Origin of the sequence: Celeribacter naphthalenivorans (assembly GCF_020524585.1) — a bacterium.
GTDB lineage: Bacteria > Pseudomonadota > Alphaproteobacteria > Rhodobacterales > Rhodobacteraceae > Celeribacter > Celeribacter naphthalenivorans.
The window spans coordinates 330957-376683 of the sequence record NZ_JAIVLK010000005.1 but is presented as its reverse complement, the minus strand read 5'-3'; the positions used below and the strand labels follow the sequence as shown (position 1 = coordinate 376683).

General features: G+C 61.2%; 44 protein-coding genes (1 of these 44 running past the window's edge). 17 read left to right on the top strand and 27 right to left on the bottom strand.

Annotated features, from left to right (window positions below; translation table 11 throughout):
- The 5 genes from LC094_RS13420 to LC094_RS13400 form a co-directional block, all read right to left on the bottom strand.
- Positions 1-920: dihydrolipoyl dehydrogenase (locus LC094_RS13420; RefSeq protein WP_226553297.1), on the bottom strand; the 920-nt coding region annotated here is incomplete at its 3' end.
- A 150-nt stretch (positions 921-1070) separates the two neighbouring features.
- Entirely contained in the window at positions 1071-1661 is a 591-nt protein-coding gene (locus LC094_RS13415; RefSeq protein ID WP_226553296.1) for a DUF924 family protein, read from the bottom strand.
- Positions 1662-1777: 116 nt separating this feature from the next.
- Positions 1778-3067, bottom strand: a complete 1290-nt coding sequence (locus tag LC094_RS13410) for an MFS transporter (protein ID WP_226553295.1) — start codon at positions 3065-3067, stop codon at positions 1778-1780.
- Between the two features lie 147 nt (positions 3068-3214).
- On the bottom strand, positions 3215-4276 hold the full coding sequence (gene queA / locus LC094_RS13405) for a tRNA preQ1(34) S-adenosylmethionine ribosyltransferase-isomerase QueA (protein WP_226553294.1): 1062 nt from the start codon (positions 4274-4276) through the stop codon (positions 3215-3217).
- Between the two features lie 19 nt (positions 4277-4295).
- Complete coding sequence (locus tag LC094_RS13400) at positions 4296-7661, bottom strand: DUF3971 domain-containing protein (RefSeq protein ID WP_226553293.1); 3366 nt, start codon at positions 7659-7661, stop codon at positions 4296-4298.
- A 123-nt stretch (positions 7662-7784) separates the two neighbouring features.
- Here LC094_RS13400 and bcp point away from each other — a divergent pair, with 123 nt between their 5' ends.
- From bcp to LC094_RS13365, 7 genes are all read left to right on the top strand, one after another.
- Positions 7785-8243: a thioredoxin-dependent thiol peroxidase gene (gene bcp, locus LC094_RS13395; protein WP_226553292.1), complete on the top strand. Its 459-nt coding sequence runs from the start codon at positions 7785-7787 to the stop codon at positions 8241-8243.
- Entirely contained in the window at positions 8240-9067 is an 828-nt protein-coding gene (locus tag LC094_RS13390) for a ferritin-like domain-containing protein (protein ID WP_226553291.1), read from the top strand. Before bcp ends, LC094_RS13390 begins: the two co-directional genes overlap by 4 nt.
- A gap of 368 nt (positions 9068-9435) precedes the next feature.
- On the top strand, positions 9436-10740 hold the full coding sequence (locus LC094_RS13385; RefSeq protein WP_226553290.1) for a M23 family metallopeptidase: 1305 nt from the start codon (positions 9436-9438) through the stop codon (positions 10738-10740).
- The gene (locus LC094_RS13380) at positions 10730-11275 is read left to right on the top strand and encodes a bactofilin family protein (RefSeq protein WP_226553289.1); all 546 of its coding nucleotides are present in this window, start codon (positions 10730-10732) and stop codon (positions 11273-11275) included. Before LC094_RS13385 ends, LC094_RS13380 begins: the two co-directional genes overlap by 11 nt.
- Positions 11276-11353: 78 nt before the next feature.
- Complete coding sequence (locus LC094_RS13375; protein WP_226553288.1) at positions 11354-11749, top strand: hypothetical protein; 396 nt, start codon at positions 11354-11356, stop codon at positions 11747-11749.
- 50 nt (positions 11750-11799) lie between these two features.
- Entirely contained in the window at positions 11800-12300 is a 501-nt protein-coding gene (locus LC094_RS13370) for a hypothetical protein (RefSeq protein WP_226553287.1), read from the top strand.
- A gap of 6 nt (positions 12301-12306) precedes the next feature.
- The gene (locus tag LC094_RS13365; RefSeq protein ID WP_226553286.1) at positions 12307-13221 is read left to right on the top strand and encodes a DMT family transporter; all 915 of its coding nucleotides are present in this window, start codon (positions 12307-12309) and stop codon (positions 13219-13221) included.
- On the opposite strand, the gene LC094_RS13360 is transcribed toward LC094_RS13365, so the two are convergent.
- Both LC094_RS13360 and LC094_RS13355 read right to left on the bottom strand, forming a co-directional pair.
- Positions 13214-13981, bottom strand: coding sequence for a DUF2189 domain-containing protein (locus LC094_RS13360; protein WP_226553285.1), 768 nt, complete (start codon positions 13979-13981; stop codon positions 13214-13216). The genes LC094_RS13365 and LC094_RS13360 overlap by 8 nt on opposite strands.
- A gap of 106 nt (positions 13982-14087) precedes the next feature.
- Positions 14088-15533 carry a divergent polysaccharide deacetylase family protein gene (locus LC094_RS13355; protein ID WP_226553284.1) on the bottom strand — a complete coding sequence of 482 codons (1446 nt, stop codon included), beginning with the start codon at positions 15531-15533 and terminating at the stop codon, positions 14088-14090.
- Between the two features lie 308 nt (positions 15534-15841).
- Between LC094_RS13355 and LC094_RS13350 the strand changes: the two genes are divergently transcribed.
- Together LC094_RS13350 and trpD are read left to right on the top strand one after the other, a co-directional pair.
- The gene (locus LC094_RS13350) at positions 15842-16429 is read left to right on the top strand and encodes an anthranilate synthase component II (protein ID WP_226553283.1); all 588 of its coding nucleotides are present in this window, start codon (positions 15842-15844) and stop codon (positions 16427-16429) included.
- Complete coding sequence (gene trpD / locus LC094_RS13345) at positions 16426-17442, top strand: anthranilate phosphoribosyltransferase (protein WP_226553282.1); 1017 nt, start codon at positions 16426-16428, stop codon at positions 17440-17442. The genes LC094_RS13350 and trpD overlap by 4 nt, the downstream gene beginning before the upstream one ends.
- Positions 17443-17589: 147 nt before the next feature.
- On the opposite strand, the gene LC094_RS13340 is transcribed toward trpD, so the two are convergent.
- From LC094_RS13340 to LC094_RS13315, 6 genes are all read right to left on the bottom strand, one after another.
- Positions 17590-18984 (bottom strand): TRAP transporter large permease, encoded by a 1395-nt coding sequence (locus LC094_RS13340; RefSeq protein ID WP_226553281.1) that lies wholly within the window; start codon positions 18982-18984, stop codon positions 17590-17592.
- Positions 18985-18989: 5 nt separating this feature from the next.
- On the bottom strand, positions 18990-19679 hold the full coding sequence (locus tag LC094_RS13335) for a TRAP transporter small permease (RefSeq protein WP_226553280.1): 690 nt from the start codon (positions 19677-19679) through the stop codon (positions 18990-18992).
- 115 nt (positions 19680-19794) lie between these two features.
- Positions 19795-20796, bottom strand: a complete 1002-nt coding sequence (locus LC094_RS13330; RefSeq protein WP_226553279.1) for a DctP family TRAP transporter solute-binding subunit — start codon at positions 20794-20796, stop codon at positions 19795-19797.
- A gap of 280 nt (positions 20797-21076) precedes the next feature.
- The gene (locus LC094_RS13325) at positions 21077-22078 is read right to left on the bottom strand and encodes a DctP family TRAP transporter solute-binding subunit (RefSeq protein ID WP_264186488.1); all 1002 of its coding nucleotides are present in this window, start codon (positions 22076-22078) and stop codon (positions 21077-21079) included.
- 150 nt (positions 22079-22228) lie between these two features.
- A complete protein-coding gene (locus LC094_RS13320) occupies positions 22229-23458 on the bottom strand; it encodes a sigma-54-dependent transcriptional regulator (RefSeq protein ID WP_226553278.1) in 1230 nt (409 codons plus the stop codon).
- Positions 23445-25256, bottom strand: coding sequence for a sensor histidine kinase (locus LC094_RS13315; protein WP_226553277.1), 1812 nt, complete (start codon positions 25254-25256; stop codon positions 23445-23447). The genes LC094_RS13320 and LC094_RS13315 overlap by 14 nt, the downstream gene beginning before the upstream one ends.
- A 60-nt stretch (positions 25257-25316) precedes the next feature.
- Here LC094_RS13315 and LC094_RS13310 point away from each other — a divergent pair, with 60 nt between their 5' ends.
- A complete protein-coding gene (locus LC094_RS13310; protein WP_226553276.1) occupies positions 25317-26498 on the top strand; it encodes a cytochrome P450 in 1182 nt (393 codons plus the stop codon).
- A 228-nt stretch (positions 26499-26726) separates the two neighbouring features.
- Here the strand turns inward: LC094_RS13310 and LC094_RS13305 are convergent, their stop codons facing one another.
- Positions 26727-27764, bottom strand: a complete 1038-nt coding sequence (locus LC094_RS13305) for an MBL fold metallo-hydrolase (RefSeq protein WP_226553275.1) — start codon at positions 27762-27764, stop codon at positions 26727-26729.
- 214 nt (positions 27765-27978) lie between these two features.
- Here LC094_RS13305 and trpC point away from each other — a divergent pair, with 214 nt between their 5' ends.
- The 4 genes from trpC (at position 27979) to lexA (ending at position 31649) form a co-directional block, all read left to right on the top strand.
- A complete protein-coding gene (trpC, locus tag LC094_RS13300; protein WP_226553274.1) occupies positions 27979-28779 on the top strand; it encodes an indole-3-glycerol phosphate synthase TrpC in 801 nt (266 codons plus the stop codon).
- Positions 28779-29255, top strand: coding sequence for a cyclic pyranopterin monophosphate synthase MoaC (gene moaC, locus LC094_RS13295; RefSeq protein ID WP_226553273.1), 477 nt, complete (start codon positions 28779-28781; stop codon positions 29253-29255). Before trpC ends, moaC begins: the two co-directional genes overlap by 1 nt.
- Position 29256: 1 nt before the next feature.
- Positions 29257-30429, top strand: coding sequence for a molybdopterin molybdotransferase MoeA (locus LC094_RS13290; RefSeq protein ID WP_226553272.1), 1173 nt, complete (start codon positions 29257-29259; stop codon positions 30427-30429).
- 494 nt (positions 30430-30923) lie between these two features.
- Complete coding sequence (gene lexA / locus LC094_RS13285) at positions 30924-31649, top strand: transcriptional repressor LexA (protein ID WP_226553271.1); 726 nt, start codon at positions 30924-30926, stop codon at positions 31647-31649.
- A 57-nt stretch (positions 31650-31706) separates the two neighbouring features.
- Here the strand turns inward: lexA and LC094_RS13280 are convergent, their stop codons facing one another.
- Positions 31707-33884, bottom strand: coding sequence for a ComEC/Rec2 family competence protein (locus LC094_RS13280; protein WP_226553270.1), 2178 nt, complete (start codon positions 33882-33884; stop codon positions 31707-31709).
- Positions 33885-33965: 81 nt separating this feature from the next.
- Between LC094_RS13280 and gltX the strand changes: the two genes are divergently transcribed.
- A complete protein-coding gene (gene gltX, locus LC094_RS13275; RefSeq protein WP_226553269.1) occupies positions 33966-35408 on the top strand; it encodes a glutamate--tRNA ligase in 1443 nt (480 codons plus the stop codon).
- A gap of 319 nt (positions 35409-35727) precedes the next feature.
- Positions 35728-37023, top strand: coding sequence for a citrate synthase (gene gltA, locus LC094_RS13270; RefSeq protein ID WP_226553268.1), 1296 nt, complete (start codon positions 35728-35730; stop codon positions 37021-37023).
- A gap of 87 nt (positions 37024-37110) precedes the next feature.
- Here the strand turns inward: gltA and LC094_RS13265 are convergent, their stop codons facing one another.
- Positions 37111-37554, bottom strand: a complete 444-nt coding sequence (locus tag LC094_RS13265; protein ID WP_226553267.1) for a hypothetical protein — start codon at positions 37552-37554, stop codon at positions 37111-37113.
- A 70-nt stretch (positions 37555-37624) separates the two neighbouring features.
- Here LC094_RS13265 and LC094_RS13260 point away from each other — a divergent pair, with 70 nt between their 5' ends.
- The gene (locus tag LC094_RS13260) at positions 37625-38065 is read left to right on the top strand and encodes a MarR family winged helix-turn-helix transcriptional regulator (protein ID WP_226553266.1); all 441 of its coding nucleotides are present in this window, start codon (positions 37625-37627) and stop codon (positions 38063-38065) included.
- Here the strand turns inward: LC094_RS13260 and LC094_RS13255 are convergent.
- From LC094_RS13255 to argC, 11 genes are all read right to left on the bottom strand, one after another.
- Positions 38062-38838 (bottom strand): enoyl-CoA hydratase-related protein, encoded by a 777-nt coding sequence (locus LC094_RS13255; protein ID WP_226553265.1) that lies wholly within the window; start codon positions 38836-38838, stop codon positions 38062-38064. The genes LC094_RS13260 and LC094_RS13255 overlap by 4 nt on opposite strands.
- A gap of 93 nt (positions 38839-38931) precedes the next feature.
- Positions 38932-39501, bottom strand: a complete 570-nt coding sequence (locus LC094_RS13250; protein WP_226553264.1) for a DUF2087 domain-containing protein — start codon at positions 39499-39501, stop codon at positions 38932-38934.
- 223 nt (positions 39502-39724) lie between these two features.
- The gene (locus tag LC094_RS13245) at positions 39725-40174 is read right to left on the bottom strand and encodes a cytochrome c-type biogenesis protein (protein WP_226553263.1); all 450 of its coding nucleotides are present in this window, start codon (positions 40172-40174) and stop codon (positions 39725-39727) included.
- The gene (locus tag LC094_RS13240; protein WP_226553262.1) at positions 40171-42141 is read right to left on the bottom strand and encodes a heme lyase CcmF/NrfE family subunit; all 1971 of its coding nucleotides are present in this window, start codon (positions 42139-42141) and stop codon (positions 40171-40173) included. Before LC094_RS13240 ends, LC094_RS13245 begins: the two co-directional genes overlap by 4 nt.
- Before the next feature lie 175 nt (positions 42142-42316).
- Positions 42317-42739, bottom strand: coding sequence for a hypothetical protein (locus LC094_RS13235; RefSeq protein WP_226553261.1), 423 nt, complete (start codon positions 42737-42739; stop codon positions 42317-42319).
- Positions 42736-42882 carry a hypothetical protein gene (locus LC094_RS13230; protein WP_226553260.1) on the bottom strand — a complete coding sequence of 49 codons (147 nt, stop codon included), beginning with the start codon at positions 42880-42882 and terminating at the stop codon, positions 42736-42738. Before LC094_RS13230 ends, LC094_RS13235 begins: the two co-directional genes overlap by 4 nt.
- Entirely contained in the window at positions 42879-43064 is a 186-nt protein-coding gene (locus LC094_RS13225; RefSeq protein WP_217703200.1) for a hypothetical protein, read from the bottom strand. Before LC094_RS13225 ends, LC094_RS13230 begins: the two co-directional genes overlap by 4 nt.
- The gene (locus tag LC094_RS13220) at positions 43057-43653 is read right to left on the bottom strand and encodes a holin family protein (protein ID WP_226553259.1); all 597 of its coding nucleotides are present in this window, start codon (positions 43651-43653) and stop codon (positions 43057-43059) included. Before LC094_RS13220 ends, LC094_RS13225 begins: the two co-directional genes overlap by 8 nt.
- Entirely contained in the window at positions 43644-44255 is a 612-nt protein-coding gene (locus LC094_RS13215) for a holin-associated N-acetylmuramidase (protein ID WP_226553258.1), read from the bottom strand. The genes LC094_RS13220 and LC094_RS13215 overlap by 10 nt, the downstream gene beginning before the upstream one ends.
- Before the next feature lie 103 nt (positions 44256-44358).
- Entirely contained in the window at positions 44359-44808 is a 450-nt protein-coding gene (gene ccmE, locus LC094_RS13210) for a cytochrome c maturation protein CcmE (protein ID WP_226553309.1), read from the bottom strand.
- 41 nt (positions 44809-44849) lie between these two features.
- A protein-coding gene (gene argC, locus LC094_RS13205) for an N-acetyl-gamma-glutamyl-phosphate reductase (RefSeq protein WP_226553257.1) crosses the window boundary here: on the bottom strand, positions 44850-45727 show its 3' portion. The gene runs 151 nt beyond the window's last position; 878 of the gene's 1029 nt are visible here — the last part of the coding sequence; its start codon lies off the right edge, out of view; its stop codon occupies positions 44850-44852.

The following is a 45727-nucleotide window of genomic DNA, read 5'->3' as shown; positions in this document are numbered from 1 at the left end:
GCGAACAATCCGTCGACGCCCGTGCGGCAGAATTCGTCCGTCACGACATGCGTCCGGTCGATTTTCACGCCCGCCTCCTCGAGGCCCAGCCCCTCGACATTGCCGACGATACCGACCGCCGAAATCACCGTGTCGAACTCTTCGGTGGTGACTTTGCCGTCCGCTTCAAAATGCGCCGTCACCTTGCCTTTAGCGCGGTCGAGTTTCTTCACGGTCGTCTTTTGCAGGATCTTCATCCCCTGCTTTTCGAACTGTTTTTTGGCGAAGGCAGAGATGTCTTTGTCTTCGACTGGCAGCACGCGATCCATCACCTCGACGACCGTCGTGTCGGCGCCCAACGTGTTGTAAAAGCTCGCGAATTCAATGCCGATAGCGCCCGATCCGATGACCAAAAGCTTCTTCGGCATCCGCGTCGGCACCAAAGCATGGCGGTAGGTCCAAACGAGATCGCCGTCGGCCTCCAGCCCCGGCAGCTCACGCGCCCGCGCGCCCGTGGCGACGATGATGTTTTTGGCGGTCAAAGTCTCGGTGCCCTTGTCGGTTTTGACCGCGACCTTGCCTTTGCCCGCGAGCTTGGCCTCGCCCATGATCGCGGTGATTTTGTTCTTTTTAAACAATCCCTTGATCCCGCCATTCATCTGCGCCGCGACCCCGCGCGAGCGCTTGACGATGGCGTCGAGATCAAACCCGATGTCGCCCGCCGAGAGGCCGAATTCCTTGGCGCGGTGCATCTGGTGATAGACCTCCGCCGAGCGCAACAGCGCCTTCGTCGGAATACAGCCCCAGTTCAGACAAATCCCGCCCAGATTCTCGCGCTCGACACAGGCGACCTTAAGCCCCAACTGCGCCGCACGAATGGCGGCCACATAGCCACCGGGGCCTGCGCCGATCACGATGAGGTCGAAAGATGTGTCAGACATGGTGGGTCCTCCCGAAACCAGAAATTAGTTTGACACTAAACTATCTGGAAAAACGGAGCAATGAAGCTCTACACATTCCACATGAAATGCTGCATCCCGCCCAATGCATAGCTCGGACGGGATGCGCATAGCTTAGATTATGTGAAAAAGTCAGGCCGCGATGGGTTGAAGCCCGCGCAAAATCTCCGCGTAGCCACCTTCGGCGAGGAACCGCGCCTCGCTTTGCGTCGTGGCCCGTGCCAGTGCCGCATTGCGATAGGGGAAACGCCCGAACATGCGAATGACCTCGCGATGCGCCTTGGCGTGCAAAAGATTGCTCTCTTCGCCTTTCAACCGTTCACAGATCAGCCGCACGCAGCGTTCCTGATCGGAGAGGTTTTCGCTGTGCATCATCGGCAGGTAAAAGAACTGGCGCGCGGGCGCATCGATCCGCATGTCCCAGCCCTTGTCCACTGCCGCTTTCGCTGCGGCCAGAGACATCGCGTCGGAGGCAAAGGCCTTGGCCTCGCCGCGGAACATGTTGCGCGGCATTTGGTCGTTGAGGATGATGTAGGCCAAAGCGCCCGACGGGTACGTGAGCCAAAGCGAATAGGCCCCCTCCTGCGCCTTCTGCCAGGTCGGCAGAAACGCGTCACGAATCCGCTGATCGAGCGCCTCATCGGCCACATACCATTGCGACGGATCCAGCTCATCAAGCCAAAAGGCCAAAATGTCCTCGGGGGTTTTCTCAGCGCTGTGCATGTGTCGTCGCTCCTGGGGCAAAACTTTACAGAAGCGTTACAAAGCCCAAGGTGCGGCACAAGTTAATTATCGCTAACACCGCGTCACTTTTCCTATTGTTGCGCATTTACAGCATTTCACGCACGATCCTCCACCTGAGCCTCGGCCTCTTGATGGGCCTCGGCCTCCTCCGCCATGTCGTTCATGTCGTTGGCGACCTCCTGCGCGAGCTCGGCCACCACCGTGGTCGTCGAGGGCATCACCGCCACATAGGAGGATGTGTCCTCCACCGCCGCGCGCCGCGTCATCCGCCAAAGCGCATAAAGCGCGATGCCACCCAAGAGAAAAATCTGGAACACCCAATAGCCCTGCGGCCCGAAGCCCGTCATCATGTAACCGGCAATCAAAGGACCGCCGACGGCACCGACGCCATTGATGAAAATCAGCCCCCCCGAGGAGGCGGCCATGTCTTCGGGTTCGAGATAGTCATTGGTGTGGGCGATGAGCAGCGAATACAGCGGGGTGGCCATGCCCCCGGCAATAAAGCCCGCTGCGAGCACGAAGACATAGCTCTGCGCGAAAATCGCCCCTAGAATACAGGCGAAAGCGCCGACACCTGCGGCACCGAAAATCACTTTGCGGCGGTCGGAGCGGTCCGAAATCCAGCCGATCGGCAGCTGAAAGAACAGCGCCCCCATATAGATTGCCGCCACGAAAGCGGAGATTTGGCCAAGCGTGAAGCCAGCCTGCCCGCCGTACACCGCAGCCATAGCCATTTGCGAGGCAAAGACGCCGCCCATCAAGAACATGCCGATGCAGCCCAGAGGCGAAATGCGGAACAACTCGACGAGAGAGAGCGGTTTCGAAGTCTCAAACGCAGGGGTTGGCGAGATCGACAAAAGGATCGGCGCGAAGGAGATCGACACGAGAACGGAGGGGATGATGAAGAGCACAAAGCCCGAAGGATCACCCTTGGCCAGAATCCACTGCGCGGCGATGATGCCCACAGTTTGCACCAGCATATAGGCAGAAAGCACCTTGCCGCGCTGTTCGTTGGTGGTGGAATTGTTGAGCCAGCTTTCCGCCGTCACGTAAACGCCCGAGAAACAGAACCCCAAAACCACCCGCAGCGCGGTCCAGACCCAGGGGTTCGCCACCACCGGAAACAGGATGAGCGCCGCCGAAATGAAAGAGGCCAGCGCGGCAAAGACCCGCACATGGCCGACGCGCCGAATGAGACGCGGCGCGACCTGAGAGCCGCCGAGGAAGCCCGCGAAATAGGCCGACATGACCATGGAAATCTCGAAGGTGGAGAACCCTTCAGCCACGCCGCGCACACCCAAAAGCGTGCCCTGCAGGCCGTTGCCAATCATCAGAAGCATGATCCCCAAAAGGAGGGGCGCGGAGGAAGAGATCACTTTATTCATGGCGGGACCCTAGGAGATTCGGGTTGAGAGGGAAAGCAGACTGCCGCGCAGAACCACCATTGCCCCGCGCCTTTTACACCGCACATCTTACCCGGATGTTAAGGTTAACGCGCTAGACGTACCGCCATATGCCGCAGATTTCAGACCTCACTCCGCATGCGGCAACAACAAAGACGCATCGCCATAGGAGAAAAACCGATAGCCCTCCGCCACGGCATGATCATAGACCGCCCGCATCCGCTCACGCCCCATGAGCGCGGAGACCAGCATCAACAACGTGCTTTTCGGCAAGTGGAAATTGGTCATAAGCGCATCGGCCACACGGAAGTCATAGCCCGGCTTGATGAAAATATCGGTCTCCCCCAGGAAGGGCGCAATCACACCCGGCGCGGGCGCGGCACTTTCAATGAGGCGCAGCGCCGTGGTGCCGACCGGGATCACCCGCCCGCCCTTTTGTTTCGTGGTGTTGATCTCGAGGGCCGCGCCCTCGGACACCTCGCCCCACTCCGAATGCATCTTATGGTCAGACACATCGTCGACCTTCACCGGCAGGAACGTCCCCGCGCCGACATGCAACGTCACATAGGTGAACTCGACGCCCTTTTCCGCGAGCGCCTTCAACAGCGGCTCATCGAAATGCAATGACGCCGTGGGGGCGGCCACCGCGCCCATGTTGCGCGCCCAGACGGTTTGGTAGTCTTCCTTATCCTGCGCGTCGGCCTTGCGTTTGGCCTCGATATAAGGCGGCAAGGGCATGGACCCGGCCTCCGCCAGCGCCTTGTCGAAATCCTCGCCCGAGAGGTTGAACGCGACCACGGCCTCGCCGTCTTCTTTCGCAATCAGGGTGGCGGAGAGATCATCGGAGAACCGCACCTCCTCGCCTTCCTTGATCTTTTTCAAGGGCTTGATCAGCGCCCGCCACTGCCCTGCCTCGGCCTGTGGCTCCAAAAGCGTGACCTCGATCTTCGCCTCCTGATAGCCCTGCGCCGTGTCACGGCCACGCTTGCCCGTGAGCCGCGCGGGCAGCACTTTCGTGTCATTCAAAACCAACCGGTCGCCGGGCTGAAACCAGTCCAAGAGATCGGTGACATGCCCGTCCACAATCCGCGAAGGCGTCGCCACCAAGAGCCGCGCCGACGAGCGCGGTTTGGCCGGACGCGTGGCAATCAGCGCCTCGGGCAGGTCGAAATCGAAGTCGGAAAGTTTCATATGTGCCTCAGATTTGGTTTCACTGATCGCCCGCCGGTGCCTTGCGGAAAATATTGCGCAACGCCCCCGGCGTGAGCAGAGACAGCGGATTGACGCCCACGGAGGGGGATTTGGCCGCGCCCGTCAACGTGTAGGTGAAGCCGAACAACCCCTCGCCCTTGCGCGACACGATCTGGCCCAGCGCGTTGACGAAATAGATCGGCGAGACCACACCCTGCATGTCCACGGTCTTGGCCGCGGTGTCATAAAGCCCTTCGATGGTGATGCCAAGGGACGGCCCCTCGGCCGTTGCCCCTTTGACAGTCAACCGCCCGGGCCGCAGGGTGAAATCGCTTTGCGTATGGGTAAAGAGAATCCCGCCGCCCCCGGTCATTTGTTCGATCAGACCGACCACGGAAATCGCCGACAAAAGCTCGGCCAAAGAGGGTGCGGATTGCACGCGGATGTCGTCGATGGTGACCCGCCCATCAAAACTACCCTCTTCCGGCAAGGCGGTCAGCCCGAGATTCAACACCCCACCCGAGGCGCGTTCCAGCACGCCGGTGGCGGAGACCACAGCGCCCGCGTCCTGCGAGGTGGCGGTGATGGTCGGGCCATGCACGCCGGGACGGATCGTGCCGGTCAGGGCGCCCGTGCCATTCAGCCGTCCACTGAACGACCCGGTGACGCCCGCCCCCGAGGACAACCGCGCGGAAAAGCCATGGAGCGCCAGCCCCTCGCTGAGGGTCAGCCGATCGAGTTGCACCTCGATGGGCACGGGTCCTGTGGTGCCGCCACCGCCCGAGCCGCCAAATGTCGCCCGCGCCAGATTGAGCCGCCCGCCGGTGATCTCGACTTTCACGGGTTTGCCCGCCCCCTGCCCCACGATGGACAGCGGCGCATCGAACCAATCGCCCAAAGTGACACGGCCAAAGCTCAGCCGTTCGAATTGCCCGCCCGGCGCAATCTCCACCCGCCCCTCACGCGCCGAAAGCCCCGCGCCGGACAGCTCAAATGTGGTGATCTCAGGCTGCGGCCCTGCCGTGCCTTTGAGCACCAATTGCCCACGGGTGCCCGCCGGTTTGCCATAGCCCACCGGCGCGAACGACAGGCGCAGGCCGGAGAGATCGGAGGTGACTTCGAACGCGGGCGGCTGGCCTTTTCTGAGCGCCACAGACAGAGCGCCCTCGGTCTCGCCCGCGATCATGCCCTTGGGCAGCGCAATGTTGAACGTGTCCAAAAGCGCCTGATTGATCCGCGCCTGACCGACCATGTCGGAGCGGCCTTTGTGATCGGGGCCGAAATTCTTGCGCCACTGGCCGGACATCTGCGCCGTGCCGATCCGGGCCGCCCCCGCAATCGACAGGCCCGAAGGATCCATGGTCAGCGCCAGCCGATCCGCACTCAGCACCTGCCCCGGCATCAATTGATCGGTCGAAACCTCCGTCAGAGTGCCGTTCAACAGGAAATTCACGTCCTCGAACATCACCTTCTTGATCAGTGGAAAGCCGATCTGACCGGTAAGTGCCGCCTGCCCTTCGGCCACATCCGGGCCAAAGGTGGACTCGCGCAGCGCATTGAAGGGCGGTCCAGCGACCAGCGCCAGCCCGGCCTCGACCGAGGATTGCGTTTTCAACCCGATCTCAAGTCGCGCAGGTTTCACGAAAATATCCGGGATGCGCAGCACCGTGCCCGCAACCTCCACCGGCCCGCCAGAAGGCGCCTCGATGGTGCCGCCGTTCATGGTGATGGTCATGGCCGAACCAAAGAGCGCACCGTAGCCATGCCCCTCGGACACAGGCGGCAACGCGGCCATGTAGCGCATGTCGAGACCCTCGAAATCCCAATCCATGGCAAGCGTCGGCTGGCTCAGTCCCGGCGCAAACCGCAGCGCCAGATCGAGATCGCGGTAGGTCGCGTCAAAGATATTCTCCGCCATCCAGCTTCGCGTGTTGGTGGCGGCAGCGGGCGGCCAGAGCGCCATCAGCTCGGCCTGTGTCATCTCATCGACCGACAGATCGAGCGCGGCGGACCAGCCGTCTGGCCCCGCCTCGGCGCGCCCCTTGCCGCGCAGCCAAAGATCGCCCTGCGCCAGGTCGATCTGGCCGAAATCGAGCACAAATGGATCGAGCCTCAGCTTGGCCGTGATCAGCGCCTGATCGAACACCAGCGGCTCCGGGAACAGCCCCTCGGGGGCCACGCGCAGCTCCGAAATGCGCCACTGCCCGGTGAAACTCTGCGGCCAGCTGCCCTCGAAATCCCGAAGCAACACTTGGCCCTGACTGGTGATGTCGAGCGCGTCGGTCGCGAGCCGCAGTTCGGGAAAGAGGATGCGTTTGCCAACAGGGTCGTAGTCGAAATACCCCTTGGCACCTTCGAAATCGAGCGGTTCGGCCCCCTCGGCGGCAACGATCTGGCCGGCCTCGATCTCGAGCGAACCGGTGTATTGCGCCAATTGCCCGTCCGGCCCGATCTCGGCGCGCATCGCCGCCGAAATCGGCGCATCCACGACGGAGAGAAACGAAAGCGTCGGGCTTTGCAGCGCGAAATCGCGTGCGGGCGCATTGTCCATATTGAGCGAGATCGACGAGGCCAGTGAGCCCTTCTTCGAGCCAAAACCAAGCTCGATTTTCGCCAAGTCTTCGGTGCCATTGAAAATCTCGAAATTCATCGTGATATCAATGTCCTGATCCGTATTGACCAGGGTCACGCCCGCATCCGTCGCCTGCCAGATCCGGCCAGACCGCGCGTCTTCCAAGGACACGGTCAACTCGCGCGCCTCGATCCGGGAAATGCCAGAGAGCGGATCGGTGGAAAAGGCGCGATCGATGGCCTCAAGCACTTCGACCCCAGACCCCGTCACCCGCTGCGTGCCGCCGAAATCCAGCGCGAAAGCGCCGTCCTGACTGCGCCGCACGGTGATCTGCGCCCCCGACAGTCTGAGCGTATCGGGGCGAAGCTGGCGGGCTTTGAGCGCCTCTTTCGACAGCACCGCGCGCAGCTCATTGAGCCGGGCAATCTCGGCGCCGGTGCCGTCGATCAGACCCACGTTGCGCGCCGTGACACGCGGCACGAAATGGCTGTCGACAATGGCGATGATCTCGCCGATGGAGACCTCGGGGCCATTGAGTTCGCTGTTGATCTTGCGCTCGATCCGACTGGTGATCGCCTCGGGAAAGGTGATCTCGCGCCCGGTGATGGCCAGCACCGCAAGGGCCGCGAAAATCACCAACGCCATGAGAAACGCCAGCGTCCAGAACCCGATGATGTGATGAGTCGGGCGCTTCTTGCGCTCCGGTCCGGGCACAGGTTTGACCTCCGATTCCGGCACAGAGACCTGCTCCGCAGCGGCCTCCGGGGCCTCTTCGGTCACATCACCTTTGTCCTGTGAGATCGGCTCACGCATGCGTCTGCTCTCGGTATCCTCTTTGACGGGATCGGTTTCATCTTGTCGCAAAGCGGCCTAAAACGAAACCGAAAGCCTCTGCAACGCGTAAAGCACTATGTCAGCAGATATGAGGAGACAAATATGCTTGATCTTGGCACGACAGCCCCCGACTTTACCCTGCCCCGCGACGGCGGCAGCGATGTGACGCTCTCCGATCTCAAAGGTCAAAAGGTGGTTCTCTATTTCTATCCGAAAGACAACACCCCCGGCTGCACCACCGAGGCGCTGGATTTCACCGCGCTGAAATCCGAGTTCGAGGCGGCGGGTGTCGCGGTCTTTGGCATTTCGAAGGACTCGGTCAAAAAGCACGACAATTTCTGCGCCAAGCATTCTTTGGGCATCCCGCTTTTGTCCGATGAGAACGGCACGGTCTGTGAGGACTACGGCGTTTGGGCGGAGAAAAACATGTATGGCAAGACCTTTTGGGGCATTGTGCGCGCGACCTATCTCATTGATGAAGAAGGCAAAGTTGCACATATCTGGCCAAAGGTGAAAGTCGCGGGCCACGCGAGCGAGGTGCTTGAAGCCGCAAAAGCATGAGCCTTACTCTGGCTGAAATGGCCGAGGCGGTGCTGCGCACCGCCGACGGTCGTGAAAAGACCGCCCTGTCGCATAAATACGCCGCACTTTGGCGTGAAAGCCGCGCGGGAGGAACACCGATTCCGCTCGGCACGGCCAATCCGCCGATGCAACCCGCACGGCCTGCGCGTCCGGAGCTTTTGAACCCGCGCGATGTGCCGAAGCGCAAACCCGGAAGCCCCGAAGGCCGCAAGGCGATCCTGCATGCCATTGCACATATCGAACTGAATGCGGTGGATTTGCACTGGGATATCGTCGCGCGCTTTACACATATCGACATGCCGCTCGGGTTCTACGACGATTGGGTGAAATCGGCGGATGAGGAAAGCAAGCATTTCAATCTGGTCTGTGACCGGTTGGAGGCGATGGGGTCTTTCTACGGCGACATGCCCGCACATGCCGGGATGTGGCGCGCCGCCGAGGACACGGCGGAGGACATCATGGGGCGGCTTGCGGTCGTGCCGATGGTTCTCGAGGCGCGAGGACTCGACGTGACGCCGGGCATGATCAAGATTTTCCAGAACGCCAAGGACCCCGAGACAGTCGCCGCGCTCGACGTGATCTACGCTGAAGAGGTCGGCCATGTCGCCTATGGTGCGAAATGGTTCAACTTTCTCTGCGGGCGACAGGGCATTGATCCGAAAGAGGAATTCCACGCCCTCGTGCGCCGTTATTTCCCGGGTGGCACCAAAGCGCCCTTCAACGAGGAAAAACGTGCCGAAGCGGGCATGCCGCCGGATTTCTACTGGCCTCTGGCTGAGGAATTGCCGCCTGCCTGGAGCTGAAAGCCCGCCCCCGCTCTGGCCGCCATGCTGCATCGGGTGTTGCGACGGGCGGTCGCAGTCGGGCGGGACGGACACAGCCCGCGAGCGCCAACATAGGCGAGAAACCGCCAACAATTTGTCATTTCCCGCTGATCTCCCGCGCATCAGCCAAACAAAAGGGCAAAAACGTTGCCCCATGGGGAAAGCTTCGCTAACAGAAGTGCAACCGCTTGCAGGAAGGGTCGAATGTCCGCTTCAGACGGGGATCGACCTACGGGGTAAAGTCAGATCTGCGCAAGCTCTTTGGAGCGGCACAGAGCTATGAGGCTGCAAAGCGGATGAGGGATGGACATTGAGGACGGTTTGGCACGGCCACAACGAACAACACCATGATTTATAAGCTCAACCACATGCTTGAGCGCAGCTTCCCGGAACGCCGGGTGTTTCTGCGTTCGGACAACGATACCCGCTATCTTCGGATCAGCCCGCTGACGCAACTGGTGGCCTTTACCGGCACCACTGTCTTCGCCGGCTGGCTGATCATAGCGACTTCGATCCTGTTGATGGACAGCATCGGGTCCGGCAATCTGCGCGAACAATCCGGGCGCGATCTCGTTCTGTTTGAAAACCGCGTGGCCGAACTGGCCAATGAGCGCGACATGCGCGCCGAAGAGGCCGCCGCCGCGCAGGCTCGGTTCAACACCGCGCTCGAACAGATTTCCGTGATGCAATCGCAATTGCTGGCCTCCGAAGAACGTGTGCGCGAATTGGAAACCGGCGTCGAGGTGGTGCAGGCCAATCTGCGCAAGGCCTTGAAAGCCCGCGACGAAGCCGAGGCCGACAAAGCCCAGCTTGTGGCCCAGATCAACGGCGAGAACGGCGCGCAGAACGGCATGAGCGCGCAGGAAGTCGAGGCCACGGTCGACGTGCTGACCTCCGCTCTTGCCGATACCGCCGCCGAGCGCGACGACATGGTCATTTCCGCCAGCGAAGCCCTGCGGATGGCCGATGCTCTCGAAATTGACCTGCGCCTGATGGAAGAAAAGAACGACCGGATTTTCTCGCAGCTCGAAGACGCTGTGACGATCTCTGTCGCCCCTCTCGACAAGATGTTCAAATCTGCCGGCATGGACCCGGAAAACCTGATCGCGACCGTGAAAAAGGGCTATTCCGGTCAGGGCGGCCCGCTCACGCCGATCACCTTTTCCACCAAGGGCGGCATGGTCGACCCGGATTCGATGCGCGCCAATGCGATCATCGACAAGATGGATCGGCTGAACCTCTACCGCATCGCCGCCCAAAAGGCGCCCTTTGCCCTACCGATCAAAGGTGCCTTCCGCATGACCTCTCCCTACGGCCCGCGCTGGGGTCGGATGCATGAGGGTCAGGACTTTGCCGCCGCCTATGGCACGCCGCTCTATGCCACCGCCGACGGGGTCGTGACATTCGCCGGTTGGCAGTCGGGCTATGGGCGTCTGGTGAAAATCCAGCACGAGTTCGGCATCGAAACCCGCTATGCCCACCAATCGCAAATAATGGTGAAAGTCGGGCAAAGGGTCTCGCGTGGCGAGCAAATCGGTGCTATGGGAAATTCTGGCCGGTCCACCGGCACGCATTTGCACTATGAAGTGCGCGTGGGTGGCAAGGCCGTCAATCCGATGATCTATATTAAGGCTGCCAACGATGTTTTCTAAAAGCAGGATCAACGAACCGGGCCCGAAACAGGGCGAGGACGTGAAGAAACCCGAAGCGGCGGCTGCCAAGCCCGCCATGCCGAAGTCTCCGGCCCCCGATTTCGCCGCCCCTGCGTCGAAGCCGAAACCGCCGGCCTCCGTGCTGTCGTCTGATCTGACCGTGACCGGCAATCTGAAAACCACCGGTGACATCCAGATCGAAGGCACCGTCGAGGGCGACATCCGCGCGCATCTTTTGACCGTGGGCGAGACCGCGATGATCAAAGGCGAAGTGATGGCCGATGACGTGGTCGTCAACGGTCGCATCGTGGGCCGCGTGCGTGGCTTGAAAGTCCGCCTGACCTCGACCGCAAAGGTCGAAGGCGACATCATCCACAAAACCATCGCCATCGAGAGCGGTGCGCATTTCGAAGGCTCCGTGCAACGCGCGGACGATCCGCTGGCCAACGGCTCCAAGCCCGCCGCCTCGGCCTCTGCCGCGCCGCAGACCTCTGCCGCCGTGTCCCAAGCGACCGCGGCCGCCAAAGGCGAATAAGCCTAGCTGGCATCTCAATGCGAAAGGCGGTCCTCGGGGCCGCCTTTTCTCTTTTAAGCTATCGTATTCAGAACCGTCATGCCTTGGATGTTTCTATCCGTTATCTATCTTGTGCTGAGCCTACAGCTCTATTTTGGGTCCCCGCCCTTCTATGAGCAAAAAGTCTCGCAAAAATCCGGCCCTTTCGTCACAAAGACACGTCCCGCCATGCCCCTCTGGGGACTGGTTTCATTCCTGTGTCTTGTCGTCATTCTCTTGGCTGCAAGCTTCGCAAAGCTGCCCTTAGTTCTTTGGTCAGCCCCAGTGATTTCTGCGGCTGGCGGTCTGTCGATCAGACAGGCCATGAAACATCAGGGGCGCGACCGCAGCCTTTGGTTCATCAACCGGCTCTCAGCCCGCTACCCTCTGTGGCTGTTCGATCTCTGGAGCCTGGGCATCACATTTCTCTTCGGTTTGCTCTTTCTTCTCTCTTGAACGCCGCCTCTCCCTCCGCCATCGTGCATCCACATAGCCCCGGAGTTCCCATGCCCGCCGAAGCCCTGCGCCAGCTTGAAAAAGTCAAAAATCTTTATTTGTCGGATTTCCGCATGGGGCGGATGAACGAACGTCGCCTGACGGTGATTTTCGACGAAGGCATCGAGGGCGAGCCGGATCAGATCAAGAGCGGCAATTCGGTGATCGACGATCTTCTGGGCAAGGCCAAGGTGATCGAGGTCCGCCCCGGATCGCGTCGCTTCACGCTGCGGTTCGAGGATTACGTCTCTTTCAAGATCACCGATGAGACATTCTCGAAACCCGAAGACGCCCCGGCGCTGGACGAGAAAACCCCGGCCTCGCTCTTTCGCGAAAACCCCTCCGCCGTGTTCCTGCGTCACGTCAAAGAGTGGACGATCTACGAGGATTACCACGCCGACAAGATGCACCACTACTGCGTCGCCGCACTCAACCATGTGCTCGAAGTCGTCACCACCGTGCCGCCGCTGGTGGAGATGCAGGTGCTGACCGAGGCGGATTTTTCGGAATAACCCCTGATGCCCACGTCTAACCACACCGCCGTGAACGCTGGCAATCTCAAAGGTGCGCTTTTGATGGTGCTGTCCATGGCGCTGTTTTCGCTTGAGGATATGGCGATCAAACAGGCCGCCACGCATTTGCCGGTGGGGCAGATTCTCACGATTTTCGGCCTCATCGGCACCTTGGTCTTTGCCCTGCTGACATTGCGGCGCCGCGAGCGGGTGGTGCATCCGGTGATGGCCGAGCGCGTCATGGTGATCCGCGCGGGGTTCGAGGTGTTAGGCCGGGTGTTCTTCACCCTCTCGCTCGCGCTCACCGCGCTCTCCACCACCTCGGCGATCTTGCAGGCCACGCCCCTCATGGTCGCCGCCGCCGCCGTGGTGATCTTTCGCGAGCCCGTCAGCCTCACTCGCTGGGCGCTCATCGCTCTGGGGTTTATCGGCGTGCTTTTGGTGATCCGTCCGGGCCTCGACGGGTTCTCTCCGCTGTCCATTCTCGCCATTTTGGGCATGATCGGCTTTGCGGGGCGTGACCTCGCCACCCGGGCCGCCTCCCCTGTGCTGTCCTATGCGCAGCTTGGCGTCACAGGCTTTGCCGCGCTGATCCTCTCCGGGCTCTTGCTGTCGATCTGGGACGGCTATTGGATTTGGCCCGATCTCAAGGATCTTGCCTTTGTCGCTTTGGCCTCTGCCGTCGGTGTCGCCGCCTATACGGCGCTCACCATGGCGATGCGGATGGGCGAGCTGTCGGTCGTCACCCCGTTTCGCTACTCGCGGTTGCTGTTTGCGATGATCCTCGGCGCGCTGGTCTTTGGCGAGCGCCCCGATGCGCTTGAGCTGTTGGGCGGCGCGGTGATTGTCGGCGCCGGTGTTCTGTTGATGCTGACCTCACGGGCCTCACGGGCCTCTCGCGGGCGTCGAACTCCTAAGTGAGAACGCGGCGATAAAGATGCCATGTCGCGTGGCCAAAGACCGGCAGTGTCACAAAAAGCCCCAAGAACAGCGGCACCATCGACAATAACGTCACCACGGCGATCAGGCCTGCCCAGACCAGCATGACAAAGAGGTTCTCCCGCACCACCCGCAGCGAGAACAACATGGCGGTGACGAAATCGACCTCCTTGTCCAAGAGATGCGGCAGGGACGTCACCGTCAGCGAAAACAGGATAAAGGCCAGAACGCCTCCGACCACGAGTTCGACCGCGATCATGGTCACCCCGTTTGCGGTCAGGAACACATCATAGGACGAAGACACATTGGTCATCACCGACAGCCCCATGAAAAGCGCGAAAATCATATGGGCGAGGAAGGACCAGAACAGCACATAGATGACGATGATCGCCCCCATCCAGGGGATTTGCCGGTCGCGCTCGGCCATCACCACGCCCAAGATTTTATACCAATCCATCGCCCCGCCCCGGTCGAGTCTGCGCGACACCTCATAGAGGCCGACGGCGGCGAAAGGGGCGAAGAGCGGAAACGCGAGAGAGAAAGCAAAGGTCCAAAGCACGGTGCCCGCGCCGAAGATCACAAAGCCAAGGCCGATCAACACGTAAACGGCGGAGAAAAACCCGCCAAACATCGGCGCGCGTCGGTAATCCCGCCACCCCGCCGCCAAAGCCGCGCGCAAATCCGCAAGGCTCAAACGTGCCACATCGGGCAACGGCGCTGCCGCCGCAGTCATTTCTGTCATAATTCCCTCCCTGCCGGCTTAGGCCGGTCCTTGGGAGAGATTGGATGACAAAATGTCGCACCCTGTCAAGCGCGGCGGGACTTCCCGCAGCGCAAAGCAGATCGGATCAAAGCTGCGAGCGGCTCAGGAGGTAGGACAGCGGCACCATGGTCACGGTCGCGGCGCGGTTGCCAAGCGACCATTCCGCCAGCGCCTGAATCGTATCGGGTTTCGAGCGCCCCAAAAGGATCACAGTCTTGCCTGTCCCGGCCTGAAACGCCGCCTGATCGAGGAAGCGTTTCATCGCCTCCACGTCTTGCGAGCGCCCGTCGAAATCGCGGAACACCAGCCCCGCAGGCGCTTTGACCCGCTGGGCTTCCTGTTCCAGCGCATTCAGCCCACGCGGGAAAGTCACAAGGCCCCGCCCACTTTCCTGCGCCGTCGCCACGACCTGTGCCGCGACCTGACGCGAGCTTTGGAAGGTGCCGGAGGGGACATCGAGGAACCCGATGGACACGGGCACCAGATTGGCGGCCTGCGTGAGCGTCACGGCGGCGTCTTGCGGTGTGGCGCCTTCGGGCAAAGACACCATGGAGAGAACTTCGAGCCCCTTATCCCGATACGACATCGCACGCTCGCCCGCCCGCGTCGCCAGCGCATCGACGGCAAAGGTCACCGGGAACGGCAAGTTCGAGAGCGCGGCATCCTCGGGCCCAAGCTGGGCAATATCGACGAGGATCACGCTCATCACCGGACCGGCGGGCGTTTGGTTGAAATCGGCGGAATAAGCCAAAAGCGCGGGCAGATCCTCGGCAACCACGACCGGCGCGCCAGTATCGGGGGCGGTGGAAATCGACGGCAGGCGCGAGGAGACACGGTTGTCCTGACGGTCGGTGAAAGACCCGACTTTTTGACCGGGAAGCGCCTCACCTTCGGAGGCATCCGGCGCGAGCGTATCGGCATCTGGTCCGGTGTCCAGCGTGGCCCCCGGAGCGGCCTCGATCCGCGCTGAATCCATGTCGAGTGGTCGTGGCATCTGAGGGGCGGCGGGCGTCTCGTCCACCCCCTCGGGCATGGCCGTCCCCGGCAAAACCTCCTCGGTGGTGGGCAGGCTGTCAGCTTCGCTGGCCTCGGGTGTCATGGCTTGCGGCGGGGTCAGGACCGGGCTGGTCTCCGGCGTCTCGACACCGTCCAGCGCCTCCTCCGTGTCAGGCGTCTGCGGCCCGGTCGGGGTTTCGATCTCGGGCGCCGTGGCGGCCTCTGTCGCGGCCTCAGGTGTCGCATCGGCTTCGGTCTCGGGCATGGCAACCTCGGGCTGCGCACCGGACCGGTCGGGCTCGGCGGCGGGGCTTTCGGCTGAGACGCCCGACGTGTCAGCGGCCTCCGGCGCCTCCGGGTGCGTCATCTCGGGTTCGGTCGGCTCACCTGTCATCTCAGGCGCCATCTCGACCTCCGCCTCAGCCGGTAGCGACGAGGTCACAGTCACCGGGGCCACAACCTCATTGGCCACCATCAGGATGCCGAACCCGACAATCGTGCCCCAGATCAACCCTGTGAGAATTCCGCGCCCCATTCGGTGCTCCTTCGCCTGCTCATTCGGACCATTGGCCCCTGTTGTCTCCGGGACGACCCGGATTTGCCCGATCATATGCCGGGCTGTGGTCAGTCTCAACGCCTAAGCCGTGCCACGCCGGATCAGTGTTTTTCCGATCACGCCACAAGAGCCCGTTCAACAGGGGCGTTCAATCAGATCAGACCCCGTCCGGCCTCTTGACCCTATGCGGCCCTTGTGAACATGTATAACCCGGCTTCAAGGCGGGATCATCCCCCTTTGAGGCTCATATCACCCCCTTGCGCAAACGCGCCGAAAGGATCGCCAAGATGCTGCTGCTGATCGATAATTACGACAGTTTCACCTATAATCTCGTCCATTATATCGGCGAGCTGGGGTGGCAAGCCAATGTGGTCCGCAACGACGCGTTGAACGTGCAGGAAGCCATGGCTCTGAAACCCTCCGGCATCGTGCTCTCGCCCGGGCCTTGCACGCCGAAAGAGGCGGGCATCTGTGTGCCGCTCATCCATGCCGCCGCCGACGCGGGCATTCCGCTCTTTGGCGTCTGTCTCGGGCATCAGTCCATCGGTGAGGCCTTTGGCGGCGATGTGGTCCGTTGTCATGAGATCGTCCACGGCAAAATGGGCGAGATTTACCACGAGGGCAAAGGCGTCTTTGCCGGTCTGCCCTCGCCGCTTCAGGGCACGCGCTATCACTCGCTGGTGGTGGATCGTGCCACCCTGCCCGACTGTCTCGAAGTCACAGCCGAGCTGAAAGACGGCACCATCATGGGCATGCGGCACAAAACCCTGCCGATCGAAGGCGTGCAATTCCACCCGGAAAGCATCCGGTCTGAACATGGCCACGACATGTTCAAAACCTTCCTGAGCCAGCTGAAAGAGGACGAACCGGCATGAGCGACGCGATGAAACCCCTGATTTTCGCCGCCTCCGAAGGCCCTCTGAGCCGTGCGCAGGCCGAACAGGCCTTTGAGCTTTTGTTCAAGGGCGAGGCCACGCCCGCGCAGATGGGCGGCCTTTTGATGGCGCTGCGGGCGCGCGGCGAAGCGGTCTCCGAATATGCCGCCGCCGCCAAGGTCATGCGCGATCACTGCATCCCGGTGAAAGCCCCCGAGGGCGCGATGGACATCGTCGGCACCGGCGGTGACGGACTTGGCACGCTCAATATCTCCACCGCCACCGCCTTTGTCGTCGCGGGCGCAGGCGTGCCGGTCGCCAAACACGGCAACCGCAACCTCTCGTCCAAATCGGGTGCTGCGGACGCCATGTCCGTCAACGGCATCAATGTCATGGTCGGCCAGGACGTGGTCGAAAAGGCGCTGGCCGAGATCGGCATCGGTTTCATGATGGCGCCGATGCACCACCCGGCGATGAAATACGTGGGTCCTGTGCGCGTCGAGCTGGGCTGCAAAACCATCTTCAACATCTTAGGCCCGCTGACCAATCCGGCGGGTGTCAAACGCCAGCTCACCGGCGCCTTCGCCCCCGATCTGATCTGGCCGATGGCCGAGGTGCTCCAGATGCTCGGCTCCGAAAAGGCTTGGCTGGTCTACGGTCACGAGGGCATGGACGAAGTGTCGATCACCGGCGCGACCTCTGTGGCGGCTCTGGAGAATGGTGACATCCGCTCGATGGAACTTCACCCCGAGGACGCAGGCCTTCCGGTGCATCCGCTCAAGGACATCCTCGGCGGCACGCCCGAAGAGAACGGCAAGGCGCTGCGAAACCTGATGAAAGGCGAGACCGGCGCTTACCGTGACGCCGTTCTAATGAACGCCGCCGCCGCTTTGGTGGTCGCGGACAAGGCCGCCACCCTCAAAGAAGGCGTCGAGATCGCCTCTGAAAGCATCGCCTCCGGTGAAGCGCTCAAGAAACTCGACGCGCTGGCAGCTCTGACCTCAAACGCCTGAGTTTCCTTTGCTGTCAAAATACTCATCAAGACACTGGCGGCGCGTCCACTCAACAGGGCGCGCCGTTTTTATTTGAGTATTTCCCGCACAAAGGAGACGCAAAAAGGGGCCCGAAGGCCCCTTTTCTTTCACGTATCGAACATGTCGTCAGTTCGTGATGATCTCCGGCCCCATCAAGGTCGTGGGCAGATAGGTCGAGATCGCTGGCACATAGGTGACAAGGATCAGGAAGACGAAGAGGATCGCGAGGAACGGCAGGGCGGCGCGGACCACGGCCATCATCGGCATCCCGGCAACGCCCGAGGTGACGAAGAGGTTGAGGCCCACAGGCGGCGTGATCATGCCGATCTCCATGTTCACCACCATGATGATGCCGAGGTGGATCGGATCGACGCCCAGTTCGATGGCAATCGGAAACACCAGCGGTGCGACGATCACGATGAGGCCCGAGGGTTCCATGAACTGGCCCCCGATCAAGAGGATCACGTTGACCATGATCAGGAACATGATCTTGCCGAAGCCCGCGGACAGCATGGCTTGCGCGATTTGCTGCGGGATTTGTTCGTCGGTCAGCACGTGTTTCAGGATCAGCGCGTTGGCGATGATGAACATCAGCATGATCGTCAGCTTGCCCGCATCGAACAGCGTGTGGCGAGTGTCCTTGTGGAAGAACGCCGTCACAAGCGCATGGGGTTTCGCCAGCAAGGAGGTCGGCCCGGTGCCATCGCGATCCGCCAGAGGGCCCATGTCGCGATAGACAAAGGACGCCACGAGGAAGGCGTAGATCGAGGCCACGGCGGCGGCTTCGGTCGGCGTGAAGATCGCGCCCGTCACCCCCGGCACACCGTAGATGCCGACCATGATGATGACGATGAGCATGAGGCCCCAGAAGGCTTCGCGGAAGGCGCGCCCGATCTCGCCCCAACCGGCCCAGTCGCCTTTCGGCAGTTTTTTGATCCGTGCGATCACGTAGATCGCCAGCATCAGCATGGTGCCCGCCAGAAGGCCAGGAATGACACCCGCGAGGAACATCCGACCAACGGAGACGTCAGTGGCGGAGGCATAGACCACCATCACGATGGAGGGCGGGATCAGGATGCCCAAGGTGCCTGCGTTGGCGATGACGCCGGCGGCGAAGTCCTTGGTATAGCCCATTTGGCGCATCGCGGCGATGACGATGGAGCCGATGGCAACCACGGTCGCGGGCGACGAGCCGGAAAGTGCGGCGAAGATCATACAGGCAAAAACGCCCGCAATCGCCAGACCGCCGTGAAAGTGACCGACGCAAGCGATGGCAAAGCGCACGATGCGTTTCGCCACGCCGCCTGTCGACATGAAAGACGACGCAAGGATGAAGAAAGGGATGGCCAGAAGCGTGTAGTGCCCAGCCATGGCTTGGTAGAGCGACTGCGCCACGGAGGCCAGCGAGGTGTCGGAGAACACCAGAAGGAAGATCATGGAGGAGAGACCGAGAGAGACCGCGATCGGCACACCGATCAGCAACAGGCCCACGACCATGACAAAGAGAAAGACGACATCCATTGGGGTTATTCCTCGTATTCGCCGTGCGCGACGCGCTCGACTTCGTCTTCGGCCTCGTGAGAGACGATCAGGGAGTGCTGTTTGCCTTGCAGAATGCGGATCGTGGCCTGCACCACGCGCAGAAGGATCAGCGCTGCCGAGAAGGGAATGATGACATAGGGCACCACGCGGGGCAGCTTGTCATAGCTGTCGCCATAGTTGATCGCGCCTTCGAGCCAGCGGAAAATCCCCAGCATCGGCACCTGATCGGTGACGTAGAACGCCCGGTCACGCACATTCTCGGTGAAGCCCAGCGGGAACCAGCGGCCTTCGGTCGGTTGCAACGCCGCAAAGGGCGCCCAGTAGTCCCAAGCGCCTTTCATCAACAGCCCGGCGTAGGCCAGACAGGCGATGGCGGAGATGATTGCCATGATCCGCTGACCGCGCGACGGCAGGATGTTGATCACCGCGTCGACGCCCAGATGCGAAGTCTTTTTGAACCCGTAGGAAATCCCCAAAAGCACGAGCCATGCGAAGAGGATCAGCACCACTTCGAGGCCCCAGATCAGGGAATGGTTGAACACGTAGCGCAGCACCACGTTGACGAAGGTGATGAGTGTCATCGCGCCAAGGATGAAGGCGATGATGTTCTCTTCGAGCCCGTCAAAGAACCGCGCTGTCGCCGTTTGCGGCTGATTGTCTTGATATTGTGTCATGATGAGTGACCCCTTTTGCCCCTCTGGCCCGCGCAGCGCGAGGCCCGTTCCCCCGAAAGGGTGCGGACAAGGCCCCGTCGTCCTGACAGGGCCCCGTCAATCGTATGAAACGCGCTTAATGTTTGGCGTTGATTTCTTGTGCGGCTGCGATGTTGTCGGCGCCCACGTCGCCCTCGAACTGGGCCCACACCGGTTTCATCACATCGACCCAAGCCTGACGCTGCTCATCGGTCAGCTCACGGATCACACCGCCCGCGTCCAGCACGGCCTGACGGTTGTCGGCGTCGACTTCTGCGATGGCAGCGTTCCGGTCGGCGGTGACTTCATTCATGATGGTGGCGAGCTGGTCGCGGATGTCGGCGTCGAGGCCTTCCCACCAGTCCACAGAGGTCACGACCATATAGTCGAGAAGCCCGTGGTTGGTCTCGGTGATGCCGTCCTGCACCTCAAAGAATTTCTGGCCGTAGATGTTGGACCAGGTGTTTTCCTGACCGTCCACAACGCCGGTTTGCAGCGCGCCGTAAACCTCGGAGAAGGCCATCGGCTGCGGGCTTGCTTTCAGCGCATTCATCTGCGCGACGAGCACGTCAGACGGCTGGACGCGGAACTTGAGACCCGCTGCGTCACCCGGCTCCAGAAGCGGTTTGTTGGCGGAGAATTGTTTCAGACCGTTGTGCCAGAAGCCAAGACCCAAAAGACCGCGACGCACCATGGCCTCTTTCATGTTCTGACCGGCCTCGGAGGATTGGAACTCTTCCACGGCGTCCATGTTTTTGAACATGAAGGGCAGATCGAAGATGCGGTAGACTTTGGAGAAGGTTTCGAATTTCGACAGCGACGGAGCCGCCATCTGGACGTCGCCCTGAAGCATGGCCTCGAGCACCTGATCGTCGTTGTAAAGCGTGGAGTTCGGGTAGACCTCGACACAGACCTTGCCGTCCATCTCGGCGTTCACGCGCTCCATGAACAGGTTGGCGGCGATGCCTTTCGGGTGCTTGTCGGTGTTGGTCACGTGGCTGAATTTGATCACCATTTCGCCGTCGTCGCAGGCGGCAAAAGCGGTGGTTGCGGTCACGGAAAGCGCAAGGGCGGTGGCAGCGGTTGCGAGAAATTTCATGGATGTCCTCCCTGACATGAAATCGAAATATCAGGCGCAGATCGGGACGGTTTGGCCCCGACGCGCTCTGAGGGAGAGAAAACAAAGCCCTTCACTTTGCATCAAGGGGAGGTGAAGAAATGTTGAAATTTTCTTGAAAATTGTTTTGTGTCAGAGTGTTGCAAGACAGAAGAAACGCATAGCGGCCATGCATCTCGTGCAAGTGTGCGATTTTCCGCACGCAAGAAAATTGCGCATGTGCGGAAAATCGCACAGATCGACTCAGAAGGCCGTCCTGCGATCAATGCCGCGCATTGATCTCCTGAGCTGCAGCAATGTTTTCGGCGCCGACCTCTTCTTCGAAGATCGCCCAGACGGGTTTCATCGCCTCGACCCAGGCCGCACGCTGGTCTTCGGTCAGTTCGCGCACCACACCACCGGCATCGAGGATGCCCTGTTTCGCCTCCATGTTTACACGCTCGGACTCGCCGTTACGGGCCACAGTCACCTCATGCAGGATGGTGCCGAATTGCGTGCGCACATCCTCGGGCAGGCTGTCCCACCAATCGACCGAGGTCACGACCATATAGTCAAGCAGCAGGTGGTTGGTTTCCGTCACCCCGTCCTGAACCTCAAAGAATTTCTGACCATAAATGTTGGAATAGGTGTTCTGCTGGCCGTCGACCACGCCAGTCTGCAGCGCGCCATAGACCTCCGGGAAGGCCATCGGCTGCGGATTGGCCTTAAGCGCACGCATCTGTTCGATGATCACCTCGGCGGGCTGCACCCGCATTTTGAGACCTTCGAGGTCCTCCGGCATTTCAACCGGACGGTCCGCCGTGATCTGTTTCAGCCCATTGTGCCAGAACTCCAGCCCCAAAAGGCCGCGCCGCGCCATGCCCTCTTTCATCGCTTGCCCGGTCTCCGAGTTTTGGAACTCGTCGACAGCCTCGATGTTCTTGAACATGAAGGGCAGGTCGAAAATGCGGAATTGCTTGGTGAAGGTCTCAAACTTCGACAGACTCGGCGCGGCCAGTTGCACATCGCCTTGCAACATGGCTTCGAGCACCTGATCGTCATTGTAGAGCGTGGCGTTCGGATACATCTCCATACAGGCCTTGCCGTCCATCTCGGCATTCACCCTCTCCATCAACAGAGAGGCCGCGATGCCTTTCGGGTGTTTGTCCGTGTTGACGATATGGCTGAACTTGATGACGATCTCGCCCGGATCGCAAGCCGCAAAGGCCGTTCCGGCAGACGAAATGAGGGCGCTGGAAACCAGCGCGCAAGTCAGAAATTTCATGATGTACCTCCCAAAAGTCCACCCCGGATTGCTACCATCCGAGGTTGGCGACAGGTGACCGATTGCATCACACTGAAGCAAGGTATCAGGCGATACTTTTGCAGTTTGCAACATGCACCGCGATCAGGCTCAACGCAGTGGTGCCCCCCCTTACCGATACACCTCCGCCTTCACCCCATGCCGCGTCAGCTTGTCGTAGAAGGTCTTGCGCGGCAGTTTCAGGCCCTTCGCGGCCTCGGTGGCATTGCCGTGATGCCGTTGCAAAGCCGCAATCAAAAGCGAGCGCTCGACCTGCGCCAATTGTTCCGAGAGGCCCAGCTCCTCCTGCGCCTCGCCTTCCGTCAGCCCCATCGCAAAACGCATCGCCGCGTTCATCAGCGAGCGCGCGTTGCCCGGCCAGTCCTGCGCCAAGAGATTGGAAATCACCTCTGAGGTGATCTCCGGCACCGGCAGGTCGGATTGTTCGCAGGCGATGTTGACGTAGTGGCGGAACAGCACCGGGATGTCCTCGCGGCGCTCGCGCAGGGGCGGGATGCGGATCACGGCGGCCTCGAGCCGGTAGAAGAGATCGGGCGAAAACCGCCCCTCGCGGGCTGCGGCCCCGAGATCGGCATAGGTCCCGGCAATGAGGCGCGGGCGGTCGTGGGGTTCCAACTCTTCCAACAGCGCGAATTGCGCGGGCGACGACAGACCTGCGATCTCATCGAGAAACACAGACCCGCCTTTCGCGGCCGCGAAAGCCTGCGACAGGGTCTCGGCCGTCATGACGGAGGCCGGATATTTGACGAAAGGCGCCATCGAACCCGCGGACAAAAGATGCACGACCTCGGCCATTTTCGCGGTCCCCACCCCCGGCTCGCCGGTGACCAGAACATCGGCGGCAGAACGCGCCACCGCGCGGGCCTCTTCGCGCATGCGTTTCGACAGATCGGAAGAGCCGCGCAAGAGCCGCGCGGCGGCGTCGCCCTGTTCGACCTGTCGTTTGAGGCGGCGGTTTTCCAACACCAAAGAACGGGTCTTCAACGCCTTCTCGACCACGGCGATCAAATCCTTGGGCGCGCAGGGTTTTTCGAGAAAATCAAAGGCCCCTTCCGAGATGCCGCGCACCGCCATGGGCACATCGCCCTCACCGGTCAAGAGGATCACGGGGAGCTCCTGGTCCACGGATTGTGCATAGGCCAAAAGCGCGAAACCGTCCTTGCCCGGCATGCGAATGTCGGAGATCACCACGCCGGGAAAATCGCGCGAAATGTGGCCCTTGGCCTCGATATAGCTGCCCGCCAGCGTGGCCGTCAGGTCCGCGAGCTCAAGCGTCTGCCCCAAAGCCTCGCGCACGGAGGCGTCGTCATCGACCAAAAGCACGCGATCAATATGTGGCATCAAGGCTCTCCCCCGGTGTTTTCGGTTGCAGCTCACCCCGTTGGGCGGGCTGCAATTCTATGGTGAAGACGGCCCCGCCACCAGATCGGTTCTCGCCGCGAATACGCCCGCCAAAACTCTGCACAAGCCCGTAGGAAATCGACAGGCCAAGCCCCATGCCTTCCGAGGCGCCGACCTCTTTGGTGGTGTAGAACGGGTCAAAGATTTTCTCAGGCTCGGAAATGCCAGGGCCAGTGTCCGCGATGGTGAGGCGCGTCGGCTCGCCGGGAGTGAGGCGAATCTCGATGCGTTTGTCGTCCTCTTCCGTCTCAGAGGAGATCTTCATCGCATCGACCGCGTTGGACAGAAGGTTCATCACCACCTGCTGCAAGCGCACCTCGCCGCCGCGCACCCAGATCTGTTTCTCTGGCGTCCAGTCGAGCGTCACACCCGCGTTGGAGATTTTCGCCTGCGTCATCTCTAGCGCGGCCTCAATCACGCTGGTCAGTTCGACATCGGTGATCGTCTCGGGTTCTTGCCGGGCAAAGGCACGCAAGTTCTTGATAATACGCCCCATCCGGCGGGCAAGTTCGGAGATGCGGCCGAGATTGTCGGCGGCCTTCGCGGGGTTCTCGCGTTCCAGAAAGGCCTGGGCATTTTCGGCAAAGGATCGGATCGCCATCAAAGGCTGGTTCAGCTCATGGCTGATCCCCGCCGACATTTCGCCCAGCGCAGACAGCTTGCCGGCCTGCACCAAATCGGCCTGCGCGCGTTTGAGACGGGCTTCGGCCTCGTGACGCTCGTGGACCTCATGTTGCAACTCGCGGTTCGCCAATTCCAAGGCCTCGGTGCGGGCCGCGACACGGGCCTCCAGCCGCGCGTTGGCCTCCGCCAAGGTCCGCCGCCGCTCCATCGCGAAAAACAGAAAGGCCGCGAAGACCAGTGCGAGCGCCGAGGCCATCCCGGCTTGCAACCCCGCAATCCCAAGCACAGGGCGCAGGTCCATCAACAGCTCCGCCTCAAGCCCCACAACCGGCAAGGGCCGGGTCAGATGCAGCGCGGGCGACGGGATATAGGGCCCGGCCTCATGGCGCCAGAGGTCATGGCCGGAGACATTATATGTATGAGTGACGGGCAAAGGCCCGGCACTGCCTCCGCGCAGCACGAGTTCCGAGCGGTTGGACACAAAGACCACGCCATATTGATCGGTGAAATAGATCGCGGAGGCCTCCGTCGGCCAGCCCCATTCCAAGAGCCCGATGTCGACATTGACCACCACGGCGCCCTCTGCCGGACCGCCGGGAGAGAACACGGGGGCGGCGAAGACATAGCGCCTGCGGCCTTCGAGATCGACGAAATGCGCGACCCCCAAAGCGCCGTCCATCGCGCGCGTCACCGCGGCGCGGGTGCCTTTGGGCAGGCGGTCCTCTCCGGCGGCGGCCAAAAGCCCTCCGTCTCCGCCAACCACCATAAGAGAATGCGCGCCGGTCTTGTCAGCGAGCCCCTGCAACAGATCCGAGGTCGCTTGCCTCGGGCTTTCGCCCGGCGATTGCGCAAAGACCAGTGCCAGAACCGTCGGATGATCCGAGAGAAACACCGCCAACTCGCGATACCGTTGCAACCCCGTGGTCAAACGGTCGGCAGCCAACGCCAGATCGGAAGAGCCGCGCGCGCTGGCCTGATCCAATTCGGCGCGAACGCTCAAGGCAAAGACCACCAGCCCCAAGAGCGCCACGGCCAACACCCCGCCCAGCGCCCAGAACAGGCGATGGCGCAGGGACGCGGGGGTATCCTCCGGGAGAGCGGTCTTGGTCGTCATAAAAGAGAGAGTAGAAAACCCCGCTTGCAAATAAAAGCACTTCGCAGTCAAACAGGGGCTATGAAACGTTTTTCCTGCGCCCCGAACGATCCCGCCTTTGTCCAGAACCCCTACCCGTTTTACGACCGCTTGCGTGTGGGCGGCAAAATGGTGTTCTGGGAGGACCTCAATCTGCCGGTGATTGCGGGCTATGATGGGGTGTCGATGGCGCTTCGGGACAACCGCTTTGGCCGCGAGGCGCCGGAGGGATTCGCGCCCGACATTCCCGACCATCTGCGCGCCTTTTACGACATTGAAGATCACTCGATGCTCGAACTCGAAGGTGACAGGCACAAGCGGCTGCGGTCTCTGGTGCTGCGCGCCTTTACCTCGCGGCGAATCCGGGCGCTGGTGCCCGATCTCGAAGAGATCGTGAACGACCTGATGGATCGTTTTCCGGACGGCGCGTTCGACCTCATGCCCACGTTTGCCAAAATGGTGCCGGTGCGGATCATCTGTCGCCTTTTGGGCGTGCCAGAGGAGATGTCTGAGCAATTGCTCACCTGGTCCAACGCCATGGTCGCGGTCTACACGCCCAACCGCACGCGGCAGATCGAAGAGGCCGCCTCACAGGCCGCCACCGAGTTCTCAGATTTCATGCGCTCTTACGTCGAAACGCGCCGCTCGCAAGCGGCAGACGATCTGATCACCTCGCTGATCGCTGCGGAATCCGAGGGCGAGAAACTGACCACGGATGAGCTGATCACCACCTGTATCCTGCTGTTGAACGCGGGCCATGAGGCGACCGTGCACAGCCTTGGCCTTGCGGTAAAGACACTGTTGGAGCAGGAGACGCCGCGGGAATTTCTCTCAGACGAAAAGATCGACGGCACCATCGAGGAGCTTTTGCGCTATGACCCGCCGCTGCATCTGTTTCAGCGTTGGGTCTATGAGGACACGGTCTTTCTGGGCGAGGCGCTGAAACGCGGCGACAAGATCGGGCTTTTGCTGGCCGCTGCGGGCCGCGATGATGACACTTGGGACGATCCCAACCGGTTCGATCCGAGCCGCAAGGCAAAACAGAACGCCGCTTTCGGCGCGGGCATCCATTTCTGTGTCGGCGCGCCTTTGGCCCGTCTGGAGATGCGTGTCGCCCTGCCCCGGTTGTTCGAACGTTACCCCAATCTGCGCCTGACCGAGACGCCCAGATATGCCGACACCTGGCATTTCCATGGGCTGGCAAAGCTCATGGTCACGGCCTGAACTCCTGTAAAATAAAACGCAAAAAAACGCACCGAGACATACTCCCGGTGCGTCTTTGTTTTACCCTCTCTGGCCCTGGTCCGTGACCAGAAAGGGGCCTGATAAGTTGCCCGCTTTAAAGCGTTTTTCGTTTAATCTGAATCAGATTGAGCGAAAAACCTTGCCACACTGAATTGATATTGCTCCGTTTCTCAAAAATTGAGTGCCTCAAGTTTTTTGAGAAACGCTTTAGCGGTAGGAGAACATATACATGCCCACCAGTTCGGCGTTTTTCGGCGTGGCGTATTCAAAGCCGTAATACTCACCGTATTTCGGACGCAGCACGTTGGTGGCGTATTTGCCGATCTCTGCGATCCAGTTCGACAGATAGGCGGTGTGGGCGTTCAGCTCTTCGGGGTGCTCGAGACCTGCGCCCCACGGCACGTTGCCGAGCGCTTCGCCAACGGCGGCTTCGAGATCATCGAGGAAGGTCTGATAGAACTCCACATCGGCGCGCGAGCCGACGTTGCCGTGACCGCCCGACAGGTAGTCCCACTCCAGATCGCCAATGTGGTCGATCATGTCGGAATAGCCCATGTAGCCTTCGGCGCCCGCAAAGGACCAGAACGGCGGCTGATCCGGGTTGATCACGTCCGGCACATGCACGACGCCGGTGCCTTCGAGCACATAGATCGCGTGGTCATGGGCGTGGGCGGTCTCGGCGAAGGGCACGACGCGGACGGTCAAATCCTCGAAGGCAAAGCTGTTGACGTCCGGCGAGATCACCTCGGTCGGGCGCGGCAGGTTGGAGCCGGTCTCGTCCATCACATGCACGGTGGCCTCAGTCGCGATGACACGCGCATCCGGGAAGCTTTCCAACAGTTTGGCCGCATCGGCGATGTGGTCGGCGTGGTCGTGAGAATAGAGGATCGCGGTGATCGGCAGGTCGGTGACCTCAGCCACGGCGGCCTTAAGCGTGTCGGCGCTGCCTTCGAGCGCGTCGATCATAAACACGCCTTCGTCACCGACGTAAAAGATCGTGCCGTAGAACTGGTGCTGGTAGAAATACACCCGGTCCGTCAGCTTTTGCAGGATGTAGTCCTGAGAGACGTTTTTGTTGAAGAGGTTTTCGATTTTCTCGCCCGGCGCAAGGGCCTTTGTGGCGGATTCGGGCACATAGGTGGCGCCGACGGTCGAGGGGGCTTCCTGAACACCTTGTGCGAAAGAGGGCGTTGCCAGAGCAAAACCGAGCGCCAGAGCGGAGGTGAGCGTTTTGATGCGGAACATGGGTGATCTCCAAGCTGTATTTCGTAACGTTTACAAGTGGTTGCGAAAGGTCTGCGGTATTGCGCCCCTTCGATGACCAGAGATTACGAAACCGCCACTGACAACAAAATGATCTTATTGTTGAATGACTACCCTCAAAATGTTCTCAATAATTCCCGCGCCGCCGCGCCTCTGCCGTCTTCCCTTAGTCCGCGCCGCCCTGTATCACAGGCGCATGTCCAATGTTCTCGATAAAATCAAAGCCTATAAGCTCGAAGAAGTCGCCGCCGCCAAAGCCGCCGTGGCGCTTTCCGACCTTGAGGCGCAGGCCGCCGAGCAAAGCCCCACGCGAGGCTTTGCCACCGCATTGCAATCCGCTGCGCAAACCGGCTACGGCCTGATCGCGGAGGTCAAAAAGGCCTCCCCGTCAAAGGGCCTCATCCGCCCGGATTTCAACCCGCCCGCCATCGCCCGCGCCTATGAGGCCGGTGGTGCGACGTGCTTGTCCGTCCTGACCGACACGCCGTCGTTCCAAGGCTCGCCGGAGTTTTTGAAACAGGCCCGCGCCGAGGTCTCGCTTCCGGTGCTGCGCAAGGACTTCATGTATGACACCTATCAGGTGGCCGAGGCCCGCGCTTGGGGTGCCGACGCGATCCTGATCATCATGGCCTCCGTCGAGGACGCGCTGGCCGCCGAGCTGGAAGATGCGGCCTTTGGCTATGGCATAGATGTGCTGATCGAGGTGCATGATGCCGAGGAGTTGGAGCGCGCTCTGAAGCTCAAATCCCCGCTGCTGGGCGTCAACAACCGCAATCTGAAGACCTTCGAGACCACGCTCGACACCACGCGCGAGCTGTCGAAACTGTCGCCAGCGGATCGGACTCTGGTGTGCGAAAGCGGGCTGTTCACGCCCGAAGATCTCGCCGATATGGCCGACTATGGCGCGCGGTGCTTCCTCATCGGCGAAAGCCTGATGCGCCAAGACGATGTCGAGGCCGCGACCAAGGCCCTGCTCGCCAATCCGGTGCCAGCCTGATGGCGGAGCTCACGCATTTCGACGGGGACGGCAACGCCCATATGGTCGATGTCTCCGGCAAAGCCGTCACCGACCGCCTCGCCACCGCCGAGAGCGCCGTGAAGATGACGCCGGAAACGCTGGCGCTCGTCACCGAAGGCACGGCGAAAAAGGGCGATGTTCTGGGCGTCGCGCGGCTCGCGGGCATCATGGGCGCGAAACGCACCTCCGATCTGATCCCGCTGTGCCACCCGCTGCCGATCACCAAGGTGACGCTCGATCTCGAACCGGACGCCACCTTGCCGGGCATTCGCATTCGCGCCACCGTCAAGACCTCTGGTCAGACGGGTGTCGAGATGGAGGCGCTCACCGCCGCCAGTGTCGCAGCACTCACCGTCTATGACATGCTCAAAGCCGCCGAAAAGGGCATGGAGATCGTCCACACCCGTCTGTTGCGCAAAGAAGGCGGCAAATCCGGCATCTACGAAAGAGACTGACATGATTTCCGTTCAGGACGCCCTCGCGCATTTGTTTGCGCTTTGCACGCCATTGGACCGCGAGACCGTGCCTTTGCGCGCGGCCTCTGGCCGGGTTCTGGCGGAGACCGCGATGGCCCGTCTGGTGCAGCCGCCTTTCGATGCCTCCGCGATGGACGGCTATGCGGTGCGCGATGCCGATACCACCGCGGGCGCGGGTTTTGAGGTGATCGGTGAAAGCGCCGCCGGACATGGGTTTTCCGGCACGGTAAGCCAAGGCACCGCCGTGCGGATTTTCACCGGTGCCCCCCTGCCCGCAGGCGCAGATCGCGTGATCATCCAAGAGGACGTCAGCCGCGACGGCGACCGCATCACGCTCACCTGCACGCCCTCTGACAATCGCAACATCCGCCCCGCTGGCAATGATTTCAGCCCCACCGATGGCCTCACCGCCCCCCGCCGCCTCTCACCGCAGGATGTCGCGCTTTTGGCCGCGATGAACCATGCCGAGGTCTCCGTCGGGCGTCGTCCCGTGGTGGCGATCATCTCGACGGGTGATGAACTGGTGCTGCCCGGCGAAACACCCGGCCCCTCGCAAATCATCGCTTCCAACGCGTTCGGATTGGCCGCCATGGTCGAGCAAGCGGGCGGCATCGCACGGATGTTGCCAATCGCCCCCGATGACATGACCCTGCTGCGCGCGACTTTTGAGATGGCGATGGAGGCGGATGTGATCGTCTCGATCGGCGGCGCCTCGGTGGGCGATCACGATCTGGTCGGCAAGGTGGTCGAAGAGCTGGGCATGGAGCGCGCCTTTTACAAAGTCGCCATGCGCCCCGGCAAACCTCTGATGGCCGGACGTCTGGGCGACACCGTGATGCTGGGCCTGCCCGGCAATCCGGTCTCCGCGATGATCACCGCGCGTCTGTTCATGCTGCCCGTGCTTGACGCGCTGCAAGGTCTGCCGCCCCAAGCCGCGCCGCGCCAGAACGCCGTACTGTTGCAGCCCGTGACCGAGAACGGCCCGCGCGAACATTACATGCGCGCCATTTTGACAGCAGAGGGTGTTCAGCCCTTCGCGCGTCAGGACAGCTCGCTTCTGTCGATCCTTTCTAACGCCAACGCGCTTTTGGTGCGTCCACCGCATGATCCGGCGCGTGAAGCAGGCGAAACGGTCGATGTGATCCGGCTCTGAGCCCCACAGTGTTGCTCGATTGCTTGCTCAAGGACGGGCGTGGATATTTCTACGCCCGCGCCTGCACCCTTTAACCTTGCCTTAACCAACTTCCCACCAAGCTCAGCGCACCGCCAAAACGGCGCATGCGCAACGACACCCTTAAGGGGCGGGTTGAGGGACAGGTTGGATTAGGGACTCGGCAATTGACACAATACGAGAACAGCGGTAGAACATTATCAGAACAAAGAGCAAAACCCATCTGGGGTTTGACCCATTCCGGCGGCCCCGTGCGGTTTCGTCGCGCAAGCGACGAGGTGCAGGACCGGCCAAACGGGCATGTGGTGACGGGCGGACCGTTGAAAATGCGGCTATCGGGGGCGATTCCTCCCGTGCCTGTGCATTGGGTGGCCTCAGATCGCCAGCGCGCCCATCCGCAAACCGGGGGTCAGACACCGATTGCAGTGCAAAACTCCCCCGCGACACAAAGCCGGGGCGACAAGAGGAACGAGCCGATGCTGACGAAAAAACAACTCCAGCTTTTGGAGTTCATCAACACACGGATGCAGCGTGACGGGGTGCCGCCGTCTTTCGACGAAATGAAAGAGGCGCTCGATCTGCGCTCCAAATCCGGCATTCACCGACTGATCACCGCGCTCGAAGAACGCGGGTTTATCCGGCGTCTCGCGCATCGTGCACGCGCCATCGAAATCGTGAAGCTGCCCGAAAGCCTCGGCGGCGTGCCCTCTGCACCAACCGCTGGTGGGGCTTCCGGCGGCTTTAGCCCGCGTGTCATCGACGGCGACCGCCCGGACGCGCCCCCGCCCGCAGCCGCGCTCGATATCGAGACCGTCACCGCGATCAACCTGCCGATCATGGGCAAGATCGCCGCTGGTGTGCCGATCGAAGCCGTCTCCGATGGAGCCGTGAACGTTGCCGTTCCGGGATCAATGCTTTCAGGGCGCGGCAATCACTATGCGCTTGAGGTCAAGGGCGAATCCATGATCGAAGCCGGGATCAACCACGGCGACATCGTGGTCATTCGCGAAACCAGCCAGGCCAAAGACGGTGACATCGTCGTCGCCATGGTCGAAGGCTATGAAACCACGCTGAAACGCTACAAGCGCCAAGGCGATATGATCGCGCTCGAGGCCGCCAACCCGGCGTTTGAGACCCGCGTATTGCCTGCGGATATGGTCGAGGTTCAGGGCAAGCTGGTCGGTTTGATCCGCAGCTACTGACACACCTCAATGAGTTCGCTCGGAAAGCGCCGCACATTCCCGTGCGGTGCTTTTCTTTTAGCGCGTGGCAAATGCGAAGCGCGTCGCTTGCGCGTCAGTCTGACCGAACCGCAGCCCCATGGCGGCGGGCGCGCGGTCGGCGCGGGCCACCCGCGCCGTCACGCCCCACGCGCCCCGCAAATCTGGCGTGTTCCAATAGCGCACACCGGAGGCGGCATAGGCGGTGATCAGACGCACCTCGCCGCCTGCCTCACTCAGCGCCAAAGCCCCGCTTTGCCGCAGGAATCCGAGATCGACCAGAAGACAACCTTTTGGCATCTCCTCTTCCCAAAACTTGTTGACGATCACGACATCCGCAAGCCCGCAAACCTCTCGCGCGACGTCTTGCCAACCACGCCCCGTGACCTGCGCCACATGCACCGGCCCGACATCCAAAGGCGGCATATGACGCGCGGCGGCCATGGCCTGATCCGGGACATCGCCGTCGTTTTCAAGCCAAACGGTGGCGGCGAACCCTGCCCCCTTGGGCTTGGAAAGCGCACGGCCCTCAGCCGTCATGCGACCAACCAGAGAGCCATCATCAGAAATCAAAAGCGCGGGCCTCTCATGCGTCGCCCAGAGCAGGAACCCCGCGAAAACCGGAAAAAGCCCGAGATTTTGCCAGCGCCCGCGCCACAAAATGACGAACAAAGCGCCCAAGGCGATGAGCGGCAAAGTGGCGGGCGGCGGCGAAACGATGCGACTCACGGCGCCGTCCCAGGACGAAACGGTTTCTGCGACAAAGAGAATCCAGCGAATGCCCAGGCCCATGACGGACAAGGCAATGCCCTGAAGCCCCAAGGGCGTGAGCAGCACGGCCACGATGGCGGCGGGCATGACGAGCGCGCCCATGATCGGCACGGCGGTGACATTGGCGATCAGGCCGAAATCCGCGATCCGATTGAAATGCGCGGCGGCGACTGGCGCCGTGGCGATGCCCGCAACGGCGGAGGACAGGATGACCGTGGCAATCCCTCTGAGCCAGTTCGGCCAGCGCCCCATGAGATGCATCCGCCGCACGATGGTGAAGACGGCGACGAGAGCCGTGGTGGCGGCGAAGGACATCTGGAAACCGGGCTCGGGGAGGACTTCGGGTTGCAGCACCAAAAGGATGAGCGCGGCGATGGCGACGGCGCGCAAGGAAATGGCCTGACGGTCCAAAAGCACAGCCACGAGCATGACGGAGACCATGACAAAGGCGCGCTCGGTTGCGACGTTGAAACCGGACAAAGCGAGGTAGAAGGCCCCCGCAGCCAGCGCGCCGCCCGCCGCGAGTTTCTTGAGGGGCCATTTGAGCGCGGCACCGGGGATCAGTGCCAGCATAAGCCGCAGCGCAAAGAACACGGCGCCAGTCAAAAGCCCCATGTGCAGGCCCGAAATGGCGAGAAGATGAGAGAGGTTCGCGCCCCTGAGATGCTCGGCGGTCTCTTGCGAAATGCCGGAGCGGTCTCCCGTAAGGATGGCGGCAGCAAAGGCGCCGGTCTCGCCGGGGAGCTGAGATTGCAGCGCGATTGAGAGCGTCTGGCGCAGGCGATGCACCCACAAAAGCGGCGAGGGATCGACCTCGGCGGCGCGCAGGACGGGCGTGCGGGTGTAGCCCACCGCGCCCAGACGGTCGAACCAGGCCATGCGCTGAAAATCGAAGCCGCCGGGTTCCGTGGGTCCGGGCGGCGGCGAGAGATGCGCCGTCATGGCGAGGCGCAACCCCGGCTCGGGTGTCACGAAATCTTGCGAACCATGGAGTGAGACGCGGACCCGTGCAGGAGTGCGCGAGGGCGAGAAATCGCGCAGGGTGACTTGGTCGAGCGTGAGGCGCAGGGCGTCGGAGGCGGAGCGATCGATCTTGATCACCCGACCCTCGACGGGGCCGTAATAGCGGAACGTGAGGACAGGTTCGGCCACCAGTTGCGTGCGCAGACCGGCGGAGAGAAAGCCCAAGGTGACGGCCAATGCCGCGACCAATAAGGGCGCCACGCGTGGCGGTATCTTGAGCAGGAGCAGCCCCGCCAAAAGGCTCAACCCGGCGAGTGTCCAAAGGAACATGCGCGAGGGTTCCAGCGACTGGGCAAAGAACAGCCCCACGCCCGTGCCGAAACACACGGGCAGCCACAGGAACAACCGCCCGTGCTGTCCATCGACGATGTCGAGGGGGATCTGTGCCAGTCTTGTGTGACTCGGTCTCGTGAGGGCGCGCACCCTTGTTTCCCCTTCCGCCTTCGCTTATGCCCGGTGACGAAAATCATCTGCCAACATGGTTACTAAAGGGTTAATTTCCCCATGTCCGAAGCCGCTTCCCAAACGCCCGTCGTCACCCGCATCGCCCCCTCGCCCACCGGCGACATGCACATCGGCACCGCCCGCACGGCGCTGTTCTCCTGGCTCTATGCCCGCGGTCGCGGCGGCAAGTTCCTTTTGCGGATCGAAGACACCGACCGCGCGCGCTCGACGCCCGAGGCGACGCAGGGGATTCTCGATGGCATGGCTTGGCTTGGGCTGGATTACGACGGCGAGGCGGTGAGCCAGTTCGAACGCGCCGAGCGTCACGCCGAGGTGGCCCGCGAGATGTTGGCGAACGGCAAGGCCTACAAATGCTTTGCCACGCAAGACGAGATCGAAGCCTTCCGCGAAGCGGCCCGCGCCAAGAAGGAAAGCACGCTCTATCGCTCGCCCTGGCGCGATGCGGACCCGTCGTCCTACCCGGACGCCCCCTATGTGATCCGCGTCAAGGCGCCGCGCGACGGCGCGACCGTGGTGGCGGACAAAGTGCAAGGTGACGTGACGTTCCAAAACGATCAGCTCGATGACATGATCCTGTTACGCTCGGATGGCACACCGACCTACATGCTGGCTGTTGTTGTCGATGACCATGATATGGGCGTGACCCATGTGATCCGGGGCGATGACCACCTGGCCAATGCCGCACGCCAAATGACGATCTATGAGGCGATGGGCTGGCCGCTGCCGGTTTACGCGCATATTCCGCTGATTTTCGGGCCAGACGGTAAGAAAATGTCGAAACGTCACGGCGCGGTCGGCGTGAAGGAATATCAGGCCATGGGCTATCCGGCCTCTGGCATGCGCAACTATCTGGCGCGTTTGGGCTGGTCCCATGGCGATGACGAATTCTTCACCGATGCGCAGGCGATGGAATGGTTCGATCTCGATGGAATCAACAAGGCCCCTGCCCGATTTGACACCAAGAAACTCGAGAATATCTGTGGTCAGCATATCGCAATTCTGGCGGACGATGAAATCTTGAGCGAAATCGATGGTTACCTTGCGGCCTCGGGGTCGGATGCGCTGCGTCCGGAGCAAAAATCGCGTCTTTCCGAGTCCCTTTCCTTCCTGAAAGGATCGGCCAAAACCTACCCGCAACTCATTGAAAAAGCACAATTTGCACTGGTGTCCCGTCCCTTGGACATGGATGAGAAAGCGCAAAAACAAGTGGTTTCTGTATCCAACGGTATACTGGAAGAATTGACGCCGCACCTGCAAAATGCTAGCTGGGAGCGCAACGCATTGGAGGAGGCGGTTGGCCGCGTGATGGAGACGCTGGAGCTTGGGTTCGGGAAAGTCGCCGGGCCTTTGAGATCCGCCCTCGCAGGTCGCGCAGTCACGCCCAGCGTCCTCGATATGATGTTGGTCCTCGGCAGAGACGAAACCCTGGCGCGGATCGACGATTTCCGGGCTTTGATTTCAGAGCAGGAAACGCAGGAATAAAGGTCGAGGTCGCGCAACCGACTTTGCCAAAGCGATAGTACCGAGATCGGTCACGGGCACAGGTTCGGGCCGGCGCGTCCTCAACGGCGCGGGGTGAGACATTCTGACCGAAACGATTGCGTTTCGGGACGGGCCATTAAGGGTCCGGGGTGGACGCGATGCGCGAACGATGCCCCGGCCCCGCGGCCAGATCAGGACCCAGATACGGGTCCAAAGCCCAAAGGATGTCCGGGATATGCCCGGGCGCCCGCCAGACCACCAGCGACCGCATCGCGCATTGATCGCGATGGAGGCACCGCTGACAACCGAAGGAACGACGATGGCAGATACTCAGAAAACCGCGACCCTTACGCTTGACGGACAGACCTACGATCTTCCCGTTTATTCCCCCACTGCGGGGCCGGATGTTCTTGATATCCGTAAGCTTTATGGCCAGGCGAATGTATTCACCTACGACCCGGGCTTCACCTCCACCGCCGCCTGTGAAAGCGCAATCACCTTTATCGATGGCGGCGAAGGCGTGCTTTTGCACCGTGGCTACACCATCGGAGATCTGGCCGAGAAATCGCATTTCCTCGAGGTTTGCTACCTGCTGCTCTACGGGGAACTGCCGACCGCCGCTGAAATGGAGAAATTCGAGACCACCGTGACCCATCACACGATGGTGCACGAGCAGATGCTCAAATTCTTCACCGGTTTCCGTCGTGACGCCCACCCGATGGCGATCATGGTCGGTGTGGTTGGCGCCATGTCCGCTTTCTACCACGATTCCATCGACATTTCGGACGCGCATCAGCGCGAAGTGGCGACCATCCGCCTGATCGCGAAAATGCCGACGATCGCCGCGATGGCCTATAAATACACCATCGGTCAGCCCTTCGTGTATCCGCGCAACAACCTCGACTACGCGTCGAACTTCCTCAACATGTGTTTCTCCGTTCCGGCAGAAGACTATGAGGTCAACCCGATCCTGTCGCGCGCCATGGACCGTATCTTCACGCTCCATGCCGACCATGAACAGAACGCCTCCACCTCGACCGTGCGTCTGGCATCAAGCTCGGGCGCCAACCCGTTCGCCTGTATCGCCGCTGGTATCGCCTGTCTCTGGGGTCCGGCACACGGTGGTGCGAACCAAGCCTGTCTCGAGATGCTGCGTGAAATCGGTTCTGTGGATCGCATCCCGGAATTCATCGCCCGCGCGAAAGACAAGAACGATCCGTTCCGTCTGATGGGCTTCGGCCACCGCGTTTACAAGAACTTCGACCCGCGCGCGACCGTGATGAAACAGTCCGCCGACGAGGTGCTTGAGCTTCTCGGCGTGGAAAACAACCCGACGCTGCAGGTCGCCAAAGAGCTTGAGAAACAAGCGCTGGCCGATCCGTATTTCGCGGAGAAGAAACTCTTCCCGAACGTCGACTTCTATTCCGGCATCATCCTGGAGGCCATGGGCTTCCCGACCTCGATGTTCACCCCGATCTTTGCCCTGTCGCGCACAGTCGGCTGGATCTCCCAGTGGAAAGAGCAGATCGAGGATCCGGGCATGAAAATCGGCCGTCCGCGTCAGCTCTACACCGGCGCAACCGAACGTCCCTATGTGAATGTCGAAGACCGCTAAGTCGTTCTCGATATTTTAGAAAATCCGAAACCCGCCTCTTTTGAGGCGGGTTTTTCTTTGAGTATTTATGGCAACAAAGGAAACGGGTTATGCCGTGAGCGCGCGGCGGCGCGTGAGGCGCAGGCCGTCCCTCATGTTGAGGCCCAGAAGCGTGATATTGGCGGCGCCGGCCAAAAGTTCGAGGGTTTGGACGGCCCAATAGAGCGGCCCACCCTGCCCCTGCATCGCGAGCGGCAGGAGGATCAGCGCGGCGGGCACTAGGAAGACAATGCCGTTGAAGGCGATGAGCTTCATGCGCTTTTGTTTGGCGCCGATCAGGGCCCCGCGCATGTTTTGGCCGAGCTGGCTGCCGGACACCCCGGTCAGGATCAGCATTGGAATGAGCGCCAGAAGCCCCCAGGCGATGCCGGTTTTTGCCATGACGATCAGGTATTTATCCCCGATCACGATGGTGGTGACAGTGGCGGTCCAGAAGGTGGCGATGATCAAAAGGGCGGCCGCGCCGAAGGCGGCGTGAAGTTTTGGCAGCATGGTGAGTCTCCACATGGATAGCTTGCTATATATATTTGCATAGCAAGCTATATTGTGAAAAACAAGTTGCATGACAGAGACCAACTTCTCCCGCATTCAGTCCGAAGGCTATCAGGTCAACCACATGGCCCGGCTTTTTATCCGCGCCATTCAGGATCGGATCAAACCGCTGGGCCTCTCCACGGGGACCTTTCCGGTGATGCTGGCGCTTTGGGAAAAAGAAGGGCAAACCCAGCGCGAGCTGGTGCAGGAACTGGGCGTCGAACAGGCGACCATGGCCAACACGCTGTCGCGGATGGAGCGCGACGGTTTGGTAATCCGGCGCGCCCATGAGGCGGACGCGCGGGTGCAGACCGTCTGGCTGACGGAACGCGCACGCGGACTGAGAGACCCCGCGATCCGCGCCGCCACAGAGGTCAACGATCTGGCGACCCAAGGCATGAGCGAGCAGCAGCGGGACGATTTCACCACGCTGATGGCACAGGTGATCGCAAATCTGTCAGAGGCTTAACGCCCTTCGTAGTGAGGCTTGCGTTTTTCAAGGAAGGCCATGACGCCCTCTTTGAAATCGCGGGTCTGACCGCAGCGGTTTTGCAGCTTGGCCTCCAGCGCCAGTTGGTCTTTCAATGTGTTGTCATAGGAGGCATGCATAGCCTCTTTGAGATGACGGTAGGAGACCGTCGGACCTTTGGCGAGATACCCCGCCCGCGCGCGCCAATGGGCCTCGAAATCGGCATCCTCGACGGCCTCATAAATCATGCCCCACTGCGCGGCCTGTGCGGCGGTGATTTCATCGGCGAAGAGCGAGGCGCCCATGGCGCGGGCCAGCCCGACGAGACGCGGCAACATATAGGTGCCGCCTGCGTCAGGGATGAGACCGATGCGGGAGAAAGCCTGAAGGAAGACGGCGGACTGCGTGGCGATCACCACATCGCAAGAGAGCGCCAGAGAGGCCCCTGCGCCTGCCGCCGTGCCATTGACGGCAGCGATGGTAGGCACCGGGCTGTCGTGAATCGCATGCACCATCGGTTCATATTCATCGCGCAGCGTGCGTTCGAGATCGGCGGTCGCGGCATCGACCCCGTCGCCCAAATCCTGCCCCGAACAAAAGGCGCGGCCCTCACCGGTCAGAACGATCACGCGGGCGGATTTCGAGGCATCGCGCACCGCATGGGTGATCTCCGCCCGCATCTGGGTGTTGAGCGCATTCATCACCTCCGGGCGATTGAGCGTCACCACGGCGACGTCATGGGTTTGCTCAAAGCGGATGGTCTCGTAATGCATGCGTCTCTCTCCCTCTCGGTTGCGCTCAAGATAAGGAGCCCCGCGCAGAAAGGAAGAGAGACGCCCCGTCACAGCGGGAATTTGTCTGTCGACTTAAAGCCCCAAGACAGCAGAGGCGCGCTCTGGCACCTCTGGGTTTGCCTCGCGACGACGTGTGACGGCGCGGATCACGGCCTTTGCGGTCTCGTCCGGCTCGGCCTCAAGACGGCGGTAGACAGAGCCATCAAGCGTGCGCTCCAACAACCCGTCCTCGATCAAAGAGCGCCGGATTTGCGCAGGGTCGCGAAACACCGTCATGCTGTCGAAAAGCGCCGAGATTTCACGCTCGGTGAACTCTTTGCGTGACGGCACCTGCGCCCAGAGCGCCCAAAGACAATGCTGACGCACTTTGCGTTTGGTCGACCAAGAGGTCATCAGACCGGCCTCATCAAACCGCGCCAAGGCCCGCGTGACGGCGCGGCCTTCGGCGGGCGTCACGGGACCCGCGCCGGTTTGAGTGGCTTTGAGGTGTTGAAAATTGCGATAGCCGCCGGCGCGCGCGATGGCGTTCAAGAGGCTTTGGTGGCCGGGGGCCTCGGGATGGCCCTCGCCAAATTCGGATTTCAGCGCACGCGCGAAGGCGGACACATCGGGAAGGGTGAGGGAAATACACTCACGAGTCATCGGTTTTCTCCGTTGATCGCGTCTCGAAACTTGCGGGGAGCTGCCCTTGCCACGCGGGTGACGCGCGGAAATTACCGGATGGTGATATATCAAAGCAGGTTCAGCATGGCCCGAAGGCTGGCAGCGACTCGGTGAACTGTGGACCGTTGATCCAGATATAGAAAACCCGCCGAGGTCTGTCCAGCGGCGGGGTTTTTGAGTATTTTTGGCAGCAAAGGAAACGCTAATCGTTCATCAGCCGCGCGAGGCGGGCCTCTTCATCCTCGGTCAGATCGGCGACCTCGGGTTCTTTGCCGCGACGACGGATGAAGGTGAGGCCGATGATCAGCGCGAGGATCAGCATGACCGGCCCGGCGATCCACAGGAGTTTGTTTGCACCGGTGAGGGTCGGTTTCAGCAGGACGAATTCGCCGTAACGATCCACCACATAGTCCACCACCTCGTCGTTCGTGTCCCCCGCCACAAGGCGTTCGCGCACCAGAAGGCGCAGGTCTTTGGCCAATTCGGCGTTGGATTCGTCGATGTTTTCATTGCGGCAGACGAGGCAGCGCAGGCCCTGGGAAATGTCACGCGCGCGGGACTCCATGGCAGGGTCCTGGAGGACTTCGTCGGGTTGCACCGCAAGCGTTGGCGTGGCGGTCAGAAGGGCGAGGACGAGGAGCAGGTATTTCATTCTGCGGGCACTCCCTTGGGCGCGGTTTCGGCTTTGCGCGCACCTACGGCGACGCGGTAGCGACGGTCGGTGAGCGACAGGAAACCGCCGATGGCCATGATGATCGTGCCGCCCCAAATCCAGTTCGCCAGAGGTTTGATATAGGTGCGCACCGCCCAGCCGCCGTTGGATTGCACATCCCCGATCACAAGGTAGACGTCGCGCAGGAAACCATTGTCGATCCCGGCCTCAGTGGTCGGCATTTGCGCCACCGGGTAGGAGCGTTTTTCGGGGTGGAGCGTGGCGACTTTCTTGTCGCCTTCGAAGACGCCCATGGTCGCCATGGTGGTGATGTAGTTCGGGCCTTGGGCGCGGTCGACACTCTCGAGCGCGATGGTGTAGCCCGCCACCTCAAAGGTCTCGCCGACCTGCACGACGCGGATGTCTTCGACGGTCCAGGCGGTCAGACCCGCGATGCCTGCCATGGTGACGCCAAGCCCGCCATGGGCCAAAAGACGCCCCCAATCAGCGCGCGGCAGACGTGTAAGACGGCCAAGGTTCATGGTCTTGCCGGTGCGCAGGAGAATGTCCTGAATAGCGCCCGCGACAAGCCATGTGCCAAGGGCAAGACCAATGGGACCAAGGAGAGATTTCTCGGTCTGGATCGACCAAACGAGGCCCATGACCGCAACGGCGAGGATAATCGAGGGGATGAGTTTTTTGACAGTCGCCCCCAGTTTCGCGCGCTTCCACGGCAGGATCGTACCAATCGGCAAGAGCACCGCCAGCACCACGAAGAAGGGCGTGAAGGCGGCGTCGAAGAACGGCGGGCCGACGGAGAGTTTCCGCTCCCAAAAGGCTTCGGCCACGAGCGGCCAGATGGTGCCGATGAAGACCACAAGCGACGACACAGCCAGAAGGATGTTGTTGATCACCAAGGCGCTTTCACGCGAGACGACGGAGAAGACGCCCTTGGCCTGCATCACGCTGGCGCGGAAGGAAAAGAGCGTCAAAGCGCCGCCCATGAAGATGGCGAGGATCAAGAGGATGAACACGCCGCGCTCCGGGTCGTTGGCGAAGGCGTGGACGGAGGTGATCACGCCCGAGCGCACGAGGAAGGTGCCGATCAGCGAGAAGCCGAAGGCCATGATTGCCAAGAGTATGGTCCAGCTTTTGAGCGTCTCTCGTTTCTCGACCACAATGGCGGAGTGCAAAAGCGCGGCAGCAAAGAGCCAAGGCATGAAGGAGGCGTTTTCCACCGGATCCCAGAACCAGAAGCCGCCCCAGCCCAGCTCGTAATAGGCCCACCAAGAGCCAAGACCGATACCGATGGTCAAAAACACCCATGCCGCCAAGGTCCAGGGCCGCACCCAGCGTCCCCAAGCCGCGTCCACACGGCCCTCAAGCAGGGCAGCGACAGCGAAGGAGAAAGTCATCGAGAGGCCGACGTAGCCGAGGTAGAGAAACGGCGGGTGGAAGGCGAGACCGGGGTCTTGCAGCAGAGGATTGAGATCCTGCCCATCCATCGGCGGCCATTCAAGACGCAGAAACGGGTTCGAGGTGAAGAGGATAAATGCCAGAAACGCCACCCCGATGGAGCCCTGAATGCCGATCACACGGGCCCGGAGCGTGGCGGGAATGTTCTGGCCGAAAAGTGCCGCAGCACCCCCGAAAAGCGCCAGGATCAACACCCACAACAGCATCGACCCCTCGTGGTTGCCCCAAACGCCGGAGACCTTGTAGAGCATCGGTTTGAGGGTGTGAGAGTTCTCGACCACGACCTTCAGCGAGAAATCCGAGGTCACGAAGGCATAGGTCAGCGCGCCAAAGGAAAAGGCGATCAGCACAAGCTGGATCATCGCCGCAGGTTCCCCCACGGCCATCAACGCCCGGTTGCGGGTCTGTGCGCCCCAAAGCGGCAAAACGGTTTGGGCGATGGCCACGATAAAGGCCATGACCAGAGCGAAATGTCCGAGTTCTACAAGCATAGGCGCCTCCCTGTTGGGCTTAGTTCTACCCGGTTGGAAAGGCTGCGCCAATGGGCTGCGCGCCGATGTCGCAAGGAAATGAACGAAGGTCGTAGGGTCGGTGCAGAAGGCAGCACATAAAGGAAAGGGGCCAGTGCGGCCCCCTTCCCCGTCTCTTCCCACCACCCCGCGTGCCTTACAGCAGCAACAGGACCCCAAAAGAGACAAGCAACGCGCCCAGAACCGGCCAGAGGAAACTCAGCCCCGAGAGGCCGAAACTGCCCTGTATCACCGAAAAGTGAAGCACCGCTCCCGCAATCAACAAGGACAGAAACACGAAAAGCATCGCCGCCTCCATGCCCCAAAAGGGGCTCTGCGCGATCTGCATGGCCCACCACCAGCCAATCGTCAGACCCGATCCCGCCCAGGACAAAGACATGCCCAGCGCCAAAGGCGTCGCCCGCACCTGCCACAGCCAGAGAAATGTGGCCGAGATCATCAAGGCCATGAGCGCAATCGCCCCATAGGCCAGCAACAGCGCCTGCTCCAACCCGAGGGCCGCCACCGCCATCCCGGCCGCCGCCAAGACAAGGCCGTAAAGTGTCATCACCTGTTTCATTGTTCCAACATCTCCTTGACGACAGCGTCCAAAGCGGCCGCCGCCTCCCGGTTCCGTTTCAAAGCCTTGCTCAGCGCCTCGCCGAGCCAAAGCTCCCGCAATTTCTGCCAAAGCCGCCGCATGAGACACGTCATTTCCGTCATCCCCATGTCCCTCGCGGCAGCCGCTCGCGGATCATCGTGGTCATCTCCACAAGGATCTGCGTGTTCTTGTCGAGCACCGCGCGGGTCGCCAGATCCTTTTGCACATCCCGGTAAAGCAGGAAGAACACCATCAGGACCCAAGGCCCATGCTCAGAGAGCGCGCGCACCAGAACATCACTCATCACGGCCCTCCCTCCACGCCAAAAGCGCAGGATTGGGCGCCTCTGCCCCCGGCACCTCAATGGGCTCCACCGGCGCCGCATCCCAGGGTGTTGCCCCCGACACACCGGCGCCATTTGCCCCGGCCTCCAGCGCCTTGAGCGCTGCGATATTCGCCGTGACCTTCGGCGCCTGCGCCACAGTCGCGGCGACAGAGCGTTGAAATTCCTGCGACTTCACCTGATAGCGCGCGCCGAAATAGAACGACACGATGGTGCCCAACAGCCACCACAGAGGCTCCGGGACAAGCGCGATGCCCTGCATCCGCGACGCGAACCAGATCGGATCGACCATGGCCGAAATGCAAAGCCCGATGGTGCCAAAAGCCATCAGCGGGCGCGGTACGCGATTGAGCGCATCCATGAAGCGGTCGAAATAGCCTTTGCGCTCCATGGCGAATTCGGAGGCGAATTGCTGCAAAGCCGCCGCGCGTGTCTTCGCTTCCCGGTCGGCAGAGTTTTCCGAGTTCTCGAAAAACACCTCCGCCGTGTCGCGGATCATATTGCGCCCGTCGCCAAAGAGCAGTTCGAACAGTTTTCCAATCAACCCCATGTCGCCACCCGGGCGGCATGCTCGGCCTCCGTCAGGTGATAGCGCGGGGAAATGAACTCTTCGGCGCGGGTGATCCAGCCGCCCTTGCCGCCATCCCGCCGCCGGGCATATTTGCGCGAACTCGGACGACGATCCGCCAAGGCGTAGTAGTAATTGCGCCGCGCAATGCCGTAAGCGTCCGCCAGATAGGCCGGGGCCAGAGATTGCGCGATAAAGGACGCTTCGATCGTCTGCGGCCCGATGCCACCGTCAATGGCGATGCGTTGCCCCATCTCGTTCAAAAGCCGCTGCAAAATCCGCACCGCATTGGCGCCCGCGTTGACATACATGTCGAAAACGCTCGCCTGCAGCACCGGCGGCAACTCGTCGATCCGGGGTCTGTGAAAGTAATGTTCGACAAAGATGTCGCGCGCTTTGGCCCGGGTCAGCCGTTTCACATCGACCTCATTCACCCGGCCATTGCCGTCCAGATCAATCCCCAGACGCTGCAACGTCCCGAGCGTGACCCCGTAGTTCGTGGCCCCGCCCGGATCGTCCGGGTCGTTGACGTAGCCGCCCTCGCGGGCGACGATCTCCATCGCGATTTGCTGTACTGTTTTCATGTGCCTCAATCCCACCAAATTGATGGATTGAAGCTGACGCAAAAAGGTTAACGCGCGTGGAAATCACCGCGCGCGTCTGGATTTACGATTTATTCAGAAGGCGTTAGCTCTCAGACTCCTCATAAACGCCTCTCTCCTTCAAAGTATCTATTACTTCTTTCGGCATATAAGTTTCATCGTGCTTTGCCAAAATCGTCTCTGCGTAGAATACGCCATCCCGATATCTACCTTTGGCGATTGTCCCCTGTCCTTCAGAGAAAAGATCAGGTGCAGGGTCTTTGCCAACATAGTTCACTGGAATGGAAGCAACAGTATCAGTGATAACAAACGAAAATTGCACCCCATTCACGGGCCCTATGGAATCTTCAGCAACCAACCCGCCGAGCTGAAAAAACTCTCGCTCGCTTGGCGGCTCGGCTAAAACCTCTGACGGGTCGCGGTAGAGGTTGATCCCGTCGCGGAACGCGTAGCCGATCAGAGAAACGGAGACCAACAACGCCACAGTGGCGATGGCGAACACCTGAATGCGGCGTTTCTTTTTAAGGTTCTTCAAACCGGCCATGGGGTCTCCTCCTCAGGTCCCTGAATTGCAGCTTACGGATACATGGGCACGTTCATGAGGCCCATGGTCTCATCAAGGCCCAGCATCAGGTTGGCGTTCTGGATCGCCTGACCGGACGAGCCTTTGGTCAGGTTATCAAGCGCGGCGATCACTATGGTGCGCCCCGGAATGCGGTCTTCCACCACGCCGATGTGACAGAAATTCGAACCGCGCACCTGTTTCATCGCGGGCACTTGGCCATAGGGCAGCACTTGGATGAAGGGCTCGTTCATATAGGCATCGGCCAGCGCGTAATGCACGGCTGCGGCCTCGCCCTGCACGTAAGCCGTGGCGAGGATGCCGCGGGTGGCGGGCACGAGGTGCGGCGTGAACTGGATGCGGACATCGCGTCCGGCCACTTTAGAGAATTCCTGATCGAATTCGCCCAAATGCCGGTGCTTGCCGCCGACAGAGTAACCGAAAGCGTTGTCTTCCAACTCGCCGTACAAAAGATGTTCTTTCAAAGACCGACCGGCGCCGGAGACGGCCACCTTCAGATCCAGAATGATCTGGTCGAGATCAATCACACCGGCGGCAATCAGAGGCCGCAAAACGAACTGCCCCGTCGCGGCGTTACAGCCGGTGCCCGCGACCAGACGCGCGGCTTTGATGTCTTCGCGGTAGAATTCGGTCAGGCCATAGACCGCCTCGCCCTGCAATTCGACCGCCGAATGCGGCTTGCCGTACCATTTTTCGTACTCGGCAGGATCGCGCAGACGGAAGTCGGCGGAGAGGTCCACCACTTTGGTCGTCGGCGGCAAATCCTTAATCACCGCTTGCGAGGTCGCATGCGGCAGCGCGCAGAACGCCAGATCGACCGTCGCGAAATCAATGTCTTCGATCTTGCAGAGCGCAGGCAGGTCCATGTGAC

Bases quoted from the DNA above. Each gene is read 5' to 3' on its own strand.
- LC094_RS13415 (WP_226553296.1), bottom strand. From the start codon at position 1,661: ATGCACAGCGCTGAGAAAACCCCCGAGGACATTTTGGCCTTTTGGCTT.
- LC094_RS13410 (WP_226553295.1), bottom strand. From the start codon at position 3,067: ATGAATAAAGTGATCTCTTCCTCCGCGCCCCTCCTTTTGGGGATCATG.
- queA (WP_226553294.1), bottom strand. From the start codon at position 4,276: ATGAAACTTTCCGACTTCGATTTCGACCTGCCCGAGGCGCTGATTGCC.
- LC094_RS13400 (WP_226553293.1), bottom strand. From the start codon at position 7,661: ATGCGTGAGCCGATCTCACAGGACAAAGGTGATGTGACCGAAGAGGCC.
- bcp (WP_226553292.1), top strand. From the start codon at position 7,785: ATGCTTGATCTTGGCACGACAGCCCCCGACTTTACCCTGCCCCGCGAC.
- LC094_RS13390 (WP_226553291.1), top strand. From the start codon at position 8,240: ATGAGCCTTACTCTGGCTGAAATGGCCGAGGCGGTGCTGCGCACCGCC.
- LC094_RS13385 (WP_226553290.1), top strand. From the start codon at position 9,436: ATGATTTATAAGCTCAACCACATGCTTGAGCGCAGCTTCCCGGAACGC.
- LC094_RS13380 (WP_226553289.1), top strand. From the start codon at position 10,730: ATGTTTTCTAAAAGCAGGATCAACGAACCGGGCCCGAAACAGGGCGAG.
- LC094_RS13375 (WP_226553288.1), top strand. From the start codon at position 11,354: ATGCCTTGGATGTTTCTATCCGTTATCTATCTTGTGCTGAGCCTACAG.
- LC094_RS13370 (WP_226553287.1), top strand. From the start codon at position 11,800: ATGCCCGCCGAAGCCCTGCGCCAGCTTGAAAAAGTCAAAAATCTTTAT.
- LC094_RS13365 (WP_226553286.1), top strand. From the start codon at position 12,307: ATGCCCACGTCTAACCACACCGCCGTGAACGCTGGCAATCTCAAAGGT.
- LC094_RS13360 (WP_226553285.1), bottom strand. From the start codon at position 13,981: ATGACAGAAATGACTGCGGCGGCAGCGCCGTTGCCCGATGTGGCACGT.
- LC094_RS13355 (WP_226553284.1), bottom strand. From the start codon at position 15,533: ATGGGGCGCGGAATTCTCACAGGGTTGATCTGGGGCACGATTGTCGGG.
- LC094_RS13350 (WP_226553283.1), top strand. From the start codon at position 15,842: ATGCTGCTGCTGATCGATAATTACGACAGTTTCACCTATAATCTCGTC.
- trpD (WP_226553282.1), top strand. From the start codon at position 16,426: ATGAGCGACGCGATGAAACCCCTGATTTTCGCCGCCTCCGAAGGCCCT.
- LC094_RS13340 (WP_226553281.1), bottom strand. From the start codon at position 18,984: ATGGATGTCGTCTTTCTCTTTGTCATGGTCGTGGGCCTGTTGCTGATC.
- LC094_RS13335 (WP_226553280.1), bottom strand. From the start codon at position 19,679: ATGACACAATATCAAGACAATCAGCCGCAAACGGCGACAGCGCGGTTC.
- LC094_RS13330 (WP_226553279.1), bottom strand. From the start codon at position 20,796: ATGAAATTTCTCGCAACCGCTGCCACCGCCCTTGCGCTTTCCGTGACC.
- LC094_RS13325 (WP_264186488.1), bottom strand. From the start codon at position 22,078: ATGAAATTTCTGACTTGCGCGCTGGTTTCCAGCGCCCTCATTTCGTCT.
- LC094_RS13320 (WP_226553278.1), bottom strand. From the start codon at position 23,458: ATGCCACATATTGATCGCGTGCTTTTGGTCGATGACGACGCCTCCGTG.
- LC094_RS13315 (WP_226553277.1), bottom strand. From the start codon at position 25,256: ATGACGACCAAGACCGCTCTCCCGGAGGATACCCCCGCGTCCCTGCGC.
- LC094_RS13310 (WP_226553276.1), top strand. From the start codon at position 25,317: ATGAAACGTTTTTCCTGCGCCCCGAACGATCCCGCCTTTGTCCAGAAC.
- LC094_RS13305 (WP_226553275.1), bottom strand. From the start codon at position 27,764: ATGTTCCGCATCAAAACGCTCACCTCCGCTCTGGCGCTCGGTTTTGCT.
- trpC (WP_226553274.1), top strand. From the start codon at position 27,979: ATGTCCAATGTTCTCGATAAAATCAAAGCCTATAAGCTCGAAGAAGTC.
- moaC (WP_226553273.1), top strand. From the start codon at position 28,779: ATGGCGGAGCTCACGCATTTCGACGGGGACGGCAACGCCCATATGGTC.
- LC094_RS13290 (WP_226553272.1), top strand. From the start codon at position 29,257: ATGATTTCCGTTCAGGACGCCCTCGCGCATTTGTTTGCGCTTTGCACG.
- lexA (WP_226553271.1), top strand. From the start codon at position 30,924: ATGCTGACGAAAAAACAACTCCAGCTTTTGGAGTTCATCAACACACGG.
- gltX (WP_226553269.1), top strand. From the start codon at position 33,966: ATGTCCGAAGCCGCTTCCCAAACGCCCGTCGTCACCCGCATCGCCCCC.
- gltA (WP_226553268.1), top strand. From the start codon at position 35,728: ATGGCAGATACTCAGAAAACCGCGACCCTTACGCTTGACGGACAGACC.
- LC094_RS13265 (WP_226553267.1), bottom strand. From the start codon at position 37,554: ATGCTGCCAAAACTTCACGCCGCCTTCGGCGCGGCCGCCCTTTTGATC.
- LC094_RS13260 (WP_226553266.1), top strand. From the start codon at position 37,625: ATGACAGAGACCAACTTCTCCCGCATTCAGTCCGAAGGCTATCAGGTC.
- LC094_RS13255 (WP_226553265.1), bottom strand. From the start codon at position 38,838: ATGCATTACGAGACCATCCGCTTTGAGCAAACCCATGACGTCGCCGTG.
- LC094_RS13250 (WP_226553264.1), bottom strand. From the start codon at position 39,501: ATGACTCGTGAGTGTATTTCCCTCACCCTTCCCGATGTGTCCGCCTTC.
- LC094_RS13245 (WP_226553263.1), bottom strand. From the start codon at position 40,174: ATGAAATACCTGCTCCTCGTCCTCGCCCTTCTGACCGCCACGCCAACG.
- LC094_RS13240 (WP_226553262.1), bottom strand. From the start codon at position 42,141: ATGCTTGTAGAACTCGGACATTTCGCTCTGGTCATGGCCTTTATCGTG.
- LC094_RS13235 (WP_226553261.1), bottom strand. From the start codon at position 42,739: ATGAAACAGGTGATGACACTTTACGGCCTTGTCTTGGCGGCGGCCGGG.
- LC094_RS13230 (WP_226553260.1), bottom strand. From the start codon at position 42,882: ATGACGGAAATGACGTGTCTCATGCGGCGGCTTTGGCAGAAATTGCGG.
- LC094_RS13225 (WP_217703200.1), bottom strand. From the start codon at position 43,064: ATGAGTGATGTTCTGGTGCGCGCGCTCTCTGAGCATGGGCCTTGGGTC.
- LC094_RS13220 (WP_226553259.1), bottom strand. From the start codon at position 43,653: ATGGGGTTGATTGGAAAACTGTTCGAACTGCTCTTTGGCGACGGGCGC.
- LC094_RS13215 (WP_226553258.1), bottom strand. From the start codon at position 44,255: ATGAAAACAGTACAGCAAATCGCGATGGAGATCGTCGCCCGCGAGGGC.